We start from the raw sequence: 53,616 nt of genomic DNA on the forward strand, positions 1-53,616 counted from the left end.
AGCAGCTCGGCCGGGTCGCCGGGGCCGCCGAGCACCCAGTCGTTCACCCGCAGGCCCTCGGCGAAGCCGGACTCCATGACGAACGCGGTGAACCCCAGCTCGGCCACGAGGAACCGGGTCAGCCGGTGGCGGAGCTGGTAGAACTCGTGGATCCGGTGGGTGCTCTCGCCGATGGCCACGACCCGGGCGTCGCCGACGACGTCCCGCAGCGGGGCCAGGTCACCGAAGTCGTCGGTGCCGGCGTCGTCGGGGTCGGGCGTGCGGAGCGCGTGGGCGTGGTCGTGCAGCCACTGCGCGATCATGACCGGGCCTGCCTGACGAGGTCGACGATCGCGACCATGTCGCCGGGCTCCAGCCAGTCGACCCGATCGCTCAGGTACTCGTCGATGCGGGTGCCGTGCTCCTGCCACGCCACCCCGCTGGTGGCCCCGATCTGCTCGTCGACGTGCGGCCGCCCGGTGCGGAACGCCCCGGTGACCCGCTCCCAGCGCGCGGCCAGCTCCCGGACCGCGGGGTCCGCGGGCGGGGTGCCGGTCACCACGTGCCGCTTCAGCTCCCTGACGACCTCGACCCACTCCGACCGCAGCGCGTCCACCGTGTCCGCACCCAGCTCGGCGCGGCGCTCGGCCAGGGCGTCGCGCTGCTCGGCGGAGAGCTGGCCGTACAGCTGGCCGGTCAGCTCCAGCGTGCTCAGGAACCTCGCCGGCGCCGGCATGGTCTCGCCGGCCAGCTGGTCCACCAGCCCCCGTACCCGCGCCCGCACCTCGGCGAGCTGCCTGGCCCTGACCTCCAGGTCCGCGAGCTGTGCCTGGAGCAGGTCACGCAGGGCCGCGAGGTCCTCGGCCCCGCGTGCCAGCACCCGCCCCACCTCGTCCAGCGACAGGCCGAGCTGGGTCAGCGCCCGCACCCGGTACAGCCGGCGCACGTCGTCCCCGGTGTAGCGGCGGTGCCCCGACGCCGTCCGGTCGCTCGCCGAGACCAGGCCGATCTCGTCGTAGTAGTACAGGGTCCGGATCGTGACCCCGCTGGCCTTCGCCAGGTCCCCGATGGTCCAGTGCTCGTTCACACGGCGAACGTAGAACCTCCCGTCGCGGTAGGTTCAAGACCGGCAGGTCTCTGGTCGATCATGTGGGTGTCTGGATACGGTTGCGCTATGGCTGGGCGGGTGTGGACGTGGCTGCTCGACTTCGCGCCGACGCGCGAGGCGATGCGGCGCGAGGTGCGGGTCGCGGTCGACCTGGTCATGGACGAGACCGAGAACGCGCACGCCCGGCTGCGCGAACGGCACCGCGCCGCGCTGGCCAACGCCTCGAGGCAGGCGGACGAGCTGCGGGCGAAGGTCGAGGAGCTGACCGCCGCCAGGGCCGAGTTGCTGGGCGACAACGCCACTCTGCGTGGTCAGGTGGCCGAGCTGGAGGAGGCCGCGCAGCGGGACGTGACGGAGCGTGAGGAGATCACCCAGCTGCTCATGCGTGAACAGGAGGCCGCCGTCCACCGCCAGTGGGAGGGCTCGACGGCCGACGTGTTCTGCTGCCAGTCCTGCTGGGCGTTCTGGGTCCTGAGCACCACGCCCGACAGGCTGACCAGCCAGGTCCGCGGTCCGTACGGCCGGCACGACCCCACGTGCGCGGTGTGCGCGGACCCGGTGGTGGTCCTCCCGGCGGCGAAGAACGTGGTGCTCCGCCGCGGCGCCGAGGACCGCGTCCCCCGTTCGAGCCTCGGTGACGCTCCGCGCACGGATACCGCGGTGGCCAGCGCGGAGCTGTCCGCCATCGCCGACGGCCTGGCCCGGCTGCCGAAGGTCGCGAGCCGCACGGTGGCGTGGATCGCGGCCGACCTGACCGGCGACCCCGAACTCCCGGCGAAGGTCCTGAACGAGATCGCCACCCGCACCACGATGCCGGTGCCGCTCGACGGCATCGTGGCGGGCATCCGGGCCTTCGTCGAGGTCGGCGCCCCGAAGCCGACCCCGTGACGCGCGGCTGGTCCAGCGCCGGCCGCGGCGCGGTACTCGTGACCGCCGACGATCCGGCCGCTGGGCGATGCCCGCGTTCGCCACGACGTCGAGCCCCCCGGCTCGTTCACCAGCTCCTCGACGGCACGCTCGACCGGTGCCGCCGAGCCGACGACGTCACACTGCCCGCCACGGCTCGCCACCTCGGCGAGCAGCGACAGCCAGCGCCCCCCGGGCGCCCTCGCCGGACAGGCGTTCGTGAGCGCGGCGCCGATCCCGGGCCGAGGCCGACGAACAGCCCACCGCTGATCGTGGGCGACCCTCCGCCGGACTGATGTTTGCTCTGGCGGGCTCAATGGGTAACCTCAGGTGAGGTTTTGGGAGCGCTCCCATTACCGAAACTTTCATAGTCCGCCGATTCCCGGGAGTGTCGCAATGAGGCGTCTCGTCCCCACCGCAGTCATCGCCGGCCTGGTGGCCGCCGTGGTCTCCGTGCTCGGGGCCCAACCCGCCAGTGCCGCCACGATCTGTGACAAGTTCGGCTCCACCCGCGTGCAGAACGGCCGCTACATCGTCCAGAACAACGTCTGGGGAGCCGACACGACCCAGTGCATCGAGACCAGCGACAGCGGCTTCCGCGTCACGCAGGCCAACCACAACAAGCCGACCAACGGCGCGCCCGCGTCCTACCCGTCGATCTACTTCGGCTGCCACTACGGCAACTGCAGCACGAACAGCGGGCTGCCGCGGCAGGCCAACACGAGCGCGTTCACGGCCATGCGCACGAGCGTCAGCATGTCCTACCCCGGCTCGGGCACCTTCGACGCCGCCTATGACATCTGGTTCGACCCGACCCCACGCACGGACGGCCAGAACACCGGCGCCGAGATCATGATCTGGCTCAACCGCCAGGGCTCGATCCAGCCCGTCGGCTCCCGCGTCGCGACGGTCAGCATCGCGGGCGGCACCTGGGACGTGTGGTTCGGCAACATCGGCTGGAACGTCGTCTCCTACGTCCGCACGTCGACGACCAACTCGCTGAGCTTCGCCGTCGACGACTACTACCGTGACGCCATCGCCCGCGGCTACGCCCAGCGCGCCTGGTACCTCACGAGCATCCAGGCCGGCTTCGAACCGTGGGTCGGCGGCGCCGGCCTCGCGGTGAACAGCTTCTCGGTCAGCTAGGCGTAGTACTTCGCGAAGTCGAGGGCGCTGTGGGCGGGGCGGCCGGCGAGCCGGGAAACCGTGTCGTGCACGGGGATGACCAGCTCGCCGGTCGCCACGCGCGCCAGCGCCTCGGCCAGGAACGTCGCGTAGTCGGCCGTGAAACCGCGTGCCACCATCAGGTCCACGAACTCGGCCGCCGGCACCGGCGCGTAGGTGACCGGCCGGCCGAGACCTTCCGCCAACGCGGCCGCCACCTCGTGGTGGGTCAGCGCCGCGGGGCCCGTGATCGGCAACGCCCCGGTCGGGCCGTCAGCGGCCAGTGCGGCCACGCCCACGGCGGCCACGTCCCGGGCGTCGACGAACGGGATCCGTCCCTCCCCGGCCGGCAGCCGCAGCTCGCCGGAGTCGACCATGCCCGCGAACGAGCCGTGCGTGAAGTTGTCCAGGAACCAGGTGGGCCGCAGCGACGCAGTGTGCGCCGGCAGCCCGAACAGGGTGTCCTCGGCCAGCCGCAGCGGGCTGTCCGCCTCCGCCTCCGTGACGTCCAGGCTGGACAGCAGCACGACCCGGCCGACACCCGCGGCCGCGACCGCCGACAGCAGTGCCGGCGTCCGTTCCGGCGCACCGGGATGGTTGAACGGGATCAGCACGTACGCCGCGTCACTGCCGGCCGCCGCGGTGGTCCACGTCCGCTCGTCGTCCCAGTCGAACGGCTCCAGCGACCCGTGGGCGGCCGCCCGGCGCCCGGCCGCCCGCACCCGCCAGCCGCGCGAGACGGCGTAGCGGGCGACGTGGCGGCCGGTCTTACCGGTGGCACCGAACACGGTGACGGTGTACTGACTCATGCGGCGGCTTTCTCCCATGACATCGGCAGGTCGAACAGCCTGCCATAGCCCGCGGCCACGGCCGGCACGCCGGCGACCCGCAGGCAGTGCCACAACGCCGCCTGGTTGGACGTCACCACCGGCACCCCGAGGTCCGCCTCCAGTGGCGCCACCGCGTCCGCCGCCAGCAACCCGTTGCCCAGCACGGCGACCCCGTCCGCGTCCGCCGGCAGGAGTGTGCGGACCTGCCGGTACAGTTCGTCCGCCCGCACCTCCTGCTGCCCGTTCGCGTCCCACACCTGCCAGGGCTCCCTGTCGCGCCACGCCGGACCGAGGTCGTAGCGGACCAGCCCCGCCGGCGCGAGGCCCGCGTCCTGGAAGTAGGCAAGCGCGTGGGTGGCGATGAGGTCGTTGAACCACGGCGGTGCCACGAGGAACGGCCGTCGCACACCCGTCGCCGCCAGCGCCGCGCGGACCGCCCCGGCCGCGGTGCCGACCGGGCACCCGTGCGCCTTCTCGCTCGCCGCCGCCGCGAACGCGTCGTCGAAACCGAGGCCGCCGAAGAAGCTGCCGGTGACGAAGCACAGGGTGATCGCGTCCAGGCCGATCCGGCCGAGGTAGTCGAGCCCCTGCGCGATGTCCGGGGACTCGACCACCGTCCGGGCCGGGTCGTCGCCGTAGCTGCCCGACCCGTGCTGGCGGGGGCTCGCGAACCGGGCGGCGTGCACGGTCACCCCGGCCGGTGCCATCGCCTGGAACTCGACCTCCGGCACGGTGTCCTTGTCGATGACGAGGATCCCGATCCGGGCCCGCCAGCCGACCGCGGGTCGGAACGACATCACGCCACCTTCTCGATCGGCTTCAGCGTCGCGACCGGCTTCGCCCCCCAGGACAGGCGGTTCTCGGCGATCGCCAGGCCGACCATCACGGTGGCCACGCCGGCCAGCATGTTCCAGGTGATGCTGTCGCCGAGCAGCGTCGTGCTGGCCACCGCGCCGACCACCGGCACGAGGTAGTTCACCGAGGACGCCGTCGCCGCGCCGAGGTCGGTGATCAGCCGGAAGTACAGCACGTACGCCGCACCGGTGCCGAAGAAGCCGAGCAGCAGCACGCTCACCACGACCGGCCACGAGAACGACGGCGTCGCCCAGCCGAACGCCGGCAGCGTGATCGACTGCAGCACGAGCGCCATGACCACCTGGCCGCAGGCCTGCGCGACCGGCGACAACCCGTGCGGCACCAGGAACTTGCGGATGTAGACGGTCTGCGCGGCGTAGCTGCACGCCGCGCCGATCACGGCCAGCTGCCCGGTCAGCTCACCGGACGCGCCCTGCCACGGCGCCACGATCAGCGCCACGCCAGCGAAACCCAGCACGAACCCGGCGAGCTTGCGGCCGCTCACCCGCTCCGACGGCAGGAACACGGTCACCGCGGCCAGGGTGGCCAGCGGCAGCACCGCGATCAGCATGCCGGCCATCGCCGCGCTCGTGTGCTGCTCGCCGTAACCCAGCAGCAGGAACGGGATCACCATGCCCAGCGCGGAGGAGACCGCCAGGTGGCCCCACACGCGGCCGATCCGCGGCAGGCTGATGCTCCACAGCAGCAGGATCGCGACCAGGAACACCAACCCGAGCCCGAGCCGCCCCAGTACGAGCTGGGTGGGCGTGAGCCCTTCCAGCGCCGCCTTGATGAACGTGTAGCTCGTACCCCAGATCGTGCCCAGCAACAGGAACTGCAGCACGTTCGTGCGACTCATCACTGAACTCCAGGTAGTTCGGGAATGCTGGCCAGACCGACCGCGAGGGACTCCTCGCTCACCGAGTCGTCCGGCAGGGTGCCGGCGGCGAAGCGTTGGTAGGCCCCGAGGTCGAAGTTGCCGTGGCCCGTCAGTCCGAAGAGGATGGTCTTCTCCTCCCCGGTCTCCCGGCAGCGCACGGCCTCGTCGATCGCCGTGCGGATCGCGTGCGTCGCCTCCGGCGCGGCGAGCACGCCCTCGGCACGCAGGAAGAACACGCCGGCCTCGAAGGCCCGCTTCTGCGACTCCGCGACCGCCTCCATGTGCCCCAGCTCGACGACCCAGCTGATCAGCGGCGCGATGCTGTGCGCGCGCAGCCCACCTGCGTGCACCGGCGGCGGCACGAAACCGTTGCCCAGCGTGTGCATCCGCTGCAGCGGGGTCATCCCACCGGAGTCGGAGTGGTCATAGGCGATCTTGCCGCGCGTCAGCGTCGGACACGCGGTCGGCTCGACCGCGATCAACCGGACGTCGCGCCCGCCCGCCAGCTTCTCGCCGAGGAACGGGAACGCGAGGCCCGCCAGGTTGCTGCCGCCGCCGGCACAGCCGATCACGATGTCAGGGTAGTCGTCCAACAGCTCCAGTTGGCGCTTCGCTTCCTGGCCGATTACCGTCTGGTGGAGGCAGACGTGGTTCGCCGCGCTGCCGCGGGTGTAGCCGGCGTCCGGGTTGTCGAACACGACCTGCAGCGCCTCGGACTTCGCGACCGCGAGGCTGCCGGGGTGGTCCGGGAACTGGGCGAGGGTGGCCCGACCCGGGGCGGTCTCGTTGCTGGGGCTGGGAATGCACTCCGAGCCGAACGTCTCCATCATGGTCTTGCGGTGCGGCTTCTGCTCCGCGGACACCCGCACCTGGAAGACCTTGGCCTTCATGTCGAACAGCGACGCGGCGAAGGCGATGGCGGCACCCCACTGGCCCGCGCCGGTGTCGGCGACGACCGTGCTCCTGCCGGCCTGCTTGTTGTAGTACACCTGCGGCACCGAGCTGTTCGGCTTGAAGCTGCCGGTCGGGGCGTCGCCCTCGTACTTGTAGTAGATGCGGGCGGGCGTGTTCAGCTCGCGTTCCAGCCGGCGGGCCCGGAACAGCGGGGTCGGCCGCCACTGCGCGTAGATCTGCCGGACGTCCTCCGGGATCGCGATCTCCCGCTCCCTGCTGAACTCCTGCTCGACGAGCGCCGGCGCGGTCGTGCGCATCATGTCTTCCGGCGTGATCGGCCGGCCCGTCTCCTTGTTGATCGCCGGCGCCATCGGGGGCAGGTCGGCGGCGATGTTGTACCAGGTGCGCGGCAGCTCGTTCTGCGGCAGCTGGTAGCGGATCTGCTCGGTCATGACGTCTCCTCGTTGGTGCCGGTGCGCCGCGGCGTCTGGTGGTTCGCTCCGCAAGCTCCGCTCACCGCGGACCTCCCGCGGCGAGCAGCGCGCGCTGGTCGGCGGACTCCTCTTCCAGGGAACCGGTCGCGGTCTTCGTGTTGCTGGCGAACAGCTTCGGGTGGTGGGTCTGGAAACCACCGATCACGAGGTCGTACGGGAAGTCGTCGAACTCGCCGTGCCAGCGCACGAACTCCATGTGCTGGCGGCCTTCCTCGTCGTAGGGGTGGTAGACCGCGTCGGAGTGGCCGTCGAAGTCGAGCGGCCGGATCTTGTAGAGCCTGCACAGCGTCTTGGTGAACACCGGGGTCGCCTTGAGCCAGCGGCCGTTGAGGTAGACCTGGGTGAGGCTGTGGAACCGGAACAGGTCGCCGCCGACCAGCTCGCGCAGCCGCGGCGAGGCGAGGTGGTTGCGGACGTCGCCGTAGGTGACGCGGCTGGGGATGCCGATCGCGCGCAGGGTGGCGGCGTAGACGAGCGCCTTGTGGATGCAGAAGCCGAAGCCGCGCTCGATGATCGCGCTCGCCTTCATGCCCGCCCGGGACAGGTCGTTGCCGTACACCTCGTACCGCAGCCCGTCGCGCACCGCGTAGTACAGCCTGACGGCGTCGCCGACCGGGTCGCGCTCGGTTCCCTCGAGGGTCTTCGCGACGAACGCCCGCACGGTCTCGGACTCGTGGTCCAGGAACTCCGTGGGGTTGAGGAGATCGGCCAGGTTCTCGGACACGTTCGGTCCTTTCCTAGTGAGTGGGGAGTTTGAGCATCGCCGCGATGCGGCTGCGCTGGATGTCGGACGTGCCCGAGTAGATGGTGCCGCCGACCGCGTTGCGGACGTCCTTCTCGAGGCCGTACTCGGCCATGTAACCGTTGCCGCCGAAGACGTTCACGGCCGCGATGGCCGTCGACAGGTTGGCCTCGCTCGCGACCAGCTTCGCGATGGCGAGGTCCGTGGTGATCGTCTCGCCGCGCTGGAGCTTCTCCGCGGTGTCGTACAACCACTTCCGGGCGGTCTCGGTCGCGATCTTCATGTCGACGATCCGGTTCTGCACGGACTGGTTGGCGCCGATGGGCCGGCCGAACTGGTGGCGTTCGCCCGCGTACTCGACGCAGCGGTCGACGCGATGGGCCATCTCGCCGACGTTCACGACGAAGGAGAGCAGGATCTCCCACTTCATCACGTGGTCGAGGATGAGGAAACCCATGCCGCGCCGGCCGATCACGTGGCTGTCCGGCACGAAGCAGTCGTCGAGGAACACCTCGGCCATGGGGGAGGTCTTCATGCCCATCTTGGCGATGGGCCGCCCGACCGACAGGCCCGGCGAGTCGGCCGGCACCAGGAACGTGGTGATGCCCAGCGGCCCTCCGTTCGGGTCGGTGCGGGCGTAGACGACGATCAGGTCCGCGATGGGCGCGTTGGAGATGAACGTCTTGCTGCCGGAGAGGACCCAGCCGCCGTCGGTCTTCGTCGCGGTGGTCCGCATCGCGAGCGCGTCGGAGCCGCTGCCCGGCTCGCTGATCGCGTGGGCACCGATCAGCGAGCCGTCGCAGACAGCCGGCAGGTACTTCTCCTTCAGTTCCTTCGACCCGAAACGGGCCAGCGGCACGCCGGTGCTCACGATGTGGGTCGTCGTGGAGAAGAGCAACCCGCCGTCCCGGCAGCCCTGGCCGAGTCCTTCCAGCACGAACATCGTGGTGACCAGGTCCTGCCCGAGCCCGCCCCACTCCTCCGGGAAGGGCAGGCCGAGGACGCCCGAACCGCGCAGCAGTTTCCACGCGTCGTGGGAGAACTCGCCCCGCGCGTCGCGTTCGATGTGGCCTTCGTTGATCGCCTCGCAGAAGGGCGCGATGCCGTCGCGCAGTTCCCGCTGCTCTTCGGTGAACATGGTCACCACCGTCGTTTCCTTTCTCAGTAGGCCGATGAGCGGGCCTCGTCGAGGGAGTGCGTCTCGTCGCCGCGCAGTGCCGGGGTGAACATGCAGATGAGCCGCAGGTCGGTGTGCGGGGCGGCGATCAGGAAGTGCGCGTCGTGCTTGTCGAGCGCGTACATGACCCCCGGGGTGATCCGGTGGGAGTTGCCGGCCATGTCGACGACCTCGCCCTCACCCTCGACGCAGTAGCAGGCCTCGAGGTGGTTGCGGTACTCCAGCCGCGACTTGGTGCCCGCGTTGACGATGGTGTCGGTGAGGGTGTAACCCATACCGTCGGCCGCGGTCAGGAACCGGCGGGAAAGACCGTTGCCCCACTCGACGGTCTTCGCCTCTGCGATGCTGCGGACAATCATCTCGGTACTCCTTCTCCTGTGGTGATCCCGTTATGACTTCGCCGACGCGACGAGGGCGTCGATGTTCTCGACCGTGCGGAAGTTGTCCGGGGACAGGTCGAGGTCCTCGATGGAGACGTTGAACTCGTCCGCGATCCAGTCCACGACCCGCAGCAGCGCGAGGCTGTCGATGACGCCGTTCTTCAGCAGGTCGTAGTCGGGGGCGAGGTCGGTCTCCTCGACGTCCGGCAGGAACTCCCGGACGATGTACTTCGTGATCGTGTTCGTGTTCGACATGTAGGTCACCTTTTCTGCGAGTTGACGAGGAACTGCCGGTCGACCTTTCCGGTCGAGGTCCGTGGCAACGGTTCTGGTCCGATGTAGAGGGTCGAGGGGATCGCGGCGGACGGCAGCCTCTCCGCGAGGTACCTGCGCAGCACGAGGCTGTTGAGCTTGCTGCCGTCGCGGCGGCGGACCACCGCGTGCAGCCGGCGGCCCGCGTGCACGTCCGGCACGGCCACCGCGGCGGCCTCGACCACGCCCTCGGCGGCGAGCAGCACCTCCTCGACGTGCTGCAGGTACACCTGCTGGCCGCGCACCTTCACCCGGAAGTCCGCGCGTCCCTCCAGGAAGTACTCGCCGGACTCGGTGCGGCGCACCAGGTCCCCGCTGCGGAAGTACCGTTCCTGGCCGGCCAGGACGGGGTGCGGACCGAACGCGCCCGCCGGGTTGCCGTGGTACCCCGGCGACTGGAACGGCGTGCGCACGACCAGCTCGCCGACCCCGGGCCCGGTCAGGACCTCGCCGTCCGCCACGAGGTCCGCGTGCACGCCCGGCAGCGGCTCGCCGAGGGGGAGCGCCTCCCGCTGCTCGTCGCCCGGCGCCAGCTCGTACCGGAAGCTGTCGTTGGTCTCGGTGCAGCCGTAGATGTTGTGGAAGCGGGCGTGGGGGAACAACGCGTCGAGCGGGGGCAGCCGGTGGGGGTTCATGGTGTCCCCGGTGAAGATCACGTGCGCGACCGCCGGCAGCGTGTGCGTGCTCCCGGCCGCCTCCGTGAGGAGCTGGTAGAACAGCGGCACCGCCTGCACCACGTGCGGTCGCGTGTCCTCCAGGAACGCGAGCAGCGTGTCGCAGTCCGCGGCGATCTCGGGGTCGACGAGCACGACGCAGCCGCCGTGCCGCAGCGTCGCCCAGATCTCGAACAGGCACAGGTCGAAGTTGAGCGGCGCGTAGTTGAGCACCCGCCGGCCCGGGCCGACGTCGAACTCGTCGTGCACCCACCGCGTGAACCGCTCGATGCCCTGGGCGGTCAGGGGAACGAGCTTCGGCACCCCCGTCGAGCCGGAGGTCGTGAGCATGAACGGGATGTCCACTTCGGACGGTTCGAGGTCACCGGTCGGGTGGTGGTCCAGCCCGGCCTCGTCGACGACCGCAGCGGCGCCGGCCAGCTCGAACAGCGTGTCCAGCGTGTCGTTCGGCAGGGTGGGGGAGGGGAGCACGACCGTCCGGCCGGCGGCGAGGCAGCCGAGCACGAACGTCACCGCCTGGACGGACTTCTTCGCCCGCACGCCGACCGGACCGGCGGGGAGGTCCGCGACACCGGCCGCGGCGGCCCGCATGCCCGTCGCCAGCTCGCGGTAGGTGACCACCGTGTCCTGCCAGATCAGGGCGGGTGCGTCCGACTGGGTCCGGGCGTGCCCGTCAACCGCGCCGGCATTGGTTACCGTCATGACCACGCGCCTCCTTGGTAGTCCTCGGTCGTTGCCGGCGCGCCGGCCGGCACGCCGAGTCCGTGCCGCAGCGCGGCCTGGTAGAGCTGGTGGGTGAGCCACACGCCGCCGCTGGCGACGCCGAGCAGGTCGACGAGCAGGACGTCGTCGTTGGTCTCGCGACCGGGGTGCGTGCCGGCGAGGACCTGACCGAGGTCCGCGGCCGGCGGCGCGCCGCCGGGCAGGAGCCGCCGGTCGTCCACGAAGACCTGGTCGACGGGTGGGTCGAGCAGCACCGACCGTCCGGTCGCGTTGATGACCACCGCACCGGTCGGCGGCCGCCAGCCGGCCCGCGGCTGCGGTCCGGCGAGCACGACGAGGTTCGCGCCGAACACGGCGTCCGCCCCGCACTCGGCGACGGTGAGCCCGATCCCGGCGCCGTCGAGCTGCTCGGCGAGCGCGCCCGGCACCCGGGTCGGGCCGTGGACCGCGACGTGGCTGACGCCGGGGACGTGCGTGGCGAGTGCCGTGATGGACAGTCGCGCGGCGAGCCCCGAACCGAGCACCGACACCGTGACCACCCGCGGTGAGACGAACGCGCGGGCGGCGGCCGCGGTCAGCGCCGCGCCCCGGACCGCCTTCAGGCTCTCGGCGGAGATGAGGAGCCCGCAGTCGCTGCGCTCGCCGTAGAGCAGGACGAGGTCGTCGCCGACGTCGCCGTGCAACCGCCACCCGCCGAGGCGACGCGTGCTCAGGGCCGGGCAGCTGGCGGCCACTTCCTGCCACAGCAGCTCGTCGACCACGGCACGCGGCACGTCCGAGCCGGCGAGCGCCTCGGGCAGCTCGTGGGCACGCAGTCGCAGCACGCTACTCATGGGGAAGTCCTCGGTGATCGCCGTTCTCATCGACGAGACAAACGATGCGGGGACCCGCTTTCGATCGGCTTCTCAAACGTTTCTGGCGCCTACTGGTCCTCCTTTCCAACGAATTTAAAACCTAATATATAGATGTCCGATAATTTTGCGGATCGGGCGGGGCACCGGAGCACCGGGGGCGCCGTGGGCACAACAGCGGAGAAGGGGGATCAGGCTGCTTTGTGCGCCGTCGAGGCCGCGTCGTCGGCAAGCGGCGCCGCGAGCGGGGCCGGGGACCCGGCGAGCCGAGCGCGTGCGTCCACGAGGAGGGCCGCCGTCTTCTCCTCCCACGCCGCCGACCTCAGCTCCACGAACAGCCCCCGCGCGGCCTCGAGGTGCCGCAGCGCCGCCCGCAAGTCGCCGCGGCCGAGGCCGATCTCGCCCAGCTTGTGGTGGGCCTTCGCCTCCACCATGCGTTCGTGGACGTGTTCGGCCAGCTCCAGCGCGTGGGCCAACGTGGTCGCCGCGTTGGCGCAGCGGCCTTCCCGCTGCCGCAGGACGCCCAGTGCGTACAGCGCGTGCGTCTCGCCGATCCTGTCGCTCACCGCCCGGACGATCCGGAGCACCGAGTGCAGGGCCTCCCGCGCCCGGTCGAACTCGCCGGCCGTCAGGTGCAGCTCGGCGAGCGTGTGGACGGCCTGTGCCTCGGCCCGGCGGCAGCCCACGTCGCGGCAGATGGTCAGCGCCTCGTCCAGCAGGGCGCGGGCTCGTTCGACGTCCCCGGTGTCGAGCCAGTGCCTGGCCTGGTTGCGGAGGATGTGCGCCTCACCGATCCGGTCGCCCGCCGCGCGCATCGTCGCCAGCGCGACGTCGTACTTGACCAGCATCGCGTCGTGGCGGCCGCGGAGGCCGTCGACGTGTGCGGCGTTGCGCAGGGCGAGCGCGCCGCCGTGTCCGTTGCCCGCCCTGGTGAAGGCGTCCACCGCGTCGGCGAAGCACTGGTCGGCCTCGCCGAGCCGCGACTGGAACATGCACCACGTCCCCATCGAGTACCGCATGGCGCCGACGCCGTTGTGGTCGCTGGCCCGCGCGGACACGTCGTGGGCGAGCAGCGTCACCGCCTTCCAGTCGTCGAAGTAGCCCTTGACCTCGAACAGGGTGACGCAGGTGAGCGCCAGGTCCCAGCACTGCGCGACGAACCCGGTCCGCGCCGCCTGCCGCACGGCCGCGACCAGCGCCACGCGCTCGGCGTCCCACCACGCGAGGGCGGCGCCGACGTAGGTGGCCGGGTCGGCGTCGGGCGGCTGCCAGCGCGGCGCGGTGCTGTGGACGACCGTGTAGTCGCCGCCGTACTCGGCGCGGTGCGCCGCGTCGACCAGTGCCAGCCAGGCGCCGAACACCCGCCGCAGGCCCGCGTCCCGTTCGAACGGGGTGGTCGGCAGCTCCTTGGCGTACACGCGGACCAGGTCGTGCAGCCGGTACCGCACGCGCCGCGCCTGCGGGTACTCGACGGCGTCGACCAGCCGCGCGTCGACCAGGCTCTCCAGGACGTCCTCGGCGTCGGCGAGGCCGGTGTCGAGCAGGGCGGCGGCCGTCCACGCGTCCAGCTCCGGCGTGTCGACCAGCGCGAGCAGCCGGAACAGCCGCCGCGCGTCCTGGCTCAGGTTCTCGCAGGTCACCGCGATGCTCGAGCGCAGGGTCCAGCTGCGGTGGGACAGCTCGTCGAGCCGGCGGCCCTCGTCGCGGAGGCGGTCCACGAGTCCGCCGATGCGCCAGTTGGGCCGGGACGCCAGCCGCGCCCCGCCGATCCGCAACGCGAGCGGCAGCCCCTCGCACAGGCCGACCAGCTCGGTGGCGTCGGCCTCCTCGGCCCGCACCCGGCGGTCGCCGATGATGCGGTTGAGCAGCGCGAGCGCGGTCGCGGTGTCCAGCGGGTCGAGGTCGACGTGGTACGCGCCGGGCAGGCTGCCGAGCCGGACCCGGCTGGTGGTGAGCACGGCGCACCCGGGGCTCCCGGGCAGCAGCGGCAGCGCCTGCTCCTCGGCCGGCACGTCGTCGAGCACGACGAGGACCCGCTTGCCGGCGAGCGTGCTGCGGTACAGCGCGGCCCGTTCGTCGACGGTCTCGGGCACCGCCCGCCCGGCGATGCCCAGCGCGCGGAGGAAACGCGCGAGCTGGTCGGCCGGGTCGCCGTCGCGCAGGTCCGCGTAGAGCTGACCGTCGGGGAAGTGCTCGGCGACCTCGTGCGCGACCCGGACGGCGAGGCTCGACTTGCCGACCCCACCCCGCCCCGACACCGCGACGACCGGCACCGCGTACCCGGCGGCCCGCCGGGTGAGGATGCCGACGATGCCCGCGATCTCGGCCTCCCGCCCGGTGAAGTCCGCGATGCTGGCGGGCATCTGCTTGGGCACGGCGGTCACCGGGGGCTGGACCGGGACGTCGGGGCTGAGCGCGGGGTCCCGGTTGAGGATGGCCCGCTCCAGCGCACGCAGCTCCTGCCCGGGTTCGACCCCGATCTCCTCGATGAGGACCTCGCGTGCGTGCCGGTAGGCGGTGAGCGCCTCGGCCGGCCGGCCCGACCGGTACAGCGCCATCATCAGCAGCTCGTGCAGCCGCTCCCGCAGCGGGTGCTCGGTGACGAGGTCGTGCAGCTCGGACACCAGCTGCTGGTGCCGCCCGAGCTGGAGGTCCAGGCGGATCCGCTCCTCGATGGCGGTGAGCCGCCGCTCGTCAAGGGCGGTCGCGCCGCGCTGGAGCAGCTCGCTGTCGAGCCCCGCGAGCGCCGGCCCGCGCCAGAGTGCGAGCGCGGTCTGCAACCCGGCCACGGCCTCGGCGACCCGCCCGTCCGCGGCGGCGCGCTCGGCGGTGGCGACGAGCTGGGTGAACCGCGCCGTGTCGACGTCCTCGGCGCCCAGCTCGAGCCGGTAGCCGGGCGAGACGGTCCGGATGGCACCCGGGTGCCCGGCCACGGCGAGCACCTTGCGCAGCAAGGAGATGCAGACCTGGACCTGCCCGCGCGCCGTCTCCGGCGGTTCGTCCCCCCACACGGCGGCGATGATCGCGTCGATGGAGGTCACCCGCCCGGCGTTGAGCCCGAGCATCGCGAGCACCGTCCGCTGCCGAGGCCCACCGAGATCCAACGACCGCCCACCGACGACGACCTCGACCGGCCCGAGAAGCCGTAGCACGTGCGCCACCCCACCCCCGAGTAGACTGGTTGGCCCTGGCCGCCGGTCACACGACACGACGAAGGACCGCACCCCAGTGTGGGCATGAACGCCCCTCTGGATCATCGGTTCCGGCGCACGGCCACGAGAAGTGTGTTGTGCCGATAGCAAGGGGCGAGTTACCCCGCGGTGGGTCAGAGATCGGAAGCCCGCTCGAAGGCACGGTGCAACGCGACGATGACGACCGCGCCGAGCGACCAACCCGCACCGGCCCCGGCGAGCAGCGGCCATGTGGTGGGGGTGAGCCACCAGCGGTAGGCCGCGGCACAGGCGCCGGCGACGAGCGCGAGCACGGCGACTCCTTCGAACGCCAGTCTCGTGGGCTGTGTGAGGTTCCACCCGGTGACGCTGAACCAGCCGCGGCTCACGGGCGTGGAGAGCTCGGTTCTGCGCCACACCTCCCACTGGAGGTGGCCGGACAGCCTGGCCGCCAGTGAGTCGCGCAGGTAGCGGCGGATCAGCTTGACGTGGAAGTCGTGCAGGATGTACCGGCTGCCGAGCAGGTACGAGGACAGGGGGATGAGGAGGAGCAGGGCCAGGTTGCCGGCCGCGGAGATCGCCACGCCGGCGATCGCGCCGGCCGAGGCGAGCTGCAGTGCGAAGACGTTCCACTGCACGGTCGTCCGCCGCTCGATCTCGGTGCGCAGTGCCGTGTACTCGGCCAGCATGATCTGTGTACCGGCACCCGTCTCGGGTTGTGTCATAGGCATGTTGTGGCAGCCGAGCGGGTGCGTGTCTACGGTTGTGGCGCGAACGGTGCCAGCTCCAGCAGGCCGAGCGCGTGCGCGGCCACCAGTGCGCCGGAGCGGTTGCGGGCGCCCAGCTTCCGGTACAGCCGGGACTGCGTGTTCTCCACGGTCTTCGCCGCGATGCCCAGGGCGCGGGCGGTTTGTCGAACCGTGTTGCCGTCCGCGATGAGGCGGAGGATGTCCAGCTCGCGGGAGGTCAGCTCGGGCAGTCCGGCGGCCGGGGTCTGCAGCGCGTCGAGCACCCCGCGGGCCGCGTCGGCGTCGACCGTGACGTAGCCGTGGGCGGCCAGCGTGCACGCGGGCACCAGCTCGGTCCCGATGCGTTCGGCGGTCAGCACGGCGCAGGCGCCACGCAGGAGCGCCGTGAGCACCTCCGACCGCGACGGCGGCTCGGTGCGCACCAGCACCACCGGGCGGCCGGCCTGCGGCCAGTCGCCCGGCGACGGGTCCACCAGCACCACGAGGGACTCCGCGGCCGCCATGTCCGGGCTCACCGCCTGCCCGCCGGCCAGCTGGGGGGCCGTGAGGGGCTGGCGGGCCGGGCCGGTGCCGCGCAGCAGGACGGGCAGCATGGCGCCGGGGCAGGCGTCGGCGAGCAGGTGGTGGGGCTGGCGTGCGACGATGCCCAGCGCGGTCGCCCGCGCCATCGCCTGGCCCTGGCTGCCGACCTCCAGCTTGCGGTAGATGCGTCGCTTGGTGTTGGCGACCGCCGAGGTGCTGACCTCCAGCAGCTGCGCGATCTGGTGGACCGTGTGCCCGGCGCCGACGAGTGTGATGATCTGCTTCTCCAGCTCGGTGAAGCCGTCGTGGACCGCCCCGGACTCCTGGGCGGCGTTGAGGTACCGGCGCAGCACCACCAGCAGCGCGTCCAGGCCGTGCGAGCAGGGGAGCAGCGTGTCGACCCCGACCCGGCACAGGTCACCGAGGTCGGCGCCGGACAGCCGTTCGTAGACCACCACGACCGTGGTCAGCGCGGCGCAGTCCCGCAGCCAGGACATGTCGGTGTGCCCCGACCCGACGTCGACGAGCGCCACGTCCGGCTGGCGCAGCCGGCACAGCGCCACCAGGTCCTCGAGCCTGCTGACGTGCCCGACGACCGCGTATTCCGGCTGCGTGCGCAACCACGCCGTCAGCGCGTCGCGGAACATCCGGCGCTCGGACCGGATGACCACGCGCAGGCTGTGCTGCTGATCTGCTGGCGCCGTTGCCACGGGACCTCCGCATCCTTGGGAGCGCTCCCAACCCTTCCATCGGCACAGCGAGGGTACACGTTACAGCGATCGAGCGACTACTGTCCGCGATTGTCGGGATCGACGCGGGCGAACGTCAGCAGGTCGACCATCCGGAAGTCGCCCACCGACCCGGTCCGCCTGGGCAGCGTCGGCGTCCAGGACGGGTTGGTCGCGAGGTAGGAGGTCGGGTCGAGCTGCAGCAGGCCGATGAACACCTCGGCGACGATTCGCGCGCCGACCCCGGCCAGCCGCGCCCCACCGGCCAGCACCTCGGCCTCCTTGAGGGTGTAGTACCAGAGCGGCGTGGAGCTGGGCAGGCCGTGCCCGAACTGCTGCAGCTCGGGGAAGTCCTGTGCCTGCAGGACCTGCGTGAGGCCGAGGGCCCTCGCGATGTCCTGGCCGGAGGGGAGCGACCAGGTGATGTGCCGCAGCAGGTTGCGCTGGGCCAGCGAGGTCGGCGGGTCCGCGGACGGGATGGTCGCCAGCGGCAGGTCGAACAGCGGGGTGGAGATGTTGGTGTCGATCCGCTTGTTGTGCCGCAGGTCCGCGGTGAAGGCGCCGCCGAAGTCGAAGAACGTCTGCCAGCCGATGAACCTGCGTGGCGCCCGTGCCCCGCCGCGCAGGTCCACCGGGTCGGCCTGGCCCTGCCCGGCCGGGTCGAAGACCATGCCGAAGAACGCCGGTGCGCCGGTCGCCGGGTTCCCGCCCGGGTCGCCACGCAGGTTCGCGCGGTAGGACGGGCGGACCATGCTGTGGCCGAACCGGTAGGTGGCGCCCTGGAACTCCACCGGGATGAACTGCTGGCCGGCCGCGGGCCGGTAGACGCGGCGGCCGTTCCGCAGCACGTCGTCCACGAGTGCCTGCCCGACGAACAGCGGCAGGAACTCGTGCAGCACCAGCCACTGGTAGTGCCAGCGGACGAGCCGCTGCGCGGCCGCGAACACGTTCGTCTGGCCCTGGGCGCGCAGCAGGTCCACGACCCGGTTGTGGAACAGCAGGAACGCCGCGTGCAGGCCGGCGAGCATGAGGTTCTCGTCGTTGCGCCGGTCGGCGAGGATGGCCGAACCGTTGGCGTTGCGCGGCAGGTCCTCGAACAGGCCGCCGTCGCCCACCAGGAGCTTGTCGCGGTCGGCGGAGTCGTACAGCTGCGGGCTGCCGGTCGGGCCGGCGCCGTACACCGAGTCGAGGTCGAACCCGGGGGTGCGGGTGTTGGGTGCCCGCAGCGGGTCGAGTGGCACGCCGAGCTGCGAGGTCTCGTCGAAGGTCAGGTCGTGGTCGAGGAACTGGCCCATGAACGTGGTGCCCGCGGTGTGGGTGGTGTTGTCCGGGTTGTTCGCGCTCAGGTTCGGGTCGGCGATCAGCTGAACGGGACCGGCGGACAGCTGGTCCTGGGCGTCGAGGATGCCGCCGCGCTGGCCCATGGCCATGAGGGCCGACTTCAGCGACGACGCGTTCAGGTCGGCGAAGGGCTGCAGCGAGAAGATGCGGCCGAAGGTGTCGGACGCGCGCACGGACCCGCCGGCCGCCTCGGTGATGACCGAGGCGAGCGCCTCGGCGGGGCGGAGGGTGGCGACGGCGGCGCCCGCGCCTATTCCGCCGAGAAAACGCCTGCGGCTGAGTCCAGTGGATTTGCTGGCCATTGCGACCCCCGACGTCGTAGCGGAAACTTTTGGGAAAAGCTTTGCCGAGAATGTGAATCGTGTCAGTGGTTTGTCGGTCACGGCAACGTGGCGGTCAACCCGGCGACCACCATCGCGGCGCGTTTGCGGCGACTCAATACTGGGCTTGCCGAAACGAGGGGTCAACGAAATGCGCGTGCGGGTATCCCCTGGGGGTTGCGGCCCGCCGCGGCGGCCGCGTTGCGTGACCGAAACTTCCACTCCACTGTGTGGGCAGCTGGCCGGTCCGACGGCGGTTGGCGATCTTGCATGCACGTGTAGCACCTGTTGGGAAGGCGTTGCTGGACAAATTCCAAACACCGATGTGTTCCGGTGTGTGAATTGTCTATCCCCTGGGGGTATGGCGACATTCGGACACGTCGTGTCAAGGTGGTTGAGCTGTCAAGTTCGCATTTTGCGGGTATGCGGGCTTTCTTTCCCTCGGTGAGGAGGAGATGTTCCGTGAGTACCCTCCCGTCCGCGCTGCGAAAGTATCGAACCGTCGAGGAGCAGTTCGGCAACGAGTTGCGCAGAATCAGCCTGCCGCTCCTGCGCGGTGCGTTCGGCGTGGTTTTCTTCTGGTTCGGCGCGCTCAAGGTCATCGGTGTGTCGCCGGTCAGCGACTTCGTGGCCGGCACGCTGCCCTGGTTCGACCGCGCGTGGCTGATCCCCGCCATCGGCCTGTTCGAGATGGCCATCGGGATCGGGATGTTCGTCGGGCGCGGCATTTTCCTGGTGTGCGCGGTGCTCGTCGCGCATCTGGCCGGCACGTTCCTGTCGCTGGTCATGCAGTCCGGTGTCACCTTCCAGCACGGCGATCCGCTGCTGCTCGCGTCCGCGGGCGAGTTCGTCGTGAAGAACCTGGTGTTCATCGCCGCCGCGCTGGTCCTCGCGGCCCGGTTCGACCAGCGGTGACGAGGTAGCCGGCCCGAGGCGGCGCGGGAGTTCCCGGTCCGCTGCCTCGGGCCGGCCCGTACCGGTACCACCGGCTTCCCCTTACTCTGGGGGAGGTCGGGAGTGGATCACCCTCGTCGACGGTGAGCACGGGAGGTTCGGCGTGTGGGCGTTGCGGCAACCCGCCCCGTACGAGTTCGAGCGGATCGAGGTGCCCGACCCGGACCCGGCGGACCTGCCGCCGGGCAGGGTCCTGGTGCGCTTCCGGCTCGGCGGCATCTGCGGCAGCGACCTGCCCCCGTTCGCCGGCGTGCGTGACGTCGGCTTCCCGCACACCGGCACGGTCGGCGCGCCACTGCACGAGATCGTCGGCGACGTGGTGGCCTCCGCGGACGACCGGCTGCGCCGGGGGGAGCGGGTGGTCGGCAAGGTCTCGACGTCCGACGGCCTGCGCGAGGTGGTCGTGGCACGAGCCGAACTGCTGCACCCGCTCGCCGACGCACTGTCCGATGGCGAGGCGATCGTCGCGCAGCCACTGGCGACCGTGCTGTGTGCGCTGGACCGGGTGGGGGCGCTGCCCGGCCGGCGGGCGGCGGTGCTGGGCCTGGGTCCCATCGGGATGCTGTTCGGCGCGGCGTTGAAGGAACGCGGCTACCACGTGACCGGCGTGGACCGGGTGGACCGCACCGCCGTGGCGGCGGTGTTCGGCATCGACGAGCCGGTCGTCGCCCAGACGCGCGAGTGGGCCGCGGGGCTGTCGGACGACCGCCCGGACCTGGTGGTCGACGCGATCGGCCACAGCCAGGACGTGCTCGCCGACTGCGTCGAGGCGGCGCGGACGCACGGGGAGGTCTACGTGTTCGGCCTGCCGGAGGAACACTACGTGCTGCCGATGCGCCGATTCTTCGACAAGATGCTGGTCCTGCGTGCCGGCGCCACCACGAACTGGCCGGCCCACCTCGCCGCCGCGGAACGGTTCCTCCTCGACCACCGCGACCTGGCCGCCGCGTACGTCACCGACACCTACCCGATGGCGGAGGCGAAGGAGGCGTACCTGTCGGCGCTGCGCCCGGCCGTCGGCCGCCTCAAGATCGCGCTCGTGCCGTAGCGGCCCGGCGTGGTGACCGCTCGCCGACGCCGCCCTGTGGCAGGATCGCGCGGTGCGTTTCCATGCCGACCTGCACATACATTCGAAATACTCCCGGGCCTGCAGCAGGGACTGCGACCTGGAACACCTGACGTGGTGGGCGCGGCGCAAGGGCGTCACGCTGGTCGGCACGGGTGACTTCACGCATCCGGCGTGGTTCGAGCACCTGCGGGAGAACCTCGTGCCGGCCGAACCGGGGCTGTTCCGGCTGCGGGAGGACCTGGACGCCGACATCGCGCGCCGGCTGCCGCCGAGTCTCGCCGACCGGCTCGTGCGGTTCATGCTGTCGGTCGAGATCTCGACGATCTACAAGCGCGGCGACCGGACCCGGAAGGTCCACCACCTGGTCTACCTGCCCGACTTCGACTCCGTGGCCCGGTTCAACGCCCGCCTCGGCAAGATCGGCAACCTGGGCTCGGACGGCCGGCCCATTCTCGGGCTGGACTCCCGGGACCTGCTGGAGATCACCCTGGAGTCGAGCGAGCACGGCTACCTGGTGCCCGCGCACCTGTGGACGCCGTGGTTCGCCGTGCTGGGCTCGAAGTCCGGCTTCGACGCGGTGGCCGACTGCTACGCCGACCTGGCCGACCACATCTTCGCGGTGGAGACCGGTCTGTCCAGCGACCCGGCGATGAACTGGCGGGTGTCGTCGCTGGACCGGTACCGGCTGGTGAGCAACTCCGACGCGCACTCACCGCCGATCCTGGGGCGGGAGAGCACGGTGTTCGACACCTCTCTCGACTACTTCTCCGTGCGCGCCGCGCTGGAGACGGGCGAGGGCCTGGCCGGGACGGTGGAGTTCTTCCCGGAGGAGGGCAAGTACCACGTCGACGGGCACCGCAAGTGCGGCGTGCGGCTGGACCCGGTGGAGACCCGTTCGCTCGGTGGCACGTGCCCCACGTGCGGGAAGCCGGTGACGGTCGGCGTGCTGAGCCGGGTCGAGGAGTTGGCCGACCGGCCGGAGGGACACCGTCCGGCGGGTGCGCCGGAGTTCGACAACCTGGTGCCCCTGCCGGAGATCATGAGTGAGATCGTCGGCACCGGCCCGAAGAGCAAGAAGGTCCTCACGGAGATCGACAGGCTGACGGCCACCTTCGGCCCGGAACTGTCGATCCTGCGGGACATCCCGCCGACCGAGTTCGACCGCGGCTGGCCACTGCTGGCCGAGGCGCTGACGAGGCTGCGCCGCGGCAAGGTGATCAGACACGCCGGCTACGACGGCGAGTACGGCGAGATCCGCCTGTTCGAACCGGGGGAGCTGACCAGCCGCAAACTGGTGGCGGCACCAGCGTTGTTCGAGGGCCTGTTCGACGAGCCGCCGTCGTTGTTCGAGGAGCCGGCGGGCGACGACGAGCCGGTGGCCGAGCCGGGCCTGTTCGACGACGTGCCGGAACTGGCCGCCCGCCCCACCCCTCCCGAGCCGGAACCCGTGCTGGCGGAGGAGGAACCCGAGGAACCGGCCCCGGAACCGGACGAGATCTTCGACGGCCCCGGCCTGTTCGACGACCTCCCCGACCCGGAGTTCCACGCCCCCGCGGCCCACCGCGACGAGTTCGCGGACCCGGCACCCACCACCAGCCCGGCACTCGATGAACTGACCAGATCCACCGGCCCCGCACGCGACGACCCGGCCGCACCCGCCGGCCGCGTCCTCGGCGCCACCACCCCGGCGCTGGACGAACTGATGCGACCGACCGGTCCGGCGCCGAGTGAGGTGCTCAGGGATCGTGCCGGGGAATCGGTTCTCGACGGGCTCGATCCCGATCAGCGGGTCGCCGCCGGTAGTGGGGCCGGGCCGCTGTTGATCATCGCCGGGCCGGGGACCGGTAAGACTCGCACCCTCACCCACCGCATCGCGCATCTGGTCACCGAGCGGGGGGTGGCGGCCGAGCAGTGCCTCGCCATCACGTTCACGCGGCGGGCCGCCGAGGAGCTGGCCGAGCGTCTCGCGGCCCTCGTCCCGGCGCGCGCGGCCGGGCTCACCATCGCCACCTTCCACTCCCTCGGCGCGCGGATCCTGCGTGAACAGCACGCCCGCGCCGGCCTGTCCGCGCACTTCGGGATCGCCGACCAGGCCACCCAGCTCGCCATCGCAGAGGAGGTGGGGGACGACGCCCGCACGGTGCTCGCCGCCCGCCGCGACGGCGAGACCGGCCACGTCGTCGAGCAGTACCTCAAGGCCCTGCGCCAGCGGGACCTCGTCGACTTCGACGACCTCGTCAACCTGCCGCTCGCCCTGTTCGAGGCCGAGCCCGCCCTCGCCGCCCACTACCGCGACCGGTACCGCTGGGTCTCCGTCGACGAGTACCAGGACGTCGACGAGCGGCAGTACCGCCTGCTGCGCCACCTCGCCACGCCGGACGGCAACCTCACCGCCATCGGCGACCCCGACCAGGCCATCTACCGCTTCCGGGGTGCGGACGTGGGGTTCTTCCTCCGCTTCACGCAGGACTTCCCGGCCGCCCGGACCGTCACGCTGACCAGGAACTACCGGTCCAGCGCACACATCATCAGCGCCGCGGTGAGCATGATCGCGCCGACCACCCTCGTGCCCGACCGGGAGCTGCACCCCGTGGGTGAGTACGGTGACGCGCTCGTCGGCATCCACCACGCACCCTCGGAGCGGGCCGAGGCCGAGTTCGTCGCGCACACCATCGACCGGCTCCTCGGCGGCGGCGCCTTCCACTCCTTCGACAGCGGCCGCGTCGAGACCCACACCGACGCCCAGGGCCTCGGCTTCTCCGACTTCGCCGTGCTCTACCGGACCGACCGCCAGGCCCGCGCGGTCGTGGACGCCCTGTCCCAGGCAGGGTGGCCCTGCCAGAAACGCTCCCACGACCGGCTCGCCGACCGCGCGGGTGTGGACCGGCTGGCGGCGGAGCTGAGGCACACCGCCGACGGCCCGCTCCGCGACCGGCTCCACACCGCCGCCCGAACCCTGACCGGCCGCGGCGACGACGAGGACCTCTACACCGCCCTCGACCTGTTGGCGCCGCTGGCCGACCGGTGCGGCGACGACCTCGAGCGGTTCCTCACCGAGCTGTCCCTCGGCGTCGAGGTCGACACCTGGGACCCGCGCGCCGACCGCATCTCCCTGCTGACCCTGCACGCCTCGAAGGGCCTGGAGTTCCCGGTCGTGTTCGTCGTCGGCTGCGCGGACGGGCTGCTGCCCCTGCGCTGGCCGGGCACGAGACCGACCGAGGAGGAGACGAGCGAGGAACGGCGGCTGCTGTTCGTCGGCATGACCCGCGCCCAGCGGCACCTCTACCTCAGCTACGCCGGCGACCGGTCGCCGTTCCTGTCCACAGTGGACAGCGCGGAGCGTGTGAGTGACGCCCGCAAGCGCAGGCCCAAGGACGTCCAGCTCCGGCTGCTCTAGAAAATCCCGGCACGCCGGCAATCCGTCGCCGCGGGTGACTCGAATGCGTGGTGGAGGGCGAGGCACGCCCCCTACCGGCAAGGAGTTACCCCCATGCTGCACGACGAGCAACCGCGTGAGCCGGGCACGGTGTCCCGGCGCAAGCTCATCCTCACCGGCGCGAGCCTGGCCGCGGCCGGGGTGGCCGTCGGCGCCGTCGCGTCGATCCCCTTCACCGAAAGGGACAGCGCGTCCGAGAGCGCCGGCGACGGTCCGAAGGAGCCGGTGATGGTGTACCTCCGGTCCGGCGGCGAGTTCGACGTCTTCGTCGGCCAGGAGCGCATCCGGCTCACCGACCACGCGTTCGCCGCGCGCCTGACCGACGCCGTCACGGCGCTCTGAAAGGGAAACGGAACACATGTCCTCCCACCGCGAAGCCCCGGAGATCGCCAAGGACCCGGTCGCCGACTCGACCGACGTCTACGCGTTCGTCAGCCCCGACAAGCCCGACACGGTCACCCTGATCGCGAACTACGTGCCGTTGCAGGCGCCGGCCGGCGGCCCGAACTTCTACGAGTTCGGCGACGACGTCCTCTACGAGATCAACATCGACAACACCGGCGACGGCAGACCCGACGTCACCTACCAGTTCCGGTTCACCACCGAGGTCCGCAACCTCAACACGTTCCTGTACAACACGGGCCCGATCCGCACGCTGGACTCGCCGAACTGGAACCGCCGGCAGTTCTACTCGATCACCCGCAAGGACGCCCGCGGCCGCACGCGGCAGCTCGCGAAGCGCGTGCCCTGCCCGCCCTGCAACATCGGCCCACTGTCCACTCCGAACTACGGCAGGCTGGCCGATACCGCCGTGCACGACCTCGGCGGTGGCCGCCGGGTGTTCGCGGGGCAGCGGGCGGAGGGCTTCTACGTCGACCTCGGTGCTGTCTTCGACCTGCTCGACCCGCGCCCGTTCGCCGACGCGCACGAGCACTTCGGGCTCAAGAAGTTCCCGCAGGCCGGTCCGGGGGTCAACGCCACCAAGAACTTCAACGTGCACACGATCGCGTTGCAGCTGCCCATCTCCGACCTGACCAGGGACGGCTACCAGGGCAGGGACGCGGCCGACCCGCGCGCGGTCATCGGCGTGTGGACCGCGGCGAGCCGCCAGCGCGTGCGGATGCTGGATGCCGAGCTCAACAACACGTGGGCGACCGGCCCGTACCGGCAGGTGTCGCGGTTGGCCAACCCGCTGTTCAACGAGGTCATCGTGCCCATGGGGCAGAAGGACTTCTGGAACACCCAGGGGCCCGACGGCGACAGCCGGTTCGCGAAGTTCGTCGCCAAGCCGGAGGTCGCGCAGCTGCTACCCGACCTGTTCCCCGGTGTGTTCCCGAACCTGGACGTGCTGAACAAGTCGGGCACGCCGCGTGCCGACCTGCTCGCCATCCTGCTGACCGGCATCCCGGCCGGCCTGATCCCCGGCTTCCAGAACTCCACCGGCCAGACGCAGGCGGACGAGCTGCGGCTCAACACGGCCATTCCGCCGACGGCCGACCCCAGCGTCTACGGCCTGCTCGGTGGCGACCTCGCCGGCTTCCCGAACGGCAGGCGCGTGTTCGACGACGTCGTCGCGATCGAGCTGCGGGCCCTCGCCGGTGCCACCTACGCCCTGGTGGACAAGAACTTCACCCCCGACCCGGCGGCGGCCCAGGTCGACGACGGGGTCACCCCCGACAGCCTGGACATCCCGTACCTGAACCGGTTCCCGTACCTCGGCGTGCCGAACAGCGGGTTCCACACCCCGTCCGCCTGAGCTCGCGCAGGAGTGAACTGCCATGATGGACAGCCTTGTTCTCGACATCGGCGAGGGCACCGGCGCGCTGGTGATCCACGCCGGTCCGGAGCTCGCCGAGCAGGAGATCGAGATCAGCCCGACCACCGCCGACCCCGACGCGCACCGCGAGCACAACGTGGTGCACGCCAGGCGGGACCGCGACCGGACCGCGTACATGGCCGTCTTCCCGAGCGTGGCGGCCGGCGACTACACGGTCTGGCACCGCGATGGCTCACCGCACGCGGTCGTGACCATCCGCGGGGGTGAGGTCACCGAGCACCGCCTGTGAGGGTACCCGTACGCCCACCGCGCACTCGCGTTCCTGTCGAGTGCGCGGGTCACGGGCGCGCACCGGTATTACTCACCCGGCATTTCATGACCTCGTCACTGTCGGCCCACCGCCACGCCGGAATACCGTGGGCTAGCCGAGAGCGAGGTTCCGAAAATGGTCACTAAATTAGACGAACTGGGATTACTGACCCACGAGGAGAAACTCGCCCTCCTCGCGACTCTTCTCGAGTCGACGGCACGCCACGAAGCGGACGAGGTCGCCACCCCACGCACGCACGAGCGAAACCCCCTGGCCGAGCTGCGTTTCGAGCTGCTCGGCCCGCTGGTCGTCCGGCACGGTGGCGCCGACGTGGCGCCCAGCGCGCCGAAGCTGAGGCTGATCCTCGCCACCCTCCTGTTCAACGCCAACAGACCCGTCGGTGCCTCCGTGCTCGTCAGGGAGCTGTGGAACGACGGCGCACCGCGCACCGCGCACTCGACGCTGCAGACCTACATGTTCAAGCTGCGCAGGCTGTTCCAGTCCGTGCTCGGGCTCTCGGTCGAGCAGGTCACCCGCGAGGTGCTGCAGACCTGTTCCGGTGGCTACGTGCTGCGGGTGGACCCGTCCCAGCTGGACATCACCGAGTTCGACCACCTGGTCACCACCGGCTCGACCGCGATGCACGCCGGCGACTACGACAGAGCCGCGACGGACCTGCGCCGCTCGCTCGCGTTGTGGCGCGGGCAGGTCGTCCACCACGGGCAGTGGGGCACCCTGCTGCGCGCGCAGGTCGCGCGGCTGGAGGAGCGCCGCTTCTACGCCCACACCACGAGGATCGACGCGGACCTGTGCCTCGGCCGCCACCGCGAGATGATCAGCGAGCTGGCGTCGCTGGTGGTGGAGCACCCGCTGCACGAGTCGGCGCACGCCATGCTGATGGTCGCGCTGTACCGGGCCGGCCGCGCGTCCGCGTCGCTGGAGCTGTACATGCGGTTCCGGCAGCGGATGCTGCACGAGCTGGGCATCGAGCCGTCGGAGCGGATCCGCGCGCTGCACATGGCGTTGCTGGCGGCGGACCCGGTGCTCGCCGACCGCTCGCTCACCTCGGAGATGCTCCTCGACCGGCTGACCCGCCCCCGGCGCGACGGTTCGTCCACTGTTACCGGTGGGTGACCTCACCGCGATTATGTTCGTGGTGTCCGCGCATCAGGAGGAATGTCATGAATGTGGATACCGGGCAAGCGCGTTTCGCCAACGACCCCGCGCTGCTGGCGAAAGTGCTGCAGCCCTACGCGCGCCCGAAGACCCAGTACCTGAAGTCGGCGACGGTCGACGTCACCGGCGACCTCGCCAGCGCGGAGGGCCGGTTCGCCATCCCCTTCCCGTGCTACATCGACGACACCGGCCACCTGAACTCGGTCGAGGTGAACATCTGCTTCAACCAGCTGATGTACTACCTGATCGCGAAGTGCGTGCAGGAACGCGTGGTGGCGGAGTTCGAGGACTGGACGATGGCGGACTACTGGGCCAAGCAGCTGCCCGACATCCTCATCGCGCGGTTCGAGAGCCACTTCAAGCGGCCCATCGACTCGGCGGACTTCAGCGGCGAGGTGTCCTTCGCCGAGTTCCGCAGGACCAACCGCAGCCGGCCGGTGCAGATCGTCGAGATGCCGTGGCGGTTCTGGGACACCTCGGGCGGCCAGGCGCAGGGGCAGGTGCGGATGGCGCTCGTGGACCCGCCGGGCATGGCGGTCCGCGCGGACGCGGCGTGAGGGAGCCGGAATGGTGACACCACAGTTACGCACGCTCGTCGACGTGATCCGCCAGCACGCGGCACGCCGACCGGACACGACGGCGATCATCTGCGAGGGCCGGCGCATCGACTACGCCGCCCTGCATCGGGTGACCAACCAGGTCGCGCACGGCATCCAGGCGGCGGGCGCTCGCCCCGGTGACCGGATCGCCTACCTGGGCAGGGAGTCCGAGCACTTCTACGAGCTGCTGTTCGGCGCCGCGAAGACCGGGACCGTGCTGGTGCCGATCAACTGGCGCCTCGCCGCCGACGAGGTCGAGCACATCCTGCGCGACTCCGGCACCACACTGCTGTTCGTGGACACCGACGCGGCGGTGGTCGCGAACCGGCTGGCCCCCGAGTTGCCGAAACTGTCCACAGTGGTCAAACTCGACCAGCCGGGTAAGCCGGGTGCGGGGTTCACGTCGTGGGTGTCGGCCCAGCCGGACGTGAACCTGCTGGTCCGGGTCACCCCGGACACGCCGCTGGTGCAGATGTACACCAGCGGTACCACCGGACTGCCCAAGGGCGTGGTGCTGGCGCACGGCAGTTTCTTCGCCGTGCGCAACGCACTCGCGACGGCCGGCCTGGACTGGATCGACTGGCGCGAGGGCGACCGCAGCCTGATCGGCATGGCGGGCTTCCACATCGGCGGGATCTGGTGGGCCACACAGGGTTTCGCCGCGGGCGTGACCAACGTGGTGATGCGTGAGTTCACCACTGCCGGCGCGGTCGAGCTGATCAGGACACTGGGCGTGACGACCGCGTGCATGGTCCCGGCGATGCTGCGCCTGCTGCTCGCCGAACCGGGCGTGTCCTCATCGGACTTCACCACGCTGAGAAAGATCGTCTATGGGGGTGCCCCCATCTCCGCGGCCCTGCTGGCCCGCTGTGTCGAGGGCTTCGGCTGTGAGTTCGCCCAGATCTACGGCCTGACCGAGACCGGCAACACGGCGATGTGCCTACCCCCGGCCGACCACACACCGCAGAGCGGAAAGATGCAGTCCGCCGGCCGCCCGTACCCCGGCTTCGAGGTGAAGGTCGCCGACAGCGAGGGCAACCCCCTACCGCCGGGCGAGATCGGCGAGGTATGGCTGAGAACCCCAGCGGCCATGCTGGAGTACTGGAACCTCCCGGACGCGACGGCCAAGACACTGGTCGACGGCTGGGTGGTCACGGGCGACGCGGGCGTACTGGACGAGGACGGCTACCTGTTCATCCGCGACCGCATCAAGGACATGATCATCGTAGCGGGCGAGAACGTGTACCCGGCAGAGGTGGAACACGTCATAGGCCGCCACCCGAAGGTGGCCGAGTCCGCCGTGGTCGGCGTCCCGGACGAACGCTGGGGCGAGGTAGTGCACGCCTTCGTGGCCCCAACAGAGGGCGAAACCCTGACAGAACGCGAACTGGCCCTCTTCCTGAAGGGAAAGCTGGCCACGTTCAAGCAACCCCTGCGGTACGAGTTCATCGAAAAGGTACCCAGAAACCCCAGCGGCAAGATCCTACGCCGAGAACTACGCGAACGTTTCTGGAAAGACCACGACCGCCGCGTCAGCTGACGGATATCTGGGAGAGGCCCACCGGCTCCGATGCCGGTGGGCCTCTCGCCGTGTGGCGGGAACGCATAATGGCAGACGCGACCCAAGCCTCGTTGCTCAAGGTGAGGAAGGGGACCCAGGTCCCCGTGGCCAGGGTGACGGCGCAACCCGAGCCCAATGGCCAAGGCGGCGGAGGCGAGCTAAGCCGATGGCCAAGTGACGAAACCGACCCGAGTCCGATGGCCAAGGCGACGAACGCAACCCAGGCCCCGTTGTCAGGGTGACGAGGCAACTTGAGCCAATGGCCAAGGCGGCGGAGAAGACCCGAGCCCGATGGTCAAAGTGGCGAGGGAGACCCAATCCCGATGACCAACGCGGCGAAGGAGACCCAAGCCGCGTGACCAAGGTGAGCGAGCCGAACCCCGGCCCCGCACCCAAGGTGACGAAGCCGAACCGAGTCCGATGGCCAAGTTGACGGCGGCGACCCAAGCCCGCGCCAGGGTGACTGAGCCGGACCAGGCCCCCGCGCCAAGGTGACGGAGCTGGACCCAGCTCTGTGGCCAGGGTGGCGAAACAGATCTCCCCGCTAGGCGGTTTGGTGGTGGTGGCGGAGGCAAGGCAGGCAGGCGCCAGCCTGCCCCCGGAGGGGTCTGCCCAGGGCGGCGGAGGCTCGCGGGTCAAGGGTGGAGCGAAGCGACATCGGGCGAAGCCCGACGCCGAAGGCGCCCTTGAGGCGTGAGTCGCCGCCCGTACAATCCCGCCGCCACCACCGAACACCTGGGACGCAGCGCGCACCACCAAACCCACCAACCGCCAGGCACACAGCCAAAAAGCCGAGCCCACGAACACCAAGGACGAGACGCGCACCACGGCCCCACCGACCAGCGAAACCACGGCCCGCCAAAGAGCCCGCAGAAGAGAGCCCGCAGAAGAGAGCCCGCCAAAGCGTCTGCCCAAGAGCCCGCAGAAGAACAACGCCGAGCCGCGACGCCGAGCCGCGACGCCGAGCCGCGACGCCGAACCGCGACGCCGAACCGCGACGCCGCAAAGAGCCTCGCTAAGCCACGTCACCGAGTTCGTCGTCCAAGAGGTCGAACAGGTCGTCGGCGGTGATGGACTCCAGGTCGTCCTGGTCGGAAGTCTCGGCGGCCTTGTCGCGCCACTTCGTGAGGAGTCGTTGGAGTGTGGCGGCCACGTCCGTCTTGCCGGCGTCCTTGGGTTCCAGTGCGTCCAGGGCGGTTTCCAGTTTCGCCAGGCCGTCCACGAGGGTGCGGAGGCGCAGCGTGGCCTGGCTGCCGCCGAGTTCGGACAGCAGGTGCTCGACCAGGGCCTGCGGCGTGGGGTAGTCGAAGGTCAACGTCGCCGGGAGCTTCAGGCCTGTCGCTGCGTTCAGTCGGTTGCGCAGCTCGACCGCCGTCAGGGAGTCGAACCCCAACTGCTTGAACGCCTGTTCCGCCGGGATGACCTCCTGGCCCCCGTGGGCGAGCACCGCGGCCACGTTGGCGCGCACCAGCTCCAGCAGCAGCTCCCGCTGCTCGTCCTCGGGTCGGCCGGCCAGTTGCTCGGCGAGCGGAACCGTCGCCGAGCGGGTGCCGGCGCGACGGGGCTTCAGGAACGACCGCAGCGGAGGCGCCACGTCCGTGGCCGTGCGCAGGGCCGTCGGATCCAGCTTGATCGGAACCAGATGGGCCTCGTCCGCGCGGCAGGCGGCGTCGAACAGGGCCAGGCCCTCCTCGACCGTGTGTGCCCGCACCCCGCCTCGGTTGATGCGGGCGAGGTCCAGCTCGCTCAGGTGGCTCGTCATCGTGCTGTCGTTCGCCCACAGGCCCCACGACAGGGACACCGCCGCGCGGCCGGTGGCCCGGCGGGCCGTCGCCAGTGCGTCGAGGTAGGCGTTCGCGGCGGCGTAGTTGGCCTGGCCGGCCGTGCCCAGGATGCTCGTCGCCGAGGAGAACAGGACGAACAGGTCCACGTCCGGCACCAGGTCGTTGAGGTGGCGGGCCGCGTCGACCTTGGGCCGCAGGACCCGGTCGAGCTTCTCGGGGGTCAGCGACTCCACCGTGCCGTCGTCGACGACCCCGGCCGCGTGGATCACGGCCGCCAGTGATGGGATGCCCGCCAGCAGCGACTCCAGTGCGGGGCGGTCGGCGGCGTCGCAGGCGACGATCTCCACCGCGGCGCCCAGCTGCCGCAGGTCGTCGGCCAGGTCCTCGGCGCCGGGGGCCTGCGGGCCGCGGCGGGAGGTCAGCACCAGGTGCCGGGCACCGTGCTCGGTGATCAGGTGCCGGGCCAGAGCGGCACTCAACGCACCCGTGCCGCCGGTGATCAGCACCGTGCCGGACGGGTCGAACAGACGCGCGCCCGAACCGGACGACGTTGCCCTCGTCAGGCGCGGCACCGTGATCGCGCCGTCGCGGACGGCCAGTTGGGGCTCGTCCGCGGGAAGTGTCGGCAACGTCCGCTCGGACCGCGGCGAGCCGTCGAGGTCCACGAGGGTGAAGCGATCCGGCTGTTCCGTCTGCGCCGAGCGCACCAGCCCCCACACGGCCGCGCCGGCCAGGTCCTCGCCCGTGGTCGCGCCTCGCGTGACCACGGTCAGGGGGCCGGCGGCCGACCGCAACGCGGCCAGGGTCTCGTGCAGCACGGTGGAGACGTCGCCGCCCGGCTCGACCCACAGCTGCTCCGCCTGCGGTGCCGCGTCCCCGGTCGGGGCCGGCAGCCAGTCCAGCCGGTACAGGCCGTCCGGACCGACGTTCAACGCCTCAACGCTCACCGGCCGGGCGACCAGCGTCTCGATCGAGGCGACCGGGGCACCGGCAGGATCCACGAGGGACAGGGAGTACGCGTCCTCACCGGTCCTGGCCAGACGCACCCGCACCGAGGTCGCCCGGACGTCGAACACCCGCACCCCGCTCCAACTGAACGGCAGCAACACCTGCTCGCCCGCCCGCTCCGCCGTGAACAGCACGTGCAACGACGCGTCCAGCAGCGCCGGATGAATGCCGTACCGCTCCGCGCCGGCGCGTACCTCCGCCGGCAGCGTCACCTCGGCGAACAGCTAGTCGCCCAGCTGCCACGCCGCCGTCAGGCCCTGGAAGGCGGGACCGTAGTCGACACCGAGCCCCGCGATCCGGTCGTACAGCTCCGGCACGGACACCGCGGCAGCGCCCGGCGGCGGCCACTCGATCGACTCCACCGCGACCGGACCGCCGGCGGCGAGCAGACCGGTGGCGTGCAGTGTCCACGGCACGTCGGCCTGCTCCTGGCGGGAGTGGATGCGGACCGGGCGACCGGTGCCCTCCGGTTCGCCGACCTCCACCTGCAGGTGCACCGCCTGCTCGCCGAGCACCAGCGGCGCGTGCAGGGTCAGTTCGTCGACGACGTCGAGATCGGTGTACTCCGCCGCGCGGCGAGCCAGCTCGACGAACGCCGTACCGGGCAGCAGGACCGTGCCGTGCACCGCGTGGTCGGCGAGCCACGGAAGGTCCCGGGTGGACAGGCGGCCGGTCAGCACGACCCGCTCCGCGTCCGCGAGACCGAGCGCCGCGCCGAGCAGCGGGTGGTCGGTACCCCCGAGCCCCAGGCTCGTCGCGCTGCCGGTCGAGGGGGTGATAAGCCAGTAGCGCTGGTGCTGGAACGCGTACGTCGGCAGGTCCACGCGGACCGCGCCCGGGAACAGCGCGGGCAGGTCGACCGGGACGCCACGCGTGTGCAGCCGGCCGACCGCCTCCGTCACACCGGCCACCTCGTCGCGGTCGCGCCGCGTCGCCGGAACGAAGGCGTCGCCGCCGATCGCGGTCAACACCGCATCCGGGCCGACCTCCAGGAACGTGCGGACGCCCGCGTCCTGCAGCGCGGTGACGGCGTCGGCGAAGCGGACGGCCGAGCGGACCTGGTTGACCCAGTATTCGGGGTCGGTCCATGTGCCGTCGGGGGTGACGGTGGAGATGACCGGGATCTGCGGCTCCGCGTAGGAGATGGTCCTCGCCACGGTACGGAACTCGTCGAGCATGGGTTCCATCAGGGGTGAGTGGAAGGCGTGGGAGACGGTCAGCTGCTTGGTCTTGCGGCCCTGCTCGGCGAAGACCGCGGCAACGGCCCGCACGTCCTCGCCCGTACCGGAGATCACCACCGAATCGGGTCCGTTGATCGCACCGATCCCGACCGTGTCGGTGAGATGCGGGCTGACCTCGTCCTCACTGGCCTGGACGGCGATCATCGCGCCGCCGGACGGCAGGGCCTGCATCAGTCGACCCCGCGCGGTCACCAACCGGGCCGCGTCCGCCAACGACAGGATCCCGGCCACGTGTGCCGCGGCCAACTCGCCGATCGAATGACCGGCCACGAAGTCCGGCCGCACACCCCAGGACTCCAGCAGCCGGAACAACGCCACCTCGAACGCGAACAACGCGGGCTGGGTGTTGCCGGTGTCGTCCAACCCGTCCCCACCGGCCATCACCTCGCGCAGGCCGGGGTCGAGGTGGGCGCAGACCTCGTCGAACGCGGCGGCGAACGCGGGAAAGGCCTCGTACAGCCCGGACCCCATCCCCGCCCGCTGCGCACCCTGACCGGTGAAGAACACGGCCAGCCTGCCCCCCACGGGCGACCCGGTGAGCACGCCCGACCCGGCGGCGAGGGCGGTGAGCCCGGCCAGCAACGAGTCCCGACCCGCCCCGGTCACCACGGCCCGGTGGTCGAACGCGACCCGCGTGGTCGCCAAGGACAACCCGATGTCCGCCGGCCGCAGCTCCGGCCGTGCCTCGACGAAGGCCCGCAGGCGCCGGGCCTGGTCCCGCAGCGCCGGCTCGCTCCGCGCCGACAGCACCCACGGCGTGTGCGGCGGCTCCTGGCCGGCGGCCGGCGCAGGCTGGTCGGGTGCCTCCTCGATGATGACGTGCGCGTTGGTGCCGCTCACGCCGAACGACGACACCCCGGCCCGTCGCGGCCGCCCGTCGCGCTCCCACGGCACCGCCGACGTCAGCAGCTCGACCGAACCGGCCGCCCAGTCCACCTTCTGGCTCGGCTCGTCGATGTGCAGCGTCCTCGGCAGGACGCCGTGCCGCATGGCCAGCACCATCTTGATGACCCCGCCGACGCCGGCGGCGGCCTGGGTGTGGCCGATGTTCGACTTCAGCGAGCCGAGCCACAGTGGACGGTCGCGATCCTGCCCGTACGTGGCGAGTACCGCCTGCGCCTCGATCGGGTCGCCGAGCGTGGTGCCGGTGCCGTGTGCCTCGACCGCGTCCACATCGGACGGTGCCAGGCCGGCGCCAGCCAGCGCCGCACGGATCACGCGTTGCTGCGACGGGCCGTTCGGCGCGGTCAGGCCGTTCGACGCGCCGTCCTGGTTAACCGCCGAACCACGCAGGAGCGCCAGCACCGGGTGCCCGTTGCGCCGCGCGTCCGACAGCCGCTCCACGACCAGCACGCCGACGCCCTCGGCCCACGCCGTGCCGTCCGCCGAGGCCGCGAACGCCTTGCAGCGGCCGTCCTTCGCCAGGCCGCGTTGCCGCGAGAACTCCACGTACAGCCCCGGCGTGGCCATCACGGTCACCCCGCCGGCCAGCGCCAGCGAGCACTCGCCGGACCGCAGGGCCTGCGCCGCGAGGTGCAGCGACACCAGCGACGACGAGCACGCGGTGTCGATGGTCACCGCCGGACCCTCGAACCCGAGCGTGTACGCGACCCGGCCGGACGCCACGCTGCCCGCGGTTCCCGTGCCCCAGAAGCCTTCCACGCCCTCGGGCACGGCACTCGACCGGACCGCGTAGTCGTGCGTCATCAACCCGGTGAACACACCCGTCGGCGAACCACGCAGCGCGGCGGGGTCAAGGCCCGCGTGTTCCAGTGCTTCCCAGCAGGTTTCCAGGAAAACGCGTTGCTGCGGGTCCATGGCGAGTGCCTCGCGCGGGCTGATGCCGAAGAACTCGGCGTCGAACTCCGCCGCGTCGAGCAGGAACCCGCCCTGGCTCACATAGCTGGTGCCGTGGTGGTCCGGGTCGGGGTCGAACAGGGTGTCGAGGTGCCAGCCGCGGTCGGTCGGGAACCCGGTCACCCCGTCCCGGCCCGCCGTCAGCATGTCCCACAGGTCATCCGGTGTGGACACCGCGCCGGGGTAGCGGCAGGCCATGCCGACGATCGCGATCGGCTCGTCGGCGCGCACGGGTGCGCTCACCGCGGCCGGCCGCTCCTCGGGCCGCTCACCCAGCTCGCCGAGCAGGTACTCGACGAGGGCTTCCGGGGTGGGGTAGTCGAACGTGAGGGTGGCCGGCAGCCGCAGACCGGTGGCGGTGTTGAGCCTGTTGCGCAGCTCCACCGCGGTGAGCGAGTCGAAACCCAGCTGCTTGAACGCGTTCGTCGCCGTCACCGCGTCCGCGTCCGGCAGCGCGAGCACGGCCGCGACCTGGGAGCGCACGACCGCCAGCAGGTGCTGGCGCCGCTCGTCCTCGGTCCGGCCGGCCAGCTGCCGGGCCAGCGCAGAGGCGGTCGAGCGGTTGGCCGTGGCCCGCCGGCGCGGGGTGCGTGCCAGGCCGTGCAGTGGCGGGGCGATGGTGGTCGACCCGCGCAGCGCGGTCAGGTCCAGCGTGACCGGCACGAGGTGCGGCTCGCCGGTCCGGCACGCGGCGTCGAACAGCGCGAGGCCTTCCTCGACCGTGTGCGGGAGGACGCCGCCGCGGTTCAGGCGTGCGCGGTCGGCCTCGGTGAGGTTCGCGGTCATCGCGCTGTCCCGCGCCCACAGGCCCCACGACAGCGCGGTGGCCGGCCTGCCCTGCGCGTGCCGGTGCGCGGCGAGGCCGTCGAGGAACGCGTTGGCGGCCGCGTAGTTCGCCTGGCCCGCGGTGCCGAGGATGCTCGCCACGGACGAGAACAGCACGAACAGCTCGACGTCCCCGGCCAGCTCGTGCAGGTTGAGCGCCGCGTCGACCTTGGGGCGCAGCACCGCGTCCAGCCGCTCGGCGGTCAGCGACTCGAGGACGCCGTCGTCGAGCACGCCGGCCGCGTGGACGACGCCGGTGAGCGTCGTGGGGAGACTCGCCAGCAGTCCGGCCAGTGCGTCGCGGTCCGCGACGTCGCACGCCGCGACGGTGACCCTCGCCCCGAGGGCCGTCAGCTCCGCGACCAGCTCGGTCGCCCCGGGGGCGGCCGGACCGCGGCGCGAGACCAGCAGCAGGTGACGCGCGTCGTGCGCGGTGACCAGGTGGCGGGCCAGCGCGGCGCTCAGGGCGCCGGTGCCGCCGGTGATCAGGACGGTGCCCTCGGGGTCGAAGAGTCGACTGTCCGACGCGGACTCCGTGGTCCGCGCGATGCGGGGCACGAACAGGGCGCCGGCCCGGATGCTCAGCTGCGCCTCGCCGGTCGCGAGCGCGGCGGGCAGCGCCCGCGCGGACTCCTCGCTGCCGTCGGTCTCCACGAGCACGAACCGGTCCGGGTGCTCGGTCTGCGCGGACCGCACCAGACCCCACACGGCCGCGCCCGCCAGGTCCCCGCCGCGCGTGACCACGGCCAGGCGGTCGGTCCCGGTGAGTGACTCCTGCACCGCGGTGAGCGCATGGCGCACCGACGCGCGGACCGCGTCGGCCGTGTCGCCGGGCTCGACCACGAACGTCTCTGCGGTGTCCCGCTCGGTGGGCGTGGGCAGGGCGACCCACCGCGGGCTGTAGAGGGCGGGGGTCGCGGCCCCGCCGAGCTGTTCCGTCGACACCGGTCGGACCGCGACCGACTCGGCGTCCAGCACCGGGGCGCCCTCGCCGTCCCACGCGGCCACCCGGACCGAGCTGGCGCCCTCCGGCGTCAACCGCACCCGCAGCTCGGCCGCGCCCGACCGGTGCAGCCGCACGCCCCGCCACGAGAACGGCAGCCACGCCCGGCCCCGCTGCTCGCCGTTGTCCAGGTGCAGGACCATCGCGTGCATGGCCGCGTCGAGCAGGGCCGGGTGCACGCCGAACCTCGCGGCGCCGGGCTGTTCCTCCTCGCGCAAGGTCACGTGCGCGAACAGGTCCGCACCGCGCCGCCAGACCTCCTGCACGCCCTGGAAGGCCGGGCCGTAGCCGAAGCCGCGGGCCAGCAGCCAGTCGTAGAAGTCCCCGGCCGCGGCCGGTTCCGCACCAACGGGTGGCCACTGGGTGTCCGGAGTGGACGACGCGGCGGGGAGGTCGGCCAGGGTGCCGGCCGCGTGGCAGGTCCACTCGCCGTCGGCGTCGGCCGGGCGGGAGTAGATCTCGACCGTGCGGCGGCCGTTGTCGTCCGGACCGGTCCACACCTGCACGTCCACGGCGCGGTCCGCGGTGAGTGCCAGCGGGGCACGCAGCGTCAGCTCCTCGATCCCCGTCGTGCCGGTGTGCTCGGCGGCTCGGGCGGCCAGCTCGACGAACGCCGTGCCGGGCAGGAGGATCGTGTCGAGCACGGCGTGGTCGACGAGCCACGGCTGGGCCCGCGTCGACAGCCGGCCGGTCAGCACGAGGCGGTCGGAGTCGGCGACCCCCAGCAGTGCGCCGAGCAGCGGGTGGCCGGTCGCGGTGAGGCCCACCGCGCCGAGGTCGCCGGTGCCCGTCGGGCGCAGCCAGTACGACCGGTGCTGGAACGCGTAGGTGGGCAGCTCGACCAGCGCGGCACCGCAGAAGAACGCGGCGGTGTCCACAGTGGCGCCGGCGGCGGCGAGCCGGCCGAACGCGTCGGCCGCGGTCCGCGTCTCGTCCCGGTTGGCCCGCAGCAACGGGATGGCGGTCGCGGCCTCCGGATCGGCCAGGCACGCCTCGCTCGCGGCGGTGAGGACGGCGTCCGGCCCGGCCTCGACGAACGTGCGGACGCCGGCGTCCTCGAGCGTCCGGACGGCGTCGGCGAAGCGCACGGCCGAGCGGACCTGGCCGACCCAGTACTCGGGATCGCACAGCTCGGCGCCGGCGACCCGGCCGGTGACCGTCGAGACGACCGGGATCTCCGGTTCGGTGTAGGAGATGCCCTCGGCCACGGTCCGGAACTCCGCGAGCATCGGCTCCATCAGCGGCGAATGGAACGCGTGGCTCACGCTGAGCCGCTTGGTCTTGCGGCCCTGCGCGGCGAAGGCCGCGGCGACCGACCGGGCCGCCGCCTCGTCGCCGGAGATCACCACCGCGTGGGGACCGTTGATCGCGGCGATCCCGACCGCGTCCGTGAGGTGCGGGGCGACCTCGTCCTCGGTGGCCTGGAGGGCGATCATGGCGCCGCCGGCCGGGAGGGCCTGCATCAACCGGCCCCGCGCGCTGACCAGTCGCGCCGCGTCGGCCAGCGAGAACACGCCGGCGACGTGGGCGGCGGCCAACTCGCCGACCGAGTGCCCGGCGAGGTAGTCCGGCCTGACGTCCCACGAGGCCAGCAACCGGAACAACGCGACCTCGACCGCGAACAGTGCCGGCTGGGTGCTGCCGGTGTCGTCCAACCCGTCGCCGGAGGCGATCACGTCCCGCAGGCCGGGATCGAGGTGTGCGCACACCACGTCGAACGCGGCGGCGAACACCGGGAACGCCGCGTACAGCCGCTGACCCATGGCGATCCGCTGGGCGCCCTGGCCCGTGAACAGCACCGCCAGCTTGCCGTCCGACGCCGTGACCGTGTCCGCGCCCGTCCCGGCCGCGAGGGCGTCGAGCCCGGCCAGCAGCTCGTCCCGGTCGGCGCCCGTGACCACCGCCCGCCGGTCGAACAGCACCCGGCTGTCGAGCAGCGACCGGCCGACCTCGGCCGGCCGCAGCTGCGGCCGGGACGCCACGAAGGACCTCAGCCGTAGAGCCTGGTCCCGCAACGCCTGCTCGGTCCTGCCGGACAGGACCCAGGACATGACCGGCGGCGCACTCGGGGGCGGCGCGGCCGGAAGCGAAGCCGAAGCCGAGGTCGCGGCGGGCGCCTCCTCGACGATGACGTGTGCGTTGGTGCCGCTCATGCCGAACGACGACACGCCGAACCGGCGCGGCGTCTCCCCGGCCGGCCACGCGGCCGGCTCGGTCAGCAGCGTGATCGCGCCGGCCGACCAGTTCACCTTCGTCGACGGCTCGTCGACGTGCAGGGTCCGCGGCAGCAGTTCGTTGCGCAGCGCCAGCACCATCTTGATGACGCCGCCGACGCCGGCGGCGGCCTGGGTGTGGCCGATGTTCGACTTCAGCGAGCCGAGCCACAGTGGACGGTCGCGGTCGCGGCCGTAGGTCGCCAGCAGGGCCTGCGCCTCGATCGGGTCGCCGAGCGTGGTGCCGGTGCCGTGTGCCTCGACCGCGTCCACATCGGACGCGGTGAGTCCCGCGTTCGCCAGCGCCTGCCGGATCACCCGCTGCTGCGACGGGCCGTTCGGCGCGGTCAGCCCGTTGGACGCGCCGTCGGAGTTGATCGCGGTGCCCCGCAGCACGGCCAGCACGGGGTGCCCGTTGCGCCGCGCGTCCGACAGCCGCTCCACGACCAGCACGCCCGCGCCCTCGGCCCAGCCCGTGCCGTCGGCGGCCGCCGAGAACGCCTTGCACCGCCCGTCCGGCGACAACCCGTTCTGTCGCGAGAACTCCGTGAACGTCTCGGGTCCGGACATCACCGTCACGCCACCGGCCAGCGCGAGCGAGCACTCCCCGTTCCGCAGGGCCTGCGCCGCGAGGTGCAACGCCACGAGCGACGACGAGCACGCCGTGTCCACCGTCAGCGCCGGCCCCTCCAGCCCGAGGACGTAGGAGATCCGTCCCGACGCCACACTGGAGGCGATGCCGGTCAGCAGGAAGCCCTCGACACCGTCCTCGTCGGTGTGGCCGCCCCGCCCGTAGTCCTGCACCGGCAGGCCCGCGAACACGCCGGTGTCGCTGCCCCGCAGGGAATGCGGGTTGATCCCGGCCCGTTCCAGCGCCTCCCACGAGGTTTCGAGCAGCAGGCGTTGCTGCGGGTCCATGGCCAGCGCCTCACGCGGGCTGATCCCGAAGAACTCCGCGTCGAAGTCCGCCGCGTCGTACAGGAACCCGCCCGCCCGCGCGCTGACCGTGCCCGGCCCGTCCCCGGCGAACAGCGCGGCGAGGTCCCAGCCGCGGTCGGTCGGGAACTCGGCGATCGCGTCGACACCGTCGGCGACCAGCCGCCACAACTCCTCCGGCGAGGCCACACCGCAGGGGAACCGGCAGCCCATGCCGACGATGGCGATCGGCTCGTCCAGCCGGACCGCGGCGGTCGCGGTCGTCGCGGTCCGCTCGGTGACCCCCAGCTCCCGCAGCAGGTGCTCGACCAGCGTGTCCGGCGTCGGGTAGTCGAAGACCAGCGTGGTCGGCAGGTCCAGGCCGGTGACCGCGCACAGCCGGTTCCGCAGCCGCACCGCCGACATCGAGTCGAACCCCAGCTGCCGGAACGGCTGCTCCGCGCCCACGGTCGTCGGCGCGTGCCCACCCAGGACCGCGACGGTCTCGGCGAGCACCAGGTCCGACATGACCCGGGAGCGGTCGGCCTCCGGCGAGTCCAGCAGGCGCTCCCGCAGGGCGGCGGCGACCTCCTCGTCCGCGGCCGGCGCGGCGGCCGGCCGGGCGGGACGCGCGGAGATCAGGCACGGCGCGTCGGTGTCGAGCAGGCGGTGGCGGATCACCTCGCCGGCGGCCGTGCGCGGGATCTCCGGCACCGCGTACACCTCGACCGGGACCGCGGCCAGCGGCAACCGTTCCCGGCACGCGGCCAGCAGCTCGTCCGGGCTGGCGTCCGGCGCCACCACGAACGCCAGGGGCGTCGCGCCGAGTTCGTCGTTCGGGCGGCCGACCACCGCCGCGTCCAGCACCCCGTCGACCGCGCGCAGCACCGCCTCGACCGGCGCCGGCCGGACCTGCTCGTCGCCGACCAGGATCAGGTCGGCGACCCGGCCGGTGACCGTCAGGTAGCCGGACTCGTCCCGCCGCACGAGGTCACCGGTGCGGTACCAGCCGTTGCGCAGCACGGACGCGGTCGCCTCGGGCAGGTTGTGGTAGCCGCCGGCCATCACGTTCGGGCCGCTGACCCACAGCTCGCCCTCCTGGCCCGTGCCCAGGTCGACCCCCGTCAGCGGGTCGACCACCCGCACGCTCAACCCCGGCACCGGCAGGCAGCGCGGCTCACCGCCCGGCCAGGCCAGCGCGACTGGACCGCAGGTCTCGGTGGACGCGTAGACCGCCAGCGACTCCGCGCGGCGCACGTCGCGGCCGCCGGCGACGACCGTGGCGTCCGTCCCGTCCCCGGACAGCCGGACGGACGCGCCGACCGCGACGGCCGCCACCACCCAGTCGACGCCCCGGCACACCGGCAGCGACCACAGTAGACAGTCCTCTTCGGACAGCCCGAGGATCGGCGCGTACGCGGCGGCCACCGCCCACAGCACGTTCCGCTGCGTGGCGAGGACACCCTTGCGCGGGCCGGTCGTGCCCGCCGTGTACGTGAGGAAGGCCAGGTCGTCCAGGCCCAGCTCGTCGCCGGCCGGCTGCCCCGGCTCGGTCGTCGCCAGCTCCTCGAAGGAGAGGGCGGCACCCGCCGGCCCGTCGACGATCACGGTGAGCGGCGCGGGATCGAGCGCGGCGACGAGCGGGAGGTGGGCCGCGTCGGTGATGACCGTGCCGGCCCCGCTGTCCTCGATGAGGCGGGCCAGCTCGGCGGCGTCCAGGCCCGGGTCGAGCGGCACCGCGATGGCGCCGGCCCGGACGCTGGCCAGCAGGCTCTCCACCGCCGTCACGCCGTCGGCGAGCACGGCGACCCGGTCGGACGGCCACACCCCCAGGTCGGCGAGGTGCCCCGCGAGCCGCGCGGTGCGTTCCTCCAGCTCGGCGTGCGTCACGGTGCGCTGTCCGTCGGCGAACGCGACCCGGGCGCCGAACCGGTGCGCGCCGGCCCGGATCAGTTCGGGTAGTGGCCGTAACAGGTCGGTACGCGGCATGTTCGTTAGCCTGCCTCCGTGGCGTCCACCGCCGGGTAACCGCGGGGCAGCTGCCCGCTAGACGCTGTGGTCGAGGATCCGCCGCTGCAGTTCCCGCAGCTCCCACCCCGGCTCGAGGCCGAGGCCGTCGACGAGTGCTTCGCGGGTGCGGCGGTAGACCCGCAGTGCGTCGGCCTGCCGGCCGGACCGGTACAGCGCCAGCATGAACTGGCGGCACAACCGTTCCCGGGGCGGATCGGTCGCGGTCAGCACCTCCAGCTCGGAGGTGATCTCGCGGTGCCGCCCGCACGCCAGCTCCGCGTCGAGCCGGTCCTCCAGCGCGCGGAGCCGCTCGTCCTCGACGGCCGCCAGCTCCGGCCAGCGGACGCCGTTCTCCACCAGGTCGGCGAGTGCCCGCCCCCGCCACAGCTCCAGGCCCGTGCGGAGCAGCCGCGCGCCGCGTGCCTGGTCGCCGTCGGCGATCGCGGCGCGGCCCTCGCCCGCGAGCCGGCGGAACACGAAGAGGTCGACGTCCTCGGGGGCGACGTGCAGCCGGTACCCGGGCGGGCTGGTGCACAGCACCGACTTCGAGAGCACCCGGCGGAGCGTGGACACGGCGTTCTGCACCATCTTCCGCGCGGTCGCGGGCGGGGCGCCGGCCCACAGGGCGTCGAGGAGCCGGCTGGTCGGGACCACCGTGCCGGCGTGCAGCACGAGGTAGCCGAGGATCGCCCGCTGTCGGACGCCACCCAGTTCGACCTGGTGGCCGCCGGCGGTGACCTCGACGCTGCCGAGCACAGCCACCTTCATGGTTGGCATGGTCGCATCCGGACGGGAACGCCCGGAACTCATGAGCATGGCGAAACAACCATGAACAATTCACCCGCGAACGGTGCGGAGGGGTATTGCCATCCCATGCCGCCGTCCTTATAGATTGTGGGGATGACGGACACCGACCTGTGGGTTCGACGGTTCCATCCGGCCGATGGCGCCGCCACGCAGCTGCTGTGCCTGTCGCACGCCGGCGGGGCCGCGAGCTACTTCTTCGGCGTGTCCCGCGCGCTCTCGCCGGGAATCGACGTGCTGGCCGCGCAGTACCCCGGCCGCCAGGACCGGCTCCGCGAGCCCTGCCTCACCTCGGTCCACGACCTGGCCGACCAGCTGGTGGACGCGCTCCGGCCACTGACCGGCCGGCCGATCACGATCTTCGGGCACAGCCTCGGCGCCAGCGTCGGGTTCGAGGTCGCGTCCCGGCTGCAGCGCGCCGGCACGCCCCCGACGGCCCTGTTCGCCTCCGGCCGCGCCGCCCCGCACCTCACCCGGCGGGACCGCACGCACCTCAGCGACGACGCCGGCCTGCTCGCCAACGTCCGGGCACTCGGCGGCACCGACTCGTCCCTGCTGGAGGACAAGGACGTGGTGAGCATGGTGCTCCCGGCCATCCGCGCCGACTACACGGCCGCGGAGACCTACACGTACCGCCCGTGCCCGCCCCTGTCGTGCCCGATCATCGCCCTCACCGGCGACAACGACCCGAAGGTGACCGTCGAGGAGGCGGACGCCTGGCGGAGGTACACCGACGCCGACTTCGAGCTGGTCGTCTACCCCGGCGCGCACTTCTACCTCAACGACCACGTGCCGGACGTCCTGCGCCGCATCAAGGAGCACACCCGCGCGGTCTCCCCGGCGGCCTGACCAGGCGCGCCCGCACACAGCGAAGGACGCCTTCCCCACACCCGGTGTGGGGAAGGCGTCCTTCGTCGCGTCGGTGGCCGGCCGCGGTCACCGAAAGGGGTTTCGGGGCATTCGCGTGGTGCGTGCTGTTTCGGGTGGGTCGGACTTACCGTCCGCTGGCGTGAGCAGTGTGCCGGTGCCCCGAGCCTGGACAGCAGGTGTTCGCGTCGCGCACCGGGGGATGGCTGCCGCGCTGGCACCGGTCCGTGAGGAGGTACTGGTACATGTCCCTGGCATTCATCCTGGTCTTCATATCGTGCGCCGCGCCGTTCTGGACGCTGATGATCGCGGCGCCCGGATGGCGGTGGACCCATCGGATCATGTCGTCACCGTGGAGCGTGACGCCGCCGCTGATCTTCTGGTTCATCTTCGCCCTGCCGCGGCTCGGGGAGCTGCTGCCGCACGTCGCCAAGCCCACGCTGGACGGCTGGCAGGCGCTGGTCGCCGAGCCCCCCGCGCTCACGTTCGTGTGGGCGCAGATCATCGCGTGGGACCTGTTCGTCGGGCGGTGGATCTACCTCGACAGCCGCAGGCGCGGCATCCACCCGCTCGTCGCCACCCCGGTGATCGTGCTCGCCACCCTGCTGTCACCGCTCGCGGTGCCGCTCTACCTGCTGCTGCGCAACCGTCCCGGCGTGCGCTTCAGGCTGTTCGAGCCGGAGGCCGCGCCCCGCTCCACCGTGCCCGCCGCGCTGGACGGCGCCGGGCTGGTCCGCCGGGCGGTGCTGGGCTGGCACCGGCCGCTCATGCTGACCACCGCGTTCTGCTGGCTCGTCGGCGTGGTCGCGGTCGTCGGGCTCGTCGTCGACGACCGCGTGCTGGTCGGCGCGCCGATCTGGCTCAAGGGCGCCAAGTTCGGCTTCTCGTTCGGGCTGTACACGCTGACCCTGGCGTGGATGCTGTCGTTCCCACGCCGGCACGTCAAGCTCGGTCAGAGGCTCGGCACGATCACCGCCGTGACCACCACCATCGAGGTGGGCCTGGTGGTGTTGCAGATCGTTCGAGGCACCCGCAGCCACTTCAACATCTCCACCGCGTTCGACGCGACCGTGTGGGTGGTCATGGCGGCCACCGTCATGGTGCTGTGGGGGTCCAACCTGATCGGCGCGATCCTGATCGGGCGGGAGAAGCAGGCGGACGGCCCGGAGCTGACGGCGGTACGGCTCGGCACGATCATCTCGCTGGCCGGGATGGCGGTCGCGTTCCTGATGACCACGAGCACCTCGGCGCAGCGTCACCACCACCCGAGGCTCATCAACGGCGCGCACAGCATCGGAGTCCCGGACGGCGGACCGGGCATGCCGGTCACCGACTGGAGCACCACCGGTGGTGACCTGCGGGTGCCGCACTTCGTCGGCATCCACGCGCTGCAGCTGGTGCCGCTGTTCGCGGTGCTGCTCACGCTGCTGGCGGCCCGCCTGCCACGGCTGCGGGACACGCTCGTGCGCCTGCGTCTCGTGCGGACGTTCGCCGGCTTCCACGCCGGGCTGTTCGTCCTGACCACCTGGCAGGCACTGCGCAAGCAGCCACTCATCAAGCCGGACGCGCTGACCCTGTGGGCGCTCGCGGCGCTGGTCGCCGGCACGGCCGCCGCGGCGGTGTGGGCATTGCGCGCCAGGAGCACGGTCGTGCCGGAGGAACCCGTCCGCGAGGACGACGCCGAGGAGGTCCTGGTCTGATGTCGACCGCGTTCACACTGATTTTCCTCGTCGGCGCCGCGCCGTTCTGGACGCTGATGATCGTCGCGCCGACCTGGCGGTGGACCCGCCGGATCATGTCCTCGCCGTGGAGCGCCACGCTGCCGCTGGTGTTCTGGTACATCTTCGCGCTCCCGAGGATGCTCGACCTGCTGCCCAGGGTGCTCAAGCCCACGCTCGCCGGCTGGCAGGCACTGCTGACCGACCCGGGCGCGCTGGTGTTCACGTGGGCGCAGATCATCGCCTGGGACCTGTTCGTCGGGCGGTGGATGTACCTGGACAGCCGCGAACGCGGCATCCACCCGGGGATCATGGCGCCGCTCCTGGTGCTGACGATCATGCTCTCGCCGATCGCGGTCCCGCTGTACCTGGTCGTCCGCGGACCGCTGACCCGCACCACGCCGGCCGAGCCGGTGGCCGAGGCCGCCGTTCCGGTCGGGGCGCTCTGACGTTACCGGGGAATGGGCCCGCTGTGGACGGACGGCGACTGCGGGAGTACCGCGTCCCGGCAGACTCGTAGCCATCGGACGGGTGGGAGAGATGATGTCGACTGAACGTGTGCTGCCGCCGTACTGGGCGGTGGTCCTGACCGCGTCCGGCGCCAACTTCCTCGCGATGCTGGACTCCACGGTCACGATGCTGGCCGTGCCGGCGCTGCAGCGGAACTTCCCGGCCGCGTCCCTACCGCAGCTGGCACTGGTCATCGGCGCGTACGCGGTGCTGTTCGCGGCGCTGCTCGCGCCGTGCGGCCGGCTCGCGGACACCATGGGGCGCAAGCGGGTCCTGCTCGGCGGGATCGGGTTGTTCACGGTCGCGTCGCTGCTGTGCGCGGTGGCGCCGACCGTGCCGCTGCTGGTGGCGGCCCGGGCCGTGCAGGGTGTCGGTGCCGCCGTCATGGTGCCGGCGTCGCTTTCCGTGCTGCTGCTCGACACCCCGGCGCAGCGCCGCGTCATGTCGATCTCCCTGCTGAGCGCGGCCGGCGCCGTCGCGGCCGCGCTCGGGCCGAGCCTGGGCGGACTCCTCGTCGGGGCGTTCACCTGGCACGCGGTCTTCCTGATCAACATCCCGATCGGCGTCGCCCTGATCGTCGCCGGCGCGCGGGTCCTGACCCCGGCGCCGGCGACCTCCGGCCTTCCCGACCCGCTCGGCACGCTGCTGCTGGTGCTGGGTATCAGCGGGCTCACCGTCGGCATCACCAACGCCACCAGCTGGGGCTGGGCCGCGGGCCGCACGCTCGGCTGCCTCCTCGGCGGCGCGGCGTGCGTGCTGCTGGCCGTGCGGCGGTCGCTGCGGCACCCCCGCCCGGCGGTCGAGTTCTCCTTGTTCCGCGGCAACAGGGTCTTCACCGCCGCGAACCTGGTGGCGTTGCTGTATGGCTGCGTGATGTACACCTGGCTGCTGGTCAGCGTGTTGTTCCTGACCGACGTCTGGGGCTACACCGAGCTGCGGGCCTGGCTCGCGCAGACGCCCGGCGCGGTGGTCGCCGCGGTCGCCGCGGTGGTCATGGGCAAGGTCATGGGCCGCTTCGGCGGCCCGCGGTTCTCCGCGGCGGTCGGGATGGCCGCGCACGCGCTCGTGCCGCTGATCCTGTTCGTGTTCCTGACGCGGGACCGCGCTTTCCTGGAGATCTGGCTGCCGTGCAGCGTGCTCGTCGGGTTCGGCATCGGCGCCACGATGATGGCGGCCATGTCCGCCGGCGCGATGTCCGCGCCACCGACGGCGTTCGCGAGCGTCAGCGCGCTCAACAACACCGCCCGCCAGGTCGGCGGCGCGCTCGGCGCCGCGGCCGTGGCCACGATCCTGCAGACGGGCACGGTCGCGACCGGCGGCACGCGGAGCCTTTCGTCCTATCTGGACGTCTACCTGTTCTGCCTGATCTTGACGGTGATCGCGATCGTGGTCGCCATCGTCGGGCTCAAAGTGTCCAAACCGGAGGAGAACAATGGCGGACAAGTGCCCGGTGCACGGCCACAGCATGCCGTTCGATGAGGAGTACTGGCACGCACCGTTCGACATCTACCAGCAGTTCCACGAGAAGGGCCCGGTCCACCGCGTGTGCCTGCCCGACGGGATCCCGGTGTGGCTGGTCACCGGGTACACCGAGGTGTACGACGCGTTGCGCGACCAGCGCCTGGCGCGCCACCGCCGGTACGCCGGTCCCGACTACACCAACCACCTGCCGCCGGAGGGGCTGGACCAGGCCCGGCTGGTGATGGAGGACCCGCCGGAGCACACGAGGTCCCGCAAGCTCGTCAACCACGGCTTCGTGCCGCGGCGGATGCGGTTGCTGAAGCCGAAGATGCAGCGGCTGGTGAACGACCTGCTCGACGACGTCGAGGCGAAGGGCGCCGACGGCGCGGTCGTCGACCTCATGGACACGTTCTGCGCGCCGCTGCCGATCACCGTGATCTGCGACCTGGTCGGTGTGCCGGACGAGGAGCGCGTGCACGTCCGGGAGTGGGGCGAGCTGGTGTTCTCCCACAACCTCGTGAACCCGCAGGGCATCGGCGAGGCGATGGCCCGCGCGCTGGTGGCGCGGCGCAGCGAGCCGAAGGACGACCTGCTGACGGTGTGGGCCGAGGTCGCCGACGACGACGGCAACCTGCTGCCGCCCGAGGACCTGTCGCACATGGCGCTGATCATGTTCGCCGCCGGCTACGACTCCACGATGGGCATGCTGTCGTGCAGCACGCTCGCGTTGATGGGGCGGCCGGAGCAGGCGCGGCGGCTGGCGAACGCCGACGAGGACGAGCTGCACCGGATCATGGAGGAGATGTTCCGGATGTACAGCCCGACCCAGCGCGGGTTCCGCCGGTTCGCGCGGGAGGACCTGGAGATCGGCGGCCAGAAGATCGCCGCGGGCGACACGGTGCTGCTGTCCATCGGCGCCGCTGACCGCGACCCCGGGAAGTTCCCCGACGCCAACGAGCTCGACTTCGACCGTACCGAGAACAAGCACCTCGTGTTCGGCCGCGGCCCGCACGCCTGCCCGGGTGCGGAGCTGGCCCGCATCGAGAACGGCATCGCACTGCAGCAGCTGTTCCGGCGGTTCCCGAACATCCGGCTGGCCGTTCCCGAGGACGAGCTGCCGTGGCGCGAGTCGACACTGATCCGGCTGCCGCTGTCGCTGCCGGTCACCATTTCCTAAGAGTTACCCGAGGAGTGTCTCCAGGTGGCGGACGAAGAGAAGTACCTGGCCTACCTGAAAAGGGCGACGGCCGAACTGCGTGAGGCCCGCCGCCGCCTGAACGAGGTCGAGGGGAAGGCACGCGAGCCGATCGCGATCGTCGGCATGGGCTGCCGGTTCCCGGGTGGCGTGTCCACTCCGGACGAACTGTGGGACCTGGTCGCGGCGGGGCGCTCCGGCATCTCGGAGTTCCCGCCCGACCGGGGCTGGGACGTGGATGGGCTGTACGACCCGGATCCCGAGGTGCCCGGCCGGACGTACACGCGCCACGGCGGTTTCCTGCGGGAGGCGGGGCTGTTCGACGCGGAGTTCTTCGGGATCTCCCCGCGCGAGGCCCTCACCATGGACCCGCAGCAGCGGCTGCTGCTGGAGACGTCGTGGGAGGCACTGGAACGCGGCGCCGTCGACCCGCGGACGCTGCGCGGGTCGCGGACCGGTGTGTTCGTCGGCGTGATGTGCCACGACTACCTCCCGTCGCTCGCCGAACTGCCGGAGGGCACGGAAGGCTTCTGGGGCACGGGAACCGCCGCCAGTGTCGCGTCCGGACGGATCGCCTACCTGCTCGGGCTCGAAGGTCCCGCGGTCACCCTCGACACGGCGTGCTCGTCGTCGCTGGTGGCACTGCACCTGGCGGTGCAGGCGCTGCGGGCGGGGGAGTGCGACCTGGCGCTGGCCGGCGGCGCGACCGTGATGGCCAAGCCGGACACGTTCGTCGAGTTCTCCCGGCAGGGCGGGCTGTCCGCGGACGGCACGTGCAAGTCGTTCGCCGAGGCCGCCGACGGCACCGGCTGGGGTGAGGGCGCCGCGGTGCTCGCGGTGGAGCGGTTGTCCGACGCGCGGCGGCTCGGGCATCCGGTCCTCGCCGTGGTGCGGGGCTCCGCGGTGAACCAGGACGGCGCGTCGAACGGCCTGACGGCGCCCAACGGGCCGTCGCAGCAGCGGGTGATCACCCAGGCGCTGGCGTCGGCGGGACTCGGACCGTCCGATGTGGACGCGGTGGAGGCACACGGCACCGGCACCCGCCTCGGCGACCCGATCGAGGCGCAGGCGCTGATCGCCACGTACGGGCAGGGCCGGTCGGCGGACCGGCCGCTGTGGCTCGGCTCCGTCAAGTCGAACCTGGGGCACACCCAGGCGGCGGCGGGCGCGGCCGGGGTGATGAAGCTCGTGCTGGCCCTGCGGCACGGCCAGCTCCCGCCGACGCTGAACGTCGACGCGCCCACCTCGCAGGTGGACTGGGACGCCGGCGCGGTCCGGCTCCTCACCGAGGCCCGGCCCTGGCCGGCGGGGGAGCAGCCCCGGCGCGCGGGCGTGTCGTCCTTCGGCATCAGCGGCACGAACGCGCACGTGATCATCGAGGAGCCCCCGGCCCCGCCGGACGCGGAAGCCACACCGCGCCCGCCCGTGACGCCGTGGGTGCTGTCGGCCCGCACCGCGGCCGCCCTCCGGGACCAGGCGACGCGTCTGCGCTCGTTCGCCGACGGTCGTGACGAGCCGGGCGACATCGCCTACTCGCTGGCCACCGCCCGCACGACGTTCGACCACCGCGCGGTCCTCGACGACGCCGGCGTCGAACTCGCGTCGGGTGCGCGGTCGGATGGTCGGTTGGCGTTCCTGTTCACGGGTCAGGGTGCGCAGCGGGTGGGCATGGGTGCCGAGCTGTACGCGGCGTTCCCGGTGTTCGCGGCGGCGTTCGACGAGGTCTGTGCGCATCTTGATCCGTCTCTTCGCGAGGTGATCGCCTCGGGTGAGGGCTTGGACGAGACGGGCAACACGCAGCCGGCGTTGTTCGCCGTCGAGGTGGCGCTCTACCGGCTCCTCGAAGCTTGGGGGATCAGGCCGGACTACGTGGCCGGCCACTCGATCGGTGAGTTGGCCGCCGCGCACGTGGCGGGTGTGTTCTCCCTGGCGGACGCGGCGCGATTGGTGACGGCGCGGGGTCGGCTGATGCAGGCTCTGCCGGCGGGTGGTGCGATGGTCGCCGTCCAGGCCAGTGAGGACGAGGTCCTGCCGCATCTCACGGAGGCGGTGGGTATCGCGGCGGTCAACGGGCCGAACGCGGTGGTGATCTCCGGTGCCGCCGAGGACGTCAACGCCGTGGCCGCGGTCTTTGCCGAGCAGGGCCGCAAGACCAGGCGGCTCACGGTCTCCCACGCCTTCCACTCACCCCTGATGGAACCCATGCTCGACGAGTTCCGTACCGTCGCGGAGAGCATCTCCTACGCGGCACCGGCCATCCCGATCGTCTCCACGGTCACCGGCGGCAGCGCCGAGTGGACCGACCCGGAGTACTGGGTCGGCCAGGTGCGGTCGGCGGTCCGGTTCGCCGACGCCGTCACCGCTCTGGTCGAGCAGGGTGTGTCGACCTTCGTGGAGCTGGGCCCGGACGGTGTGCTGAGCGCCATGGGTCAGTCGGTGGCCGACGGCGAGTTCGTGGCCACCCTGCGCAAGGACCGTGACGAGGTCCGGACGCTGCTCACCGCCGTGAGCACCGCGTGGGTGCGGGGCGCGGCCGTCGACTGGAAGCCCCTGCTCGGCGGCGGCGCACTGGTCGAACTCCCGACCTACCCGTTCCAGCACACCAACTACTGGCTCGTCCCCGCGACCCCCGGCGGCGACGTCAGCGCCGCCGGGCTCAACCCCGCCCGCCACCCGCTGCTCGGCGCCGTCCTCACCCTCGCCAACGGCGACGGCACCGCCCTGACCGGCCGCCTCTCCACGCACACCCACCCCTGGCTCGCCGAACACGCGATCCGCGGCGTGGTCCTGGTCCCCGGCGCCGCCCTCGTCGAGCTGGCGCTCCGCGCGGGGATCGAGGCCGGTTGCGAGCACCTCGACGACCTCACCATGGAGAGCCCGCTCGTCCTCCCCGAGCAGGGCGCGGTGCGTGTCCACGTGCTGGTCTCGCCGGGCGAGGACCACCGGACCGTCTCGATCTACTCCCAGCCCGACGACGGCGACGAGCAGCCGTGGACACGGCACGCCACCGGCACCCTCTCCACCACCCCGGCACGCGCCGCGGCAGCCGTCACCGCCTGGCCACCCGCCGGCGCGGAACCCGTCGACGTGACGGACCTCTACCCGTCCCTGGCCGAGTCCGGGTACGACTACGGCCCCCTGTTCCAGGGTGTCCAGGCCGCGTGGCGGTCCGGGGACCACGTGTACGCCGAGGTCGCCCTGCCGGACCGGACGGACGTCGACGGGTTCGGCATCCACCCCGCACTGCTCGACGCGGCCCTGCACGCCATCGCCCTCGGGGACTTCGTCGAAGGTGCGGGCAACCTGCCGTTCAGCTGGACCGACGTCTCGCTGTCCGCCACCGGCGCCACCTCGGCCCGCGTCCACCTCGGACCGGCCGGCCAGGACGCCGTCGCCGTGCGCATCACCGACGACACCGGCGCACCCGTCGCCACGGTCGGCACACTGCTGCTCCGCCCGGTCACGGCCGAGCAGCTCGCCGCAGCCGGCACCCCGAACTCCCTGTACGCCGTGGACTGGGTCCGCGCCACCACCCAGCAGCCCGCGCCGCTGCCGGACGTGGCCGTCGCCCCGCGGACGGACGCCGCGATCCCCGACGCCGCCCACGCCGCCGCCACCTGGGCACTGACCACCCTCCAGGACTGGCTCGCGGCCGACCACCCGGAGGGCGAGAAGCTCGTCGTCGTCACCCGCAACGCCACCGGCGAGACGCCGGACGTGGCCGCCGCGGCCGTGTGGGGCCTGGTCCGCACCGCGCAGCTCGAGGTCCCCGACCGGTTCGTGCTGGTCGACACGGACGACGGCTTCGGCATCGACAGCGACAGCGACACCGGCAGCGGAAGTGGCAGCGGCGACGGCGTCGACGAGCCGGCACTGGCCGCGGCCGTGAGCACCGGCGAGCCGCAGGCGGCCGTCCGCGCCGGCCAGGTCTACGTGCCCCGCCTGGTCCGCGCCGGCCAGCCGAACCGTCCCACGTTCGACCCGGACGGCACCGTCCTGATCACCGGCGGCACCGGCAGCCTCGGCGCGCTCGTCGCCCGCCACCTCGTCACCGAGCACGGCGTGCGCCACCTGTTGCTCACCTCCCGCCGCGGCCCCGCCGCGCCCGGTGCCGCCGAGCTCCAGGCAGAGCTCACCGGCCACGGCGCCCGCCTCGACATCGCCGCCTGCGACGCCGCCGACCGCGAGGCACTCGCCACCCTCCTGGCCGGGCACCGGGTGACCGGCGTCATCCACGCGGCCGGCGTGCTCGACGACGGCATCCTGCCCGCGCTCACCCCGGAGCGGGTCCAGTCGGTGCTGCGGTCCAAGGTGGACGCCGCGGTCAACCTGCACGAGTTGGCCGGCGACGCCGAGCTGTTCGTCCTGTTCTCGTCGGCGGCCGGCGTGTTCGGCAGCGCGGGGCAGGCCAACTACGCCGCCGCCAACACGTTCCTGGACGCGCTCGCGGCCGCGCGCCGCGCCGAAGGACTGCCCGGGCTCGCGCTCGCGCTCGGGGCCTGGGAGCGCGTGACCGGCCTGACC

At 72.1% G+C, this 53,616-nt stretch carries 35 protein-coding genes and 1 pseudogene; 17 read left to right on the plus strand and 19 right to left on the minus strand.

What is annotated here, in order from left to right:
- Both ACJ73U_RS28575 and ACJ73U_RS28580 read right to left on the minus strand, forming a co-directional pair.
- Positions 1-302: pseudogene (locus ACJ73U_RS28575) on the minus strand (erythromycin esterase family protein); the annotation flags it as partial.
- Entirely contained in the window at positions 299-1,066 is a 768-nt protein-coding gene (locus ACJ73U_RS28580; protein WP_407780820.1) for a MerR family transcriptional regulator, read from the minus strand. The pseudogene ACJ73U_RS28575 and the gene ACJ73U_RS28580, both read right to left, overlap by 4 nt.
- A gap of 87 nt (positions 1,067-1,153) precedes the next feature.
- Between ACJ73U_RS28580 and ACJ73U_RS28585 the strand changes: the two genes are divergently transcribed.
- Both ACJ73U_RS28585 and ACJ73U_RS28590 read left to right on the plus strand, forming a co-directional pair.
- Positions 1,154-1,975 carry a hypothetical protein gene (locus ACJ73U_RS28585; RefSeq protein WP_407780821.1) on the plus strand — a complete coding sequence of 274 codons (822 nt, stop codon included), beginning with the start codon at positions 1,154-1,156 and terminating at the stop codon, positions 1,973-1,975.
- 414 nt (positions 1,976-2,389) lie between these two features.
- A complete protein-coding gene (locus tag ACJ73U_RS28590; protein ID WP_407780822.1) occupies positions 2,390-3,139 on the plus strand; it encodes a GH12 family glycosyl hydrolase domain-containing protein in 750 nt (249 codons plus the stop codon).
- On the opposite strand, the gene ACJ73U_RS28595 is transcribed toward ACJ73U_RS28590, so the two are convergent.
- The 14 genes from ACJ73U_RS28595 to ACJ73U_RS28660 all read right to left on the minus strand — a co-directional run bounded on the left by ACJ73U_RS28595 (position 3,136) and on the right by ACJ73U_RS28660 (position 18,781).
- Positions 3,136-3,966 (minus strand): NAD(P)H-binding protein, encoded by an 831-nt coding sequence (locus ACJ73U_RS28595; protein WP_407780823.1) that lies wholly within the window; start codon positions 3,964-3,966, stop codon positions 3,136-3,138. The two genes, ACJ73U_RS28590 and ACJ73U_RS28595, sit on opposite strands and share 4 nt — an antisense overlap.
- On the minus strand, positions 3,963-4,784 hold the full coding sequence (locus tag ACJ73U_RS28600; RefSeq protein ID WP_407780824.1) for a hypothetical protein: 822 nt from the start codon (positions 4,782-4,784) through the stop codon (positions 3,963-3,965). Before ACJ73U_RS28600 ends, ACJ73U_RS28595 begins: the two co-directional genes overlap by 4 nt.
- Positions 4,784-5,701 (minus strand): DMT family transporter, encoded by a 918-nt coding sequence (locus tag ACJ73U_RS28605; protein ID WP_407780825.1) that lies wholly within the window; start codon positions 5,699-5,701, stop codon positions 4,784-4,786. Before ACJ73U_RS28605 ends, ACJ73U_RS28600 begins: the two co-directional genes overlap by 1 nt.
- Positions 5,701-7,068: a TrpB-like pyridoxal phosphate-dependent enzyme gene (locus ACJ73U_RS28610; RefSeq protein WP_407780826.1), complete on the minus strand. Its 1,368-nt coding sequence runs from the start codon at positions 7,066-7,068 to the stop codon at positions 5,701-5,703. Before ACJ73U_RS28610 ends, ACJ73U_RS28605 begins: the two co-directional genes overlap by 1 nt.
- Positions 7,069-7,129: 61 nt before the next feature.
- Positions 7,130-7,834: a transglutaminase-like domain-containing protein gene (locus tag ACJ73U_RS28615; RefSeq protein WP_407780827.1), complete on the minus strand. Its 705-nt coding sequence runs from the start codon at positions 7,832-7,834 to the stop codon at positions 7,130-7,132.
- A 13-nt stretch (positions 7,835-7,847) separates the two neighbouring features.
- Positions 7,848-8,990: an acyl-CoA dehydrogenase family protein gene (locus ACJ73U_RS28620; RefSeq protein WP_407780828.1), complete on the minus strand. Its 1,143-nt coding sequence runs from the start codon at positions 8,988-8,990 to the stop codon at positions 7,848-7,850.
- A gap of 23 nt (positions 8,991-9,013) precedes the next feature.
- Positions 9,014-9,388 carry an ectoine synthase gene (locus ACJ73U_RS28625; protein ID WP_407780829.1) on the minus strand — a complete coding sequence of 125 codons (375 nt, stop codon included), beginning with the start codon at positions 9,386-9,388 and terminating at the stop codon, positions 9,014-9,016.
- A gap of 30 nt (positions 9,389-9,418) precedes the next feature.
- Complete coding sequence (locus ACJ73U_RS28630; RefSeq protein WP_407780830.1) at positions 9,419-9,664, minus strand: phosphopantetheine-binding protein; 246 nt, start codon at positions 9,662-9,664, stop codon at positions 9,419-9,421.
- Between the two features lie 5 nt (positions 9,665-9,669).
- Positions 9,670-11,097: an AMP-binding protein gene (locus ACJ73U_RS28635; protein WP_407780831.1), complete on the minus strand. Its 1,428-nt coding sequence runs from the start codon at positions 11,095-11,097 to the stop codon at positions 9,670-9,672.
- Positions 11,094-11,951, minus strand: a complete 858-nt coding sequence (locus ACJ73U_RS28640; RefSeq protein WP_407780832.1) for a hypothetical protein — start codon at positions 11,949-11,951, stop codon at positions 11,094-11,096. The genes ACJ73U_RS28635 and ACJ73U_RS28640 overlap by 4 nt, the downstream gene beginning before the upstream one ends.
- 209 nt (positions 11,952-12,160) lie before the next feature.
- The gene (locus ACJ73U_RS28645; protein ID WP_407780833.1) at positions 12,161-15,121 is read right to left on the minus strand and encodes a BTAD domain-containing putative transcriptional regulator; all 2,961 of its coding nucleotides are present in this window, start codon (positions 15,119-15,121) and stop codon (positions 12,161-12,163) included.
- A gap of 173 nt (positions 15,122-15,294) precedes the next feature.
- On the minus strand, positions 15,295-15,864 hold the full coding sequence (locus ACJ73U_RS28650; protein WP_407780834.1) for a hypothetical protein: 570 nt from the start codon (positions 15,862-15,864) through the stop codon (positions 15,295-15,297).
- A gap of 32 nt (positions 15,865-15,896) precedes the next feature.
- Entirely contained in the window at positions 15,897-17,120 is a 1,224-nt protein-coding gene (locus ACJ73U_RS28655; protein WP_407780835.1) for a LuxR C-terminal-related transcriptional regulator, read from the minus strand.
- A gap of 77 nt (positions 17,121-17,197) precedes the next feature.
- Positions 17,198-18,781 carry a peroxidase family protein gene (locus ACJ73U_RS28660; protein WP_407780836.1) on the minus strand — a complete coding sequence of 528 codons (1,584 nt, stop codon included), beginning with the start codon at positions 18,779-18,781 and terminating at the stop codon, positions 17,198-17,200.
- A gap of 480 nt (positions 18,782-19,261) precedes the next feature.
- On the opposite strand from ACJ73U_RS28660, the gene ACJ73U_RS28665 reads away from it, so the two are divergent.
- The 9 genes from ACJ73U_RS28665 to ACJ73U_RS28705 all read left to right on the plus strand — a co-directional run bounded on the left by ACJ73U_RS28665 (position 19,262) and on the right by ACJ73U_RS28705 (position 29,660).
- On the plus strand, positions 19,262-19,714 hold the full coding sequence (locus ACJ73U_RS28665; protein ID WP_407780837.1) for a hypothetical protein: 453 nt from the start codon (positions 19,262-19,264) through the stop codon (positions 19,712-19,714).
- A 142-nt stretch (positions 19,715-19,856) separates the two neighbouring features.
- Positions 19,857-20,801 (plus strand): zinc-binding dehydrogenase, encoded by a 945-nt coding sequence (locus tag ACJ73U_RS28670; RefSeq protein ID WP_407780838.1) that lies wholly within the window; start codon positions 19,857-19,859, stop codon positions 20,799-20,801.
- A 52-nt stretch (positions 20,802-20,853) separates the two neighbouring features.
- Positions 20,854-24,219 carry a UvrD-helicase domain-containing protein gene (locus tag ACJ73U_RS28675; protein WP_407780839.1) on the plus strand — a complete coding sequence of 1,122 codons (3,366 nt, stop codon included), beginning with the start codon at positions 20,854-20,856 and terminating at the stop codon, positions 24,217-24,219.
- 93 nt (positions 24,220-24,312) lie between these two features.
- Positions 24,313-24,600, plus strand: a complete 288-nt coding sequence (locus ACJ73U_RS28680) for a hypothetical protein (protein ID WP_407780840.1) — start codon at positions 24,313-24,315, stop codon at positions 24,598-24,600.
- A gap of 16 nt (positions 24,601-24,616) precedes the next feature.
- Positions 24,617-26,014 carry a DUF4331 domain-containing protein gene (locus ACJ73U_RS28685; protein ID WP_407780841.1) on the plus strand — a complete coding sequence of 466 codons (1,398 nt, stop codon included), beginning with the start codon at positions 24,617-24,619 and terminating at the stop codon, positions 26,012-26,014.
- A 22-nt stretch (positions 26,015-26,036) separates the two neighbouring features.
- The gene (locus ACJ73U_RS28690) at positions 26,037-26,324 is read left to right on the plus strand and encodes a hypothetical protein (RefSeq protein ID WP_407780842.1); all 288 of its coding nucleotides are present in this window, start codon (positions 26,037-26,039) and stop codon (positions 26,322-26,324) included.
- 156 nt (positions 26,325-26,480) lie between these two features.
- A complete protein-coding gene (locus ACJ73U_RS28695) occupies positions 26,481-27,479 on the plus strand; it encodes a BTAD domain-containing putative transcriptional regulator (protein ID WP_407780843.1) in 999 nt (332 codons plus the stop codon).
- A gap of 47 nt (positions 27,480-27,526) precedes the next feature.
- Positions 27,527-28,078 carry an FcoT family thioesterase gene (locus ACJ73U_RS28700; RefSeq protein WP_407780844.1) on the plus strand — a complete coding sequence of 184 codons (552 nt, stop codon included), beginning with the start codon at positions 27,527-27,529 and terminating at the stop codon, positions 28,076-28,078.
- Positions 28,079-28,088: 10 nt separating this feature from the next.
- Positions 28,089-29,660, plus strand: coding sequence for a fatty acid--CoA ligase (locus ACJ73U_RS28705; RefSeq protein ID WP_407780845.1), 1,572 nt, complete (start codon positions 28,089-28,091; stop codon positions 29,658-29,660).
- Positions 29,661-30,696: 1,036 nt separating this feature from the next.
- On the opposite strand, the gene ACJ73U_RS28710 is transcribed toward ACJ73U_RS28705, so the two are convergent.
- From ACJ73U_RS28710 to ACJ73U_RS28720, 3 genes are read right to left on the minus strand one after another with little or no spacing between them, the layout of a single operon-like run.
- Complete coding sequence (locus tag ACJ73U_RS28710) at positions 30,697-32,685, minus strand: type I polyketide synthase (RefSeq protein ID WP_407780846.1); 1,989 nt, start codon at positions 32,683-32,685, stop codon at positions 30,697-30,699.
- Between the two features lie 12 nt (positions 32,686-32,697).
- The gene (locus ACJ73U_RS28715) at positions 32,698-42,516 is read right to left on the minus strand and encodes an SDR family NAD(P)-dependent oxidoreductase (protein ID WP_407780847.1); all 9,819 of its coding nucleotides are present in this window, start codon (positions 42,514-42,516) and stop codon (positions 32,698-32,700) included.
- Positions 42,517-42,573: 57 nt separating this feature from the next.
- Positions 42,574-43,305: a BTAD domain-containing putative transcriptional regulator gene (locus ACJ73U_RS28720; protein ID WP_407780848.1), complete on the minus strand. Its 732-nt coding sequence runs from the start codon at positions 43,303-43,305 to the stop codon at positions 42,574-42,576.
- A 132-nt stretch (positions 43,306-43,437) separates the two neighbouring features.
- On the opposite strand from ACJ73U_RS28720, the gene ACJ73U_RS28725 reads away from it, so the two are divergent.
- The 6 genes from ACJ73U_RS28725 to ACJ73U_RS28750 all read left to right on the plus strand — a co-directional run.
- Positions 43,438-44,190 (plus strand): thioesterase II family protein, encoded by a 753-nt coding sequence (locus ACJ73U_RS28725; protein ID WP_407780849.1) that lies wholly within the window; start codon positions 43,438-43,440, stop codon positions 44,188-44,190.
- Between the two features lie 263 nt (positions 44,191-44,453).
- Entirely contained in the window at positions 44,454-45,908 is a 1,455-nt protein-coding gene (locus tag ACJ73U_RS28730; RefSeq protein ID WP_407780850.1) for an ABA4-like family protein, read from the plus strand.
- Positions 45,908-46,375 carry an ABA4-like family protein gene (locus tag ACJ73U_RS28735; protein ID WP_407780851.1) on the plus strand — a complete coding sequence of 156 codons (468 nt, stop codon included), beginning with the start codon at positions 45,908-45,910 and terminating at the stop codon, positions 46,373-46,375. Before ACJ73U_RS28730 ends, ACJ73U_RS28735 begins: the two co-directional genes overlap by 1 nt.
- A gap of 94 nt (positions 46,376-46,469) precedes the next feature.
- Positions 46,470-47,915: an MFS transporter gene (locus ACJ73U_RS28740; RefSeq protein ID WP_407780852.1), complete on the plus strand. Its 1,446-nt coding sequence runs from the start codon at positions 46,470-46,472 to the stop codon at positions 47,913-47,915.
- The gene (locus tag ACJ73U_RS28745) at positions 47,869-49,074 is read left to right on the plus strand and encodes a cytochrome P450 (RefSeq protein ID WP_407780853.1); all 1,206 of its coding nucleotides are present in this window, start codon (positions 47,869-47,871) and stop codon (positions 49,072-49,074) included. The genes ACJ73U_RS28740 and ACJ73U_RS28745 overlap by 47 nt, the downstream gene beginning before the upstream one ends.
- Positions 49,075-49,098: 24 nt before the next feature.
- Positions 49,099-53,616 (plus strand): SDR family NAD(P)-dependent oxidoreductase (locus tag ACJ73U_RS28750; RefSeq protein WP_407780854.1); only part of this gene is annotated, 4,518 nt, incomplete at its 3' end.

The organism is Actinophytocola sp. (assembly GCF_045807065.1).
Lineage (GTDB): Bacteria > Actinomycetota > Actinomycetes > Mycobacteriales > Pseudonocardiaceae > Actinophytocola.

What these genes read in the sequence shown, in the direction of transcription:
- ACJ73U_RS28720 (WP_407780848.1), bottom strand. Translation starts at nt 43,305, where the DNA reads ATGAAGGTGGCTGTGCTCGGCAGCGTCGAGGTCACCGCCGGCGGCCAC.
- ACJ73U_RS28715 (WP_407780847.1), bottom strand. Translation starts at nt 42,516, where the DNA reads ATGCCGCGTACCGACCTGTTACGGCCACTACCCGAACTGATCCGGGCC.
- ACJ73U_RS28740 (WP_407780852.1), top strand. Translation starts at nt 46,470, where the DNA reads ATGTCGACTGAACGTGTGCTGCCGCCGTACTGGGCGGTGGTCCTGACC.
- ACJ73U_RS28610 (WP_407780826.1), bottom strand. Translation starts at nt 7,068, where the DNA reads ATGACCGAGCAGATCCGCTACCAGCTGCCGCAGAACGAGCTGCCGCGC.
- ACJ73U_RS28735 (WP_407780851.1), top strand. Translation starts at nt 45,908, where the DNA reads ATGTCGACCGCGTTCACACTGATTTTCCTCGTCGGCGCCGCGCCGTTC.
- ACJ73U_RS28625 (WP_407780829.1), bottom strand. Translation starts at nt 9,388, where the DNA reads ATGATTGTCCGCAGCATCGCAGAGGCGAAGACCGTCGAGTGGGGCAAC.
- ACJ73U_RS28680 (WP_407780840.1), top strand. Translation starts at nt 24,313, where the DNA reads ATGCTGCACGACGAGCAACCGCGTGAGCCGGGCACGGTGTCCCGGCGC.
- ACJ73U_RS28660 (WP_407780836.1), bottom strand. Translation starts at nt 18,781, where the DNA reads ATGGCCAGCAAATCCACTGGACTCAGCCGCAGGCGTTTTCTCGGCGGA.
- ACJ73U_RS28640 (WP_407780832.1), bottom strand. Translation starts at nt 11,951, where the DNA reads ATGAGTAGCGTGCTGCGACTGCGTGCCCACGAGCTGCCCGAGGCGCTC.
- ACJ73U_RS28705 (WP_407780845.1), top strand. Translation starts at nt 28,089, where the DNA reads ATGGTGACACCACAGTTACGCACGCTCGTCGACGTGATCCGCCAGCAC.
- ACJ73U_RS28590 (WP_407780822.1), top strand. Translation starts at nt 2,390, where the DNA reads ATGAGGCGTCTCGTCCCCACCGCAGTCATCGCCGGCCTGGTGGCCGCC.
- ACJ73U_RS28600 (WP_407780824.1), bottom strand. Translation starts at nt 4,784, where the DNA reads ATGTCGTTCCGACCCGCGGTCGGCTGGCGGGCCCGGATCGGGATCCTC.
- ACJ73U_RS28700 (WP_407780844.1), top strand. Translation starts at nt 27,527, where the DNA reads ATGAATGTGGATACCGGGCAAGCGCGTTTCGCCAACGACCCCGCGCTG.
- ACJ73U_RS28635 (WP_407780831.1), bottom strand. Translation starts at nt 11,097, where the DNA reads ATGACGGTAACCAATGCCGGCGCGGTTGACGGGCACGCCCGGACCCAG.
- ACJ73U_RS28730 (WP_407780850.1), top strand. Translation starts at nt 44,454, where the DNA reads ATGTCCCTGGCATTCATCCTGGTCTTCATATCGTGCGCCGCGCCGTTC.
- ACJ73U_RS28650 (WP_407780834.1), bottom strand. Translation starts at nt 15,864, where the DNA reads ATGACACAACCCGAGACGGGTGCCGGTACACAGATCATGCTGGCCGAG.
- ACJ73U_RS28690 (WP_407780842.1), top strand. Translation starts at nt 26,037, where the DNA reads ATGATGGACAGCCTTGTTCTCGACATCGGCGAGGGCACCGGCGCGCTG.
- ACJ73U_RS28725 (WP_407780849.1), top strand. Translation starts at nt 43,438, where the DNA reads ATGACGGACACCGACCTGTGGGTTCGACGGTTCCATCCGGCCGATGGC.
- ACJ73U_RS28695 (WP_407780843.1), top strand. Translation starts at nt 26,481, where the DNA reads ATGGTCACTAAATTAGACGAACTGGGATTACTGACCCACGAGGAGAAA.
- ACJ73U_RS28595 (WP_407780823.1), bottom strand. Translation starts at nt 3,966, where the DNA reads ATGAGTCAGTACACCGTCACCGTGTTCGGTGCCACCGGTAAGACCGGC.
- ACJ73U_RS28745 (WP_407780853.1), top strand. Translation starts at nt 47,869, where the DNA reads ATGGCGGACAAGTGCCCGGTGCACGGCCACAGCATGCCGTTCGATGAG.
- ACJ73U_RS28605 (WP_407780825.1), bottom strand. Translation starts at nt 5,701, where the DNA reads ATGAGTCGCACGAACGTGCTGCAGTTCCTGTTGCTGGGCACGATCTGG.
- ACJ73U_RS28620 (WP_407780828.1), bottom strand. Translation starts at nt 8,990, where the DNA reads ATGTTCACCGAAGAGCAGCGGGAACTGCGCGACGGCATCGCGCCCTTC.
- ACJ73U_RS28685 (WP_407780841.1), top strand. Translation starts at nt 24,617, where the DNA reads ATGTCCTCCCACCGCGAAGCCCCGGAGATCGCCAAGGACCCGGTCGCC.
- ACJ73U_RS28585 (WP_407780821.1), top strand. Translation starts at nt 1,154, where the DNA reads ATGGCTGGGCGGGTGTGGACGTGGCTGCTCGACTTCGCGCCGACGCGC.
- ACJ73U_RS28630 (WP_407780830.1), bottom strand. Translation starts at nt 9,664, where the DNA reads ATGTCGAACACGAACACGATCACGAAGTACATCGTCCGGGAGTTCCTG.